The 46,092-nt window shown below is 69.2% G+C and carries 46 protein-coding genes and 1 pseudogene; 24 read left to right on the forward strand and 23 right to left on the reverse strand.

Features of this window, described 5'->3' with window-relative positions; translation table 11 throughout:
- Positions 1–291: 291 nt before the first annotated feature.
- On the reverse strand, positions 292–2,532 hold the full coding sequence (locus D0D37_RS27505; protein WP_116203499.1) for a helicase-associated domain-containing protein: 2,241 nt from the start codon (positions 2,530–2,532) through the stop codon (positions 292–294).
- A 92-nt stretch (positions 2,533–2,624) separates the two neighbouring features.
- Here D0D37_RS27505 and D0D37_RS27510 point away from each other — a divergent pair, with 92 nt between their 5' ends.
- From D0D37_RS27510 to D0D37_RS27525, 4 genes are all read left to right on the forward strand, one after another.
- A complete protein-coding gene (locus D0D37_RS27510; protein ID WP_116203500.1) occupies positions 2,625–2,804 on the forward strand; it encodes a hypothetical protein in 180 nt (59 codons plus the stop codon).
- 159 nt (positions 2,805–2,963) lie between these two features.
- A complete protein-coding gene (locus tag D0D37_RS27515) occupies positions 2,964–4,358 on the forward strand; it encodes an NAD-dependent malic enzyme (protein WP_116203501.1) in 1,395 nt (464 codons plus the stop codon).
- 101 nt (positions 4,359–4,459) lie between these two features.
- Positions 4,460–4,930 (forward strand): cyclic pyranopterin monophosphate synthase MoaC, encoded by a 471-nt coding sequence (gene moaC, locus D0D37_RS27520; RefSeq protein ID WP_116203502.1) that lies wholly within the window; start codon positions 4,460–4,462, stop codon positions 4,928–4,930.
- Positions 4,927–5,847 (forward strand): molybdenum cofactor biosynthesis protein MoaE, encoded by a 921-nt coding sequence (locus D0D37_RS27525; RefSeq protein WP_116203503.1) that lies wholly within the window; start codon positions 4,927–4,929, stop codon positions 5,845–5,847. Before moaC ends, D0D37_RS27525 begins: the two co-directional genes overlap by 4 nt.
- Positions 5,848–6,009: 162 nt before the next feature.
- On the opposite strand, the gene D0D37_RS27530 is transcribed toward D0D37_RS27525, so the two are convergent.
- The 3 genes from D0D37_RS27530 to moaA all read right to left on the reverse strand — a co-directional run bounded on the left by D0D37_RS27530 (position 6,010) and on the right by moaA (position 8,669).
- A complete protein-coding gene (locus D0D37_RS27530) occupies positions 6,010–6,642 on the reverse strand; it encodes a LysM peptidoglycan-binding domain-containing protein (protein WP_116203504.1) in 633 nt (210 codons plus the stop codon).
- Between the two features lie 662 nt (positions 6,643–7,304).
- The gene (locus D0D37_RS27535) at positions 7,305–7,601 is read right to left on the reverse strand and encodes a MoaD/ThiS family protein (RefSeq protein ID WP_116203505.1); all 297 of its coding nucleotides are present in this window, start codon (positions 7,599–7,601) and stop codon (positions 7,305–7,307) included.
- Between the two features lie 3 nt (positions 7,602–7,604).
- Complete coding sequence (moaA, locus tag D0D37_RS27540; RefSeq protein ID WP_116203506.1) at positions 7,605–8,669, reverse strand: GTP 3',8-cyclase MoaA; 1,065 nt, start codon at positions 8,667–8,669, stop codon at positions 7,605–7,607.
- A gap of 86 nt (positions 8,670–8,755) precedes the next feature.
- On the opposite strand from moaA, the gene D0D37_RS27545 reads away from it, so the two are divergent.
- The 6 genes and pseudogenes from D0D37_RS27545 to D0D37_RS27570 form a co-directional block, all read left to right on the forward strand.
- On the forward strand, positions 8,756–9,214 hold the full coding sequence (locus tag D0D37_RS27545; RefSeq protein WP_244223689.1) for a MarR family transcriptional regulator: 459 nt from the start codon (positions 8,756–8,758) through the stop codon (positions 9,212–9,214).
- 33 nt (positions 9,215–9,247) lie between these two features.
- Positions 9,248–9,652 (forward strand): TOBE domain-containing protein, encoded by a 405-nt coding sequence (locus D0D37_RS27550; protein ID WP_009083933.1) that lies wholly within the window; start codon positions 9,248–9,250, stop codon positions 9,650–9,652.
- Complete coding sequence (modA, locus tag D0D37_RS27555) at positions 9,649–10,461, forward strand: molybdate ABC transporter substrate-binding protein (protein WP_116203508.1); 813 nt, start codon at positions 9,649–9,651, stop codon at positions 10,459–10,461. The genes D0D37_RS27550 and modA overlap by 4 nt, the downstream gene beginning before the upstream one ends.
- Before the next feature lie 55 nt (positions 10,462–10,516).
- Positions 10,517–11,284 (forward strand): ABC transporter permease, encoded by a 768-nt coding sequence (locus D0D37_RS27560; RefSeq protein WP_116203534.1) that lies wholly within the window; start codon positions 10,517–10,519, stop codon positions 11,282–11,284.
- Positions 11,281–12,360 (forward strand): sulfate/molybdate ABC transporter ATP-binding protein, encoded by a 1,080-nt coding sequence (locus D0D37_RS27565; protein ID WP_116203509.1) that lies wholly within the window; start codon positions 11,281–11,283, stop codon positions 12,358–12,360. The genes D0D37_RS27560 and D0D37_RS27565 overlap by 4 nt, the downstream gene beginning before the upstream one ends.
- 331 nt (positions 12,361–12,691) lie before the next feature.
- A pseudogene (locus D0D37_RS27570) lies at positions 12,692–12,826 on the forward strand (molybdenum ABC transporter ATP-binding protein); the annotation flags it as partial.
- Between the two features lie 36 nt (positions 12,827–12,862).
- Here D0D37_RS27570 and D0D37_RS27575 read toward each other — a convergent pair.
- Positions 12,863–14,635 (reverse strand): multicopper oxidase domain-containing protein, encoded by a 1,773-nt coding sequence (locus tag D0D37_RS27575; RefSeq protein WP_116203510.1) that lies wholly within the window; start codon positions 14,633–14,635, stop codon positions 12,863–12,865.
- A gap of 194 nt (positions 14,636–14,829) precedes the next feature.
- Between D0D37_RS27575 and D0D37_RS27580 the strand changes: the two genes are divergently transcribed.
- Together D0D37_RS27580 and D0D37_RS27585 are read left to right on the forward strand one after the other, a co-directional pair.
- Positions 14,830–15,624, forward strand: a complete 795-nt coding sequence (locus tag D0D37_RS27580) for an HAD-IIA family hydrolase (RefSeq protein ID WP_116203511.1) — start codon at positions 14,830–14,832, stop codon at positions 15,622–15,624.
- A gap of 37 nt (positions 15,625–15,661) precedes the next feature.
- Entirely contained in the window at positions 15,662–16,456 is a 795-nt protein-coding gene (locus D0D37_RS27585) for a metallophosphoesterase (RefSeq protein ID WP_116203512.1), read from the forward strand.
- Positions 16,457–16,853: 397 nt separating this feature from the next.
- On the opposite strand, the gene D0D37_RS27595 is transcribed toward D0D37_RS27585, so the two are convergent.
- The 3 genes from D0D37_RS27595 to D0D37_RS27605 are packed head-to-tail and all read right to left on the reverse strand — an operon-like array spanning position 16,854 to position 18,804.
- On the reverse strand, positions 16,854–17,225 hold the full coding sequence (locus D0D37_RS27595; protein ID WP_116203513.1) for a YccF domain-containing protein: 372 nt from the start codon (positions 17,223–17,225) through the stop codon (positions 16,854–16,856).
- Positions 17,225–17,989, reverse strand: a complete 765-nt coding sequence (locus tag D0D37_RS27600; protein WP_116203514.1) for a PhzF family phenazine biosynthesis protein — start codon at positions 17,987–17,989, stop codon at positions 17,225–17,227. The genes D0D37_RS27595 and D0D37_RS27600 overlap by 1 nt, the downstream gene beginning before the upstream one ends.
- A 56-nt stretch (positions 17,990–18,045) precedes the next feature.
- A complete protein-coding gene (locus D0D37_RS27605; RefSeq protein ID WP_116203515.1) occupies positions 18,046–18,804 on the reverse strand; it encodes an ESX secretion-associated protein EspG in 759 nt (252 codons plus the stop codon).
- 143 nt (positions 18,805–18,947) lie between these two features.
- On the opposite strand from D0D37_RS27605, the gene D0D37_RS27610 reads away from it, so the two are divergent.
- Positions 18,948–20,606 (forward strand): AMP-binding protein, encoded by a 1,659-nt coding sequence (locus D0D37_RS27610; protein ID WP_116203516.1) that lies wholly within the window; start codon positions 18,948–18,950, stop codon positions 20,604–20,606.
- 229 nt (positions 20,607–20,835) lie between these two features.
- Here D0D37_RS27610 and D0D37_RS27615 read toward each other — a convergent pair whose 3' ends face one another.
- Together D0D37_RS27615 and D0D37_RS27620 are read right to left on the reverse strand one after the other, a co-directional pair.
- On the reverse strand, positions 20,836–21,807 hold the full coding sequence (locus D0D37_RS27615) for a R2-like ligand-binding oxidase (protein WP_116203517.1): 972 nt from the start codon (positions 21,805–21,807) through the stop codon (positions 20,836–20,838).
- Entirely contained in the window at positions 21,804–22,415 is a 612-nt protein-coding gene (locus D0D37_RS27620; RefSeq protein WP_116203518.1) for a TetR/AcrR family transcriptional regulator, read from the reverse strand. Before D0D37_RS27620 ends, D0D37_RS27615 begins: the two co-directional genes overlap by 4 nt.
- 108 nt (positions 22,416–22,523) lie before the next feature.
- On the opposite strand from D0D37_RS27620, the gene D0D37_RS27625 reads away from it, so the two are divergent.
- On the forward strand, positions 22,524–23,144 hold the full coding sequence (locus D0D37_RS27625; protein ID WP_116203535.1) for an HAD family hydrolase: 621 nt from the start codon (positions 22,524–22,526) through the stop codon (positions 23,142–23,144).
- 18 nt (positions 23,145–23,162) lie between these two features.
- On the opposite strand, the gene D0D37_RS27630 is transcribed toward D0D37_RS27625, so the two are convergent.
- On the reverse strand, positions 23,163–23,390 hold the full coding sequence (locus D0D37_RS27630) for a hypothetical protein (protein ID WP_037807785.1): 228 nt from the start codon (positions 23,388–23,390) through the stop codon (positions 23,163–23,165).
- Between the two features lie 130 nt (positions 23,391–23,520).
- Here D0D37_RS27630 and D0D37_RS27635 point away from each other — a divergent pair, with 130 nt between their 5' ends.
- Positions 23,521–23,907, forward strand: coding sequence for a cold-shock protein (locus D0D37_RS27635; protein WP_016337551.1), 387 nt, complete (start codon positions 23,521–23,523; stop codon positions 23,905–23,907).
- A 221-nt stretch (positions 23,908–24,128) separates the two neighbouring features.
- On the opposite strand, the gene D0D37_RS27640 is transcribed toward D0D37_RS27635, so the two are convergent.
- Genes D0D37_RS27640 through D0D37_RS27650 form a run of 3 tightly spaced genes read right to left on the reverse strand, consistent with a single transcriptional unit; the run spans position 24,129 to position 27,436 of the window.
- Positions 24,129–24,605 carry a DUF2771 family protein gene (locus tag D0D37_RS27640; RefSeq protein WP_244223690.1) on the reverse strand — a complete coding sequence of 159 codons (477 nt, stop codon included), beginning with the start codon at positions 24,603–24,605 and terminating at the stop codon, positions 24,129–24,131.
- Between the two features lie 9 nt (positions 24,606–24,614).
- Entirely contained in the window at positions 24,615–26,624 is a 2,010-nt protein-coding gene (locus D0D37_RS27645; protein ID WP_116203520.1) for an MFS transporter, read from the reverse strand.
- 38 nt (positions 26,625–26,662) lie between these two features.
- Positions 26,663–27,436 carry a glutaminyl-peptide cyclotransferase gene (locus D0D37_RS27650; RefSeq protein WP_116203521.1) on the reverse strand — a complete coding sequence of 258 codons (774 nt, stop codon included), beginning with the start codon at positions 27,434–27,436 and terminating at the stop codon, positions 26,663–26,665.
- Between the two features lie 51 nt (positions 27,437–27,487).
- On the opposite strand from D0D37_RS27650, the gene D0D37_RS48895 reads away from it, so the two are divergent.
- Positions 27,488–29,197 carry a DUF3027 domain-containing protein gene (locus D0D37_RS48895; RefSeq protein ID WP_425266973.1) on the forward strand — a complete coding sequence of 570 codons (1,710 nt, stop codon included), beginning with the start codon at positions 27,488–27,490 and terminating at the stop codon, positions 29,195–29,197.
- Positions 29,194–31,986 carry a sacsin N-terminal ATP-binding-like domain-containing protein gene (locus D0D37_RS27660; protein WP_116203522.1) on the forward strand — a complete coding sequence of 931 codons (2,793 nt, stop codon included), beginning with the start codon at positions 29,194–29,196 and terminating at the stop codon, positions 31,984–31,986. Before D0D37_RS48895 ends, D0D37_RS27660 begins: the two co-directional genes overlap by 4 nt.
- A 49-nt stretch (positions 31,987–32,035) precedes the next feature.
- On the opposite strand, the gene D0D37_RS27665 is transcribed toward D0D37_RS27660, so the two are convergent.
- Positions 32,036–32,263: a DUF2530 domain-containing protein gene (locus D0D37_RS27665; RefSeq protein WP_116203536.1), complete on the reverse strand. Its 228-nt coding sequence runs from the start codon at positions 32,261–32,263 to the stop codon at positions 32,036–32,038.
- Positions 32,264–32,346: 83 nt separating this feature from the next.
- Between D0D37_RS27665 and D0D37_RS27670 the strand changes: the two genes are divergently transcribed.
- From D0D37_RS27670 to D0D37_RS27680, 3 genes are all read left to right on the forward strand, one after another.
- Positions 32,347–33,810 carry an NCS2 family permease gene (locus tag D0D37_RS27670; RefSeq protein WP_116203523.1) on the forward strand — a complete coding sequence of 488 codons (1,464 nt, stop codon included), beginning with the start codon at positions 32,347–32,349 and terminating at the stop codon, positions 33,808–33,810.
- 33 nt (positions 33,811–33,843) lie between these two features.
- Positions 33,844–34,275, forward strand: a complete 432-nt coding sequence (locus D0D37_RS27675) for a MarR family winged helix-turn-helix transcriptional regulator (protein ID WP_009083883.1) — start codon at positions 33,844–33,846, stop codon at positions 34,273–34,275.
- Between the two features lie 179 nt (positions 34,276–34,454).
- Positions 34,455–35,711, forward strand: coding sequence for an MFS transporter (locus D0D37_RS27680; protein ID WP_116203524.1), 1,257 nt, complete (start codon positions 34,455–34,457; stop codon positions 35,709–35,711).
- 249 nt (positions 35,712–35,960) lie between these two features.
- Here D0D37_RS27680 and D0D37_RS27685 read toward each other — a convergent pair whose 3' ends face one another.
- The 5 genes from D0D37_RS27685 to D0D37_RS27705 form a co-directional block, all read right to left on the reverse strand.
- A complete protein-coding gene (locus D0D37_RS27685) occupies positions 35,961–36,767 on the reverse strand; it encodes an arylamine N-acetyltransferase family protein (RefSeq protein WP_116203525.1) in 807 nt (268 codons plus the stop codon).
- A 95-nt stretch (positions 36,768–36,862) separates the two neighbouring features.
- On the reverse strand, positions 36,863–37,486 hold the full coding sequence (locus D0D37_RS27690; RefSeq protein ID WP_116203526.1) for a superoxide dismutase: 624 nt from the start codon (positions 37,484–37,486) through the stop codon (positions 36,863–36,865).
- Between the two features lie 113 nt (positions 37,487–37,599).
- A complete protein-coding gene (locus D0D37_RS27695) occupies positions 37,600–38,274 on the reverse strand; it encodes a biliverdin-producing heme oxygenase (protein ID WP_116203527.1) in 675 nt (224 codons plus the stop codon).
- Between the two features lie 78 nt (positions 38,275–38,352).
- Positions 38,353–38,955, reverse strand: a complete 603-nt coding sequence (locus D0D37_RS27700; RefSeq protein WP_116203537.1) for a TetR/AcrR family transcriptional regulator — start codon at positions 38,953–38,955, stop codon at positions 38,353–38,355.
- A gap of 51 nt (positions 38,956–39,006) precedes the next feature.
- Positions 39,007–40,503: a glutamate-cysteine ligase family protein gene (locus tag D0D37_RS27705; protein ID WP_116203528.1), complete on the reverse strand. Its 1,497-nt coding sequence runs from the start codon at positions 40,501–40,503 to the stop codon at positions 39,007–39,009.
- Positions 40,504–40,720: 217 nt separating this feature from the next.
- Between D0D37_RS27705 and D0D37_RS27710 the strand changes: the two genes are divergently transcribed.
- The 3 genes from D0D37_RS27710 to D0D37_RS27720 are packed head-to-tail and all read left to right on the forward strand — an operon-like array spanning position 40,721 to position 42,591.
- Positions 40,721–41,542 (forward strand): TrmH family RNA methyltransferase, encoded by an 822-nt coding sequence (locus D0D37_RS27710; protein ID WP_116203529.1) that lies wholly within the window; start codon positions 40,721–40,723, stop codon positions 41,540–41,542.
- A gap of 32 nt (positions 41,543–41,574) precedes the next feature.
- Positions 41,575–42,165, forward strand: coding sequence for a DUF2537 domain-containing protein (locus tag D0D37_RS27715; RefSeq protein WP_116203530.1), 591 nt, complete (start codon positions 41,575–41,577; stop codon positions 42,163–42,165).
- Positions 42,166–42,183: 18 nt separating this feature from the next.
- On the forward strand, positions 42,184–42,591 hold the full coding sequence (locus D0D37_RS27720; protein WP_244223691.1) for an MmcQ/YjbR family DNA-binding protein: 408 nt from the start codon (positions 42,184–42,186) through the stop codon (positions 42,589–42,591).
- A gap of 126 nt (positions 42,592–42,717) precedes the next feature.
- Here the strand turns inward: D0D37_RS27720 and sepH are convergent, their stop codons facing one another.
- Together sepH and serC are read right to left on the reverse strand one after the other, a co-directional pair.
- Positions 42,718–43,554 (reverse strand): septation protein SepH, encoded by an 837-nt coding sequence (gene sepH, locus D0D37_RS27725; protein ID WP_116203531.1) that lies wholly within the window; start codon positions 43,552–43,554, stop codon positions 42,718–42,720.
- 249 nt (positions 43,555–43,803) lie between these two features.
- Positions 43,804–44,928 (reverse strand): phosphoserine transaminase, encoded by a 1,125-nt coding sequence (serC, locus tag D0D37_RS27730; protein ID WP_116203532.1) that lies wholly within the window; start codon positions 44,926–44,928, stop codon positions 43,804–43,806.
- A 560-nt stretch (positions 44,929–45,488) separates the two neighbouring features.
- On the opposite strand from serC, the gene D0D37_RS27735 reads away from it, so the two are divergent.
- On the forward strand, positions 45,489–45,845 hold the full coding sequence (locus D0D37_RS27735) for a hypothetical protein (protein WP_162834501.1): 357 nt from the start codon (positions 45,489–45,491) through the stop codon (positions 45,843–45,845).
- Here D0D37_RS27735 and D0D37_RS27740 read toward each other — a convergent pair.
- Positions 45,778–46,092, reverse strand: a 315-nt coding sequence (locus tag D0D37_RS27740; protein ID WP_425266974.1) for a DUF7586 domain-containing protein, incomplete at its 5' end; no start/stop codon positions are given. The genes D0D37_RS27735 and D0D37_RS27740 overlap by 68 nt on opposite strands.

Here is a 46,092-nt window from a genome sequence, read left to right on the forward strand (position 1 = left end):
CCGCCCCGCCCGTGCAATCCCGGACTCCCACCGAAAGCACCCCAAAGTGGTTTTCTCAGTAGCGCGCCGGGGTTCTCGCCCCGTTGACGGGCCTGGTTTGCGGTGCCGAGGTCCGTGAGGGGAACCCTGAGGGAATCTGATTCCCTCAGGGTTCCCCTCACGGACCTTCGCCGGAACCGAGCCACGCAGCCCGTCCCACCAGGCGATGCTCCGCATCCCCCTGGCCAGCACCGCTACAACGAACGCCACATTGGGTGCGTCAGATGCACCCAATGCCACAGTGGTGCGGCGTCAGTCCTCGACCAGAGCCGCGGAAGTGATGCGGTGCAACGGATACCGCTCGTGGTTCGCGCCCTCCAGCACCCCGCCGCCGACCCGCAGCGGGCGGACCACTCGCTGGCTCGCCGTCCCACGTGAATCGACGAAACCGATCCACACCTCGCGCTGCTCAAGCGTCGCACGGGACAGCAGATCCAACGTCGCCGTCGTGTCCGCACCTCCGCCGCCGGGCGCGCGCACCGTGGAACCCCGGCGGCGGGCCGAAGCCTGGTCTCCCGCGCGGAGGTTCGAGACGATCCGCGTCGCCTGTTCGTCGGTCAGCACCGCCTGCTCGCCCGGACGGGCCCGAGCCGCGCGGGCGCGGGCGGGCAGTCGGCGTCCGGTGGGGCGCAGGTCGACCACCCGGCCGTCCGGGCCTTCCGCCGCGGGGGCGAAACCCGCGCCGCGCAAGGCTTCCAGTACTTCGGCCAGCGGCGCGGAGCTGATCAGCACCGTCGGCGCGATCAGCCGCAGGTCGTATTCCGTCGCCACTGGATGAGCGAGCACCTCGGCTAGCAGCGCCTCGTCGTCGCAGCGCAGGAACGATCCCGCGGTGCCGCCGCGCAATCGGCCGTGGCGGCGGGCGACGTCGTCGATCAGGTACGTGAGGCCCTGCGGTACCGGAGTCGCGGACTTGTTGCGGAACATCGCGTGCAACTCGTCCGCGGTCCGTCCGGTGTCGAGCGCGCGCCGCACCGACGGCTCGGTGACGCGGTAAACCGTTGCGTGCCCAGCGGATTCAACGTCCGCGACCGCGGCCATGTCCGCCGCCAGTTCCGGCTCCAACGGGCCCGGCGCGACCACGGTCAGGTCAGCCTGCACCAGCACGTGGTCGATCGGCGCGGGCAGCGCGTCGTGCATCGCTTCGACGGCGCTGGAGCGGTCGTCTTCCAGCAAAAGCCGCGTGGCGGTGGTGAGGGCACCGAGGCCGACGAGGCCCAGCGCGGTCGCCTCGCCCATCGTCCAGCGCACGGTTTCGTCGCGCAGTCGACCACCTCGTCGAGGCGCGCGCCAGGCCAGAACGGCCACCAGTTCGTCGACGCTTTTCACGCCTGCGCCTGGATTCAGCTCCGCCAACGCAGTGAGCACGCGGTGCCGCGAAACAGGCGCGAGCGGCCGTCGCAGCTCCTCGGACAACGGCGCGATCGGCTTGTCCTTCGGGTCCCGGCCACCGGCCAGACCCGGCAGTCGCGGCAGTTCCAGCCACGCCTGCGCGAGCGTCATCCACCGCTGCACCGACGGCGACGCGAGCCAGCTGTCGGTGAGCATGGTGGGCACATATTCGGGGGCGGTGTTTTCGCTGTCCGCAACGAGTCCCGCGCCGACGACCAGCTCCGCGAGCAGCGTCGCGCGAGTCTCGTCGACTTCGAGATCCTTGGCGACCTTCTTCAGCTCGCGCACTCCGAGCCCGCCCGCCTTGAGTACGGGCGGCGGCGAATCCGACCACATCCGCAGCAGGGACTCCGTCTGCCGCAACAACTCCATCGCTTCGCCGGCGGCCGTTTCGTCCACTGTGTTCGTCCGATGTGGATGGACGGGCAGCTCTGGTTCGACGAGCGTGTCCGGTTCGAACGCGCGACCGCCGCGCAGCAGCAGGCCGAGTTCGCAGGGAAGTTCGACGGTCTGGTCATCGCGGCGCAGCAGCAGGCCGCGCGCGAGGAGCTTCTGCACCGGCGTGGCCGCGTCGGACAGCCCGACGTCGAAGCTCGCGTCGCGCGTGCGGCCGATCGGCGGCCCGGCGGCGAGCGCGGTGAGTACGGCCCGCTCGTCGTTGCCGACCTCCGCGAGTCGCGCGTCGAGGTCGGTGGCGGCCAGCGCGGGCGCCGGCGCGCCGAGCCCAGCCGGGAACGGACCGAGGGCGTCGCGGGCCGCGGGCGGTACCCGCAGCTCGTCGTCGGCACCCCAGACGAGCGCCCGAGCGCGCAGCCGGGCGAGCGGTTCGCTGACGTCGCGGCCGACCAGCGCCGTCACCGCGGACACCGGCGCCGGCTCGACGTCAGCACCGGAGACCAGCAGCGCGTCGATCACCGCGAGGGTGAACGTGTCGAGGTCTTCGCAGGCGCGAGCCACCGACCCCGGCGTGCCCGCGCGCGTGGCGAGCACAGTGGTGTCGGACGGAGGAGGGGTGGACAAATCGCGACGCGTGCGCAGCAGTTCGGCGAGTGCGTCGTCGGACTCCGCACGCAGCCAGTCCGCCAGAGAGGTCGCGGGCATAGACACCCAGGATACCGGGCGGGTGCGCGCGCACGAGACGTGTTCGGGCAGACTGTGGTCGAGTTAGCCGGACGAGGGCCTCGGAGGAAGCAGTGGCGAAGGGCGACAAGCAGAACAAGGGCATCGACCCGACGTGGCCGGGCGAGCCGGGCGAGCACCCGGTCACCGAGCTGTCCTCGGACCGGCAGGGAGCGCTTTCGCCGTTCGGCGACCTGGCCTTCCCGCTCGAGCAGGTGCCCTACGTGCACCCGGAGACCGAGATCAACCGCTGACCTGCGGACCCCTCGTGAGTGGCGATGCCGGTTCTCACCGGCGTAAACACTCACGAGGCTGAAGTTACTGGTCAGTCACCCGGTTGGGGTGTGGTGGCGCGGGTCACCGGACTAGATTCGAGCCGTCCGAACCCACTCCACCAGCGGGGAGTACGTGTCATGCCGGTTCCCGGTCCCGGGTATTCGATCACCGTCCGGGTCGAGGCCCCGGCCTCGTCCACGGCCGCGGGCGATCTCACCACCGCGGTCGGCCGCGTCGGCGGCGTGCTGACGGCGTTCGACGTCGTCGAGTCGCACGCGGACACCATCGTCATCGACATCAGCGCCAACGCGCTGTCGGAAAACCACGCGCAGGACATCACCGCGGCGCTCGACTCGCTGCCGGGCGTGCGCGTGCGCAAGGTCTCGGACCGGACGTTCCTGATCCACCTCGGCGGCAAGATCGAGGTCAGCCCCAAGGTCGCGCTCCGCAACCGTGACGACCTCTCCCGCGCGTACACGCCGGGCGTCGCCCGCGTCTGCCAGGCGATCGCCGCGAACCCCGAGGACGCGCGCCGGCTGACCATCAAGCGCAACACCGTCGCGGTGCTCACCGACGGCTCCGCCGTGCTCGGCCTCGGCAACATCGGCCCGGCCGCCGCGCTGCCGGTGATGGAGGGCAAGGCGGCGCTGTTCAAGAAGTTCGCCGACGTCGACGCGTGGCCGGTCTGCCTGGACACCCAGGACACCGAAGAGATCATCATGATCGCGAAGGCGCTCGCGCCGGTGTACGCGGGCATCAACCTCGAGGACATCGCCGCGCCGCGCTGCTTCGAGATCGAGAAGCGGCTGCGCGAGCAGCTGGACATCCCGGTCTTCCACGACGACCAGCACGGCACCGCGATCGTCGTGGTCGCCGCGCTGCGCAACGCGCTGCGCGTGGTCGGGAAGAACATCGAGGACTGCAAGATCGTGGTCAGCGGTGTCGGCGCGGCCGGTTCGGCGATCATCCGCCTGCTGCTGCGCAAGAACCCGGGCGACATCGTGGCCGCCGACATCGACGGCATCGTCTACCCCGACCGCGGCAACCTCGACGACAACCTGACCTGGATCGCCGAGCACACCAACAAGGACGGCAAGTCCGGCACCCTGCACGACGCGCTGGTCGGCGCGGACGTCTTCGTCGGCGTCTCGGCCCCGAACCTCTTCGGCGCGGAGCAGGTCGCCACGATGAACGACGACGCGGTCGTCTTCGCGCTGGCGAACCCGGACCCGGAGATCGATCCGCTGGAGGCGCAGAAGCACGCCGCGGTCGTCGCCACCGGCCGCAGCGACTTCCCGAACCAGATCAACAACGTCCTGGCGTTCCCGGGCGTCTTCCGCGGCCTGCTCGACGCCGCCGCGCACAACATCGACGACAACATGCTGCTGGCCGCCTCCGACGCGATCGCCGACGTGGTGGACAACGGCAAGCTCAACGCGTCGTTCATCGTGCCGAGCGTGTTCGACAGCGCGGTGGCCCCGGCGGTCGCCGAAGCGGTGCGCAACGCCGTCCGCGCCGAACGCGCTGGCTGACCCCGCCTCGTTCCGTCCGTGAAGGGCTCCTTGCGGGAATCTGATTCCCGCAAGGAGCCCTTCACGGACTTTGGGCGAAGTTGCGCAGTAGCCTCGCGGGCGTGAGTGAACTCAGCCATGTCGACGAGTCCGGCGCTGCCCGGATGGTCGACGTTTCCGGCAAGACGGCGTCCGCGCGCACCGCGCTCGCCGGCGGGACCGTCCACACCACGGCGGAGGTCGTCGGCCTGCTTTCGGCCAACGGCCTTCCCAAGGGCGACGCGCTGGCGACCGCGCGGATCGCCGGGATCATGGGCGCCAAACGCGTGCCCGAGCTGATCCCGTTGTGCCACCAGATCGCGCTTTCCGGGGTCAAGGTGGAGTTCGAATTGGACGGTGCCGCTGTCCACATCAGCGCGACGGCCAAGACCAAGGACGTCACCGGGGTCGAGATGGAGGCGCTCACCGCCGTCGCGGTCGCCGGGCTGACGCTGCACGACATGATCAAGGCCGTCGACCCGGCCGCGACGCTCGACAACGTGCGGCTGCTGCGCAAGGACGGCGGCAAGACCGGAACCTGGGAGCGGCCATGAGCACCGCACGTGTCATCGTCGCGTCCAATCGCGCCGCGCGAGGCGTCTACGAGGACAAGACCGGCCCGGTGCTCGTCGCCTGGCTGGCCGACCGGGGCTACGACGTGCCGCCGCCGGTCGTCGTCGAGGACGGCGATCCGGTGGGCGTCGCGCTGCGCGCGGCGGTGGCCGACGGCGTGCAGGTGATCCTCACGACCGGCGGCACCGGCATCTCGCCGACCGACCGGACCCCGGACGTCACCCGCGCGGTGCTGGATTACGAGCTGCCCGGCGTCGCGGACGCGATCCGCGCGGCCGGACTGCCGAAGGTGCCCACAGCCGTGCTGTCGCGCGGCGTGGCCGGAGTGGCGGGCCGGACCCTCGTCGTGAACCTTCCGGGGTCGAGCGGCGGCGTGAAGGACGGTCTGCGGGTCCTGTCGGACATCCTCGAGCACGCGGTGGACCAGCTCGCCGGTGGAGACCACCCGCGCGAGCCCGCGCAGGCCGGTCCGGCGGTCCGGATCCTGCGGGCTGACGTGAGCGACCAGCCGCTGTCGGTCGAGGAGCACGCGCAGCTGGTGGAGGACGACGCGGCGGGTGCCGTGGTGACGTTCTCCGGCGTGGTCCGCGACCACGACGGCGGCAAGGGCGTGCGCGACCTGACCTACGAGGGCCACCCGACGGCCCGTGACGTGCTCGCCGAGGTCGTCAACGACCTGGCGGCGCGCTGGAAGGGCGTGCGGGCGGTAGCGGTGAGCCATCGCGTCGGCGCGCTGGCGATCGGCGACGTCGCGCTCGCCTGCGCGGTCGCCGCCGAGCACCGCGGACAGGCGTTCACCGCGTGCGCGGAGCTGGTGGACGAGGTGAAGGCGCGGCTTCCGGTGTGGAAGCACCAGCACTTCACCGACGGCACCGACGAATGGGTCAACTCGCCCTGACCCCCTCGTGAGTGGCTACGCCGGTTCTAACCGGCACGAACACTCACGAGCCCGGACACGACGAAGGGCCCCACCGCCAGGGGATTTGACGCGGTGGGGCCCTTCGGACGTTCTGTCACAGCAGCTGCTGCGCCGGAACCCGCCTCACGAGGAGGCTCGGATTCACTTGGTGGCGAGCTTCTGGCCGACCACGATGAAGTTCGCGTTCGACACGTACTGCTTGTTCAGGTCCTGCAGCTTCTGGAAGCCGCCCTGGACGTTGTGCGCCTTGGCGATCTTGGAGAGCGTGTCGCCCGCCACGACGGTGTAGTCACCGTTCGGGTTCGAGTTCGCCACCGCGGCCGCGACAGGCTGGGTGACCTGCTGCTTCTTCGGGGCAATGCTCTTCGGGGTCGCCTTCTTGGTGGCGGTGCTCTTCTTCGGGGTCGCCTTGTGCGAGGAGGCCGAGCTGCCGGCCTTCTTGCTGCACACCGGCCACGCGCCGGGGCCCTGGCCCTGCATCACGCGCTCGGCGACAGCGATCTGCTGGTCACGCGACGCGCCCTGCGGGCTGCCGGTGCCGCCGTAGGCCTTCCAGGTGCTCTGGGTGAACTGGAGACCACCGTAGTAGCCGTTTCCGGTGTTGGTGTTCCAGTTGCCGCCGCTCTCGCACTGCGCGATGGCGTCCCAGTTGGTCGCCGACGCGGGGGTCGCGGCGATCGCGAGGGGGGCGCCGACCGCGATACCCGCGACTGCGACACGGGCGATGGTGCGGGTGGCAGCGGACATCTTGCGGTGCTTGCCTCGGTACGACATTTGAAACTTCTCGCTTCCTGCGCCTACGAGCTTGCTGCTGCGGGTCGGGTTGGGAGCCCGTCCGCCCGTTGCCGGGCGGCTGACGCGGACGTCGCACGACGCGCCGTCTTCGTCCCCTCGTCTCTGTCCGGAAATGCTTTCGCTCGGGGTATGGGTCCGGGGATCCGTTGGACAGAGCTGGGCGCTACGGATTCCCGGTGTTGCTTGGTCGGTCGGGGCCAACCGAAAAGCGACGGTACGTAATTCCGAGCGTGATCGGAAATCATTCGAGGTGTGACCTACGTCACAGTAACGGCACGCAACCTCGCTCGATCCGCCTGTTTGCGCTGGTCAGAGCGTCGTTATCTGGCCGTTTTCTAGCCGAGATATTTCACGGATCGTGAGTCTTGGGTCACGTCGATAACGCGTCAAGGGGCCATTCGCGGCAGATAAGGGCGGGCACTTTAACCCACTCGTCAACCAGCGGCCACTGCCCGCCGAGTGGTTCTTTGAGTTGCCCGAATACGCCGTGAGCGAAACACTTCGGAGCGTAGGGATAAAGAGGAATGACCGCTCAGCGCGCCAGTGCCGCCATTCGCCGTGGTCCGGACCAATCGACTGGGAACGGCCGGTCCGCCGGTCAGTGCGGCGCTCAGCCGGGTGCACGGGGCTTTCTCGGCGGCTCACCCGCCGGCGAACGGCGGAAGGACGTCCAGGTGGGAGCCGTCACCGAGCGCGCGGCCGCGATCGCGGACCGCCACCTCGTTGACCAGGAAACTCGCCGCGTCGAGAACCCGGGAAAGTTGCCCGGGGTGCAGCTCGCGCAGCGCCTGGACGGCGTCGGCCACGGTCGCGCCCGCCGTCAGCTCCACCTTCTCCTCCTCGGTGCCCGCCGCGGCCCGCGCCGAGGCGAAGTACCGGACGACGACTGTCACCGGAGAAGAAGACGTCTCGGAAGAGGACGCGGAAGGAGAGGTCATGGCTCAACCGCCGATCGCGCTCATCGGCCGGATCGGCTGCGCGAAGCCGGCCTCGTTGATCTCGTGGCCCGCGAGCTTGCGCCACATCGTGTCCCGCCACGCGTCCGCCACCTCTTCATCGCGCGCGCCCGCGCGCACGAGGGAACGCAGGTCCGTCTCGTCGTTCGAGAACAGGCAGGAGCGGACAGCTCCGTCGGCGGTCAGCCGGGTGCGCTCGCAGGCGGAGCAGAACGGCCTGGTCACCGACGCGATCACGCCCACGTCGCCCGGGCCGCCGTCAACCAGCCAGCGCTCAGCGGGCGCACCGCCGCGCGGAGCGGGGAACGGGCTGAGGGTGAACGCCTCGCCGAGCATCGCGAGGATCTCCTCGGCGGTGACCATGTCGCGGCGGTTCCAGCCGTGCTGCGCGTCCAGCGGCATCTGCTCGATGAACCGCAGGTGGTAACCCTCTTCGAGGCAGAACCGCAGCAGCGGGACAGCCTCGTGCTCGTTGTATCCGCGCATCAGCACGGAGTTGATCTTCACCGGCGACAGTCCGGCGTCGCGGGCCGCGGCGAGGCCGGCCAGCACGTGCGGCAGCCGGTCGCGGCGGGTCAGCTCGGCGAAGCGCTCGCGGTCGATGGTGTCCAGCGACACGTTGATCCGGTCGAGCCCGGCCGAGACGAGGCCGGGCGCGCGCTTGGCCAGCCCGATCCCGTTGGTGGTCATGGACACCCGGGGGCGCGGGTCGAGCGCGGTGATCCGCTCGACGATCTGCTCCAGGCCCGGGCGCAGCAGCGGTTCGCCGCCGGTGAGCCGGATGTCGGTGACGCCGAGCATCTCCACCGCGATCCGCATGAGCCGGACCAGCTCGTCGTCGGAGAGCACCTGGTCGCTCGGCATCCAGTCGAGACCCTCGGCCGGCATGCAGTACGTGCAGCGGAGATTGCACCGGTCGGTGAGGGAGACCCGCAGGTCCGTCGCGACGCGGCCGAAGGAATCGACGAGACCGGGGTGCTCGGGCCGGGGCGTGCCGGACGGACCTCGGTTGCCGGGGACGCGAGGAAACCCGAGATCTACTGCTGTCATTACGCTCAGGATAGCTGGCACGGCCGGAAAAGGCAGTCTTGCGAAAATCCTGGAAACCACCCTCGGTTCCGATGTGGAGGCACTCGGTGAGCACCGCTGAGACGAATAGTGAGCTGACTCACTTCGCGGCGCTGGCGGCTCAACTGCACACGCACACCGTCCTCCAGCACGCGCGCGACGCGGCCCGCGAAGGGCTCTCGGCGACCGAACTGCAAGCGCTCGAACTCGCCGGGCAAACCGCGGATTCCCTTACTCCAGGCCGAATCGGGCAGCTCACCGGCTTGTCGACGGGTGCGGTGACCGGCGTGCTGGACCGGCTCGAGAAGGCCGGTCTGGTGCTCCGCGAGCGCGACCGGACCGATCGCCGGAAGGTGCTCGTGACGATCACCGAGGCCGGCCGGGAACGGCTTGCCGCGATCTCCGGACGGGTGCGCGAGCGCCTTGCCGAGGTGCTCGCGGAGTTCACTTCCGCAGAACGGAAAGTCCTCGGCCGTTATCAGTTCGCAATGCTCGAAGCGTTACGCGAAAACGCGCATCCCGCATAGCTTTTCCGCATCTGCGGGGATAATGTTCCGGCCATGCCGCAATTTCGGTTGTCCGAGGCCGCTCGGCTGCTCGGCGTAAGCGACGACACCGTCCGCCGGTGGGTCCGTGCGGGTCAGTTGACCGCGACGGACGACGCCGCCGGCCGCAAGGTCGTCGACGGCGCCCAGCTCGCCGGGTTCGCCCGGGCACAAGCGTCCGAGCCGGACGACCCGTCGGCGGTCGGCCGCTCCGCCCGCAACCGCTTCGTCGGGCTCGTCACCGAGGTCGTCGCCGACAAGGTGATGGCGCAGGTCGAACTGCAGTGCGGGGCGCACCGAGTGGTGTCACTGATGAGCACCGAGGCGGTCCGCGAACTCGGGCTGCGCCCGGGCGTGCTCGCGGTCGCCGTGGTCAAGGCGACCACCGTCGTGGTGGAAACCCCGGAAGGATCCAGATGAAGAAGCTCGCCCTCGCCGTAGCCGGAACCGCGGCGATCGCGTTGTTCGCCGGCGCCTGCAGCTCCGGCGACCAGCCCAGCTCCAACCCGGGTGCGGGCTCCGCGTCCGCGCCCGCCCCCGGCGGCGCCGCGAGCGGCACGCTGACCGTGTTCGCCGCGGCCTCGCTCACCGAATCCTTCAACGTGCTGGGCAAGCAGTTCGAGGCCGCGCACCCGGGCGTCAAGGTCACCTTCGACTACGAGGGTTCCTCCTCGCTCGTGCAGAAGCTGGACAACGGGGCCAAGGCCGACGTGTTCGCCTCGGCGGACCAGAAGAACATGGACAAGGCCGTGCAGGACGGCGTGATCGACGGCCAGCCGAGCGTGTTCGCGACCAACAAGCTCGCGATCGCCGTGGCCAAGGGGAATCCGAAGGGCATCAAGACCTTCGCCGACCTGACCAAGCCCGGCCTGAACGTGGTCGTGTGCGCGCAGCAGGTGCCGTGCGGTTCGGCCACGCAGAAGGTCGAGCAGAGCACCGGCAAGGCGCTCAAGCCGGTGAGCGAGGAGACGAACGTCAAGCAGGTGCTGGCCAAGGTCCAGTCGGGCGACGCCGACGCCGGGCTGGTGTACGTCACCGACGCGACGTCGGCCGCGGGCAAGGTGGACAAGGTCGACTTCCCGGAGTCCTCGGGCGCGGTGAACCAGTACCCGATCGCGGTGGTGAAGAACGCCCCGCAGGCGGCGCTGGCGAAGCAGTTCACCGACTTCATCCTCGGTGCGCAGGGCAAGGCCGAACTGGCCAAGATCGGGTTTGGCCCTGGCAAGTAAGGCGCGCTCGGGTGCGGCGGCCGAGACCCGGCCGCCGCACGCCCGGGTGCCCTTGATCCTTTGGTTCCCCGCCGCCGCCGCGCTGGCGCTCGTGGTGCTGCCGGTCGTCGGCCTCCTGGTGCGCTCCGACCTCACCCGGCTGCCGTCGCTGCTGGTCACGTCCTCGTCGCTGAACGCGCTCCGGCTGTCGCTGGTGACCGCCGCACTGTCCACAGTGGCCTGTGTGGTGCTCGGCGTTCCGCTGGCGATCGTGCTGGCCCGCTCCCGGGTGCCGGGCGTGCGGATGCTGCGGTCGATCGTGCTGCTGCCGCTCGTGCTGCCGCCGGTGGTCGGCGGCCTGGCCCTGCTGTACCTGCTGGGCCGCAAGGGTTTCCTCGGCATCTTGATCAACTGGCTGACCGGCGAGCAGGTGCCGTTCACGACGGCCGCGGTGGTGATCGCGCAGACGTTCGTCGCGATGCCGTTCCTCGTGGTCAGCCTGGAAGGCGCGCTGCGCGGCTCCGGCGACCGCTACGAGCAGGTCGCTTCGACGCTCGGCGCGCGCCCGTGGACGGTGTTCCGCCGGGTGACGCTGCCGCTGCTGCTCCCGGCGCTGGGCTCCGGCGTGGTGCTGAGCTTCGCCCGCGCGCTGGGGGAGTTCGGCGCGACCATCACGTTCGCGGGCAGTCTGGAAGGAGTGACCCGCACGCTGCCGCTCGAGGTCTACACCCAGGCCGAAGTGGACATCGACAGCGCGGTCGCGCTCGCGTTGCTGCTCATCGTGGTCGCGGTGCTGGTCATCGCGGTCGCGCGGCCGCGGTCGTGGGAAGGCGGGCTGCGGTGACGCTCTCCGCGAAGCTGGCGCTGACCCGCGGCGAGTTCTCGCTCGACGTCGAACTCACCGTGCCCGGCGGCACCGTGCTCGCGCTGCTCGGCCCCAACGGCTCCGGGAAGTCGACGGTGCTCGGTGGCCTCGCCGGTCTGCTGTCGGTGACCTCGGCCGACGTCACGCTCGCCGACCGGCGGCTGTGCGGGAACGACGTCGATTTGCCGCCGCACGAACGGCGGATCGGCCTGCTGTCCCAGGACGCATTGCTTTTCCCGCATCTGTCCGCATTGGACAACGTCGCGTTCTCGCCGCGCTCGACCGGCACCAGCCGCGCGGAGGCGCGGGAGGTCGCTTCGCTGTGGCTGGCCGAAGTGGACGCGGCGGAGTTCGCCAACCGGCGGCCGAGCCAGCTGTCCGGCGGGCAGCAGCAGCGGGTGGCTATCGCACGGGCGCTGGCGTCCGCACCGGATCTGTTGTTGCTGGACGAGCCGTTCGCCGCGCTCGACGTGGACTCGGCACCGGCGATCCGCGGCCTGCTGCGCCGAGTGCTGCGCGACGGCCCGACCACCGTGCTGGTCACGCACGATCCGCTGGACGCGTTGGCCTTGGCCGACCACGTGGCGGTGATGAACGGCGGCCGGATCGTCGAACGCGGGCCGACCCGTGAGGTGCTCGCGGCGCCGCGGACTGCTTTCACCGCGCGGATCGCCGGGCTGAACCTTGTCGCGGGCACGGCGGTCGAAGACGGCCTGCGGACCACTTCCGGCGAGGTGGTGACAGGTTTGCTGACGCCGGACACCGTGGTCGGCGAGGAGGCGGTCGCGGTGTTCGCGCCGAACGCCGTCGCCGTTTATCCGCACGACGGCGAGCACCACGGCAGTCCGCGCAACACGACCGACGCCGTCGTCGCGGCGCTGGAACCGCACGGCCCGGTGATTCGCGTCCGGGCCGAGGGCGACGGCTGGGCCCGCGGCTTGACCGCCGACCTCACCCCGGCCGCGGTCGCCGAACTCGCGCTGGAGCCGGGCTCGGCGGTGACGTTGTCGGTGAAGGCCGCGACCGTGGCGGTGCACCCGGCTGCGGCCTCCTGACCTGTGCCATCCCAACGAGGCTTTCTCAGCAGCCGTTGTGCGCGGCGCTGCGTGCGCGGAGATCCAATGCCAGGGACTTAGGCCGTGCGACCTTCGGCATTGCCCACCGTCCACAAGGACGCCAACCTCGCCGAAACGCCCGCCCTCTGCCCTTGCGGCCGCTTGCTCGTGTCCGTGAGGGGAACCCTGAGGGACTCAGAGTCCCTCAGGGTTCCCCTCACGGACAGCCGCACCCCGCACCGGGGAGCACGCCGCGTTCCGTCGGCACTGTGGCCCGCGGAGAAACGCCAAGGTGGCGTTGAACAGGCCAGCGGCGCGCGGCACTTCCGTCGAGGGCGGCGGCTGGGCACGCGGCTTGACCGCCGACCTCACCCCGGCCGCGGTCGCCGAACTCGCGCTGGAGCCGGTAGTGACGTTGTCGGTGAAGGCCGCGACCGTGGCAGTGCACCCGGCCGCGGCCTCCTGAGCCGAGCGTCCCCCCACGCGGCGCTCGGCAGCCCGGTCAGCCGCCGTGGTGGTGGCCGCCGCCCGGGTGGACGTGGAACTTCGCCACCTCGGGCGGGTGCACGACGAACGGCCGCATCATTCCCTCGTCCTCGTGGTCGAGGATGTGGCAGTGGTACATGAACTCGCCGGTGCCGCCGCCGAACTGGCCGGCGACGCTCACCCACTGGCCGGGGTCCACGATGATCGTGTCCTTCCAGCCCTCCTCGTACTTCTCCAGCGGGACGTCGGCGAACCCGTCGATCGGCTTGGCGGTGCGCTCGGCGGCCGGGTCGAACGTCGTGGTGAAGCTGCGGCGGAAGAGCGCCTGGAATTCGGTCAGGTGGATGTGGAACGGATGAGCGGGCCCGCCGCTGGCGACGTGCACGATGTTCCACACCGCCCACTTGTCGTGGTCGATGAAGATGCCGGTGGTGTCGTCGAAGAGCCGCCCGATCATCCGGAACGTCTTCAGCCCGCCCGCCGGGTCGTTGATCTGGATGATGCCCTTGCCGCCCGGATCGGCGTCGACCTGTTCGAGGTCCCACATCTCCGGGTGACCGCTGGCGTTGAGCAGCAGCGCGACCCAGACGTGGTCGTGGTCCTCGGGCTGCGTCGAACCGTGCTTGATCCGAATGTAGGACGTCGAGAGCTTTTCGGGCAGTTCGAACGAATCGTGCCTGGCGTGGCTGTCCACCCGGAATTCCATGACGTCCGGCTCGACCCCGCCCGGTTTGGCGTTGCGCAGCTTGACGTTCTGCCCCTTGAACCGGCTGAAGTCGATCAGCACGTCGAACCGTTCGGCGGGCGCGACGGTCAGCCCGCCGGCCGGCAGCGGCGCGGGCGCGGGCAGCAACCCGCCGTCGGTGCCGATCAGCCGGACGGCGTCGTTCTGCGGCACGTTGTTCTCGTCGACGAGGTCGAGCGTGAAGAACCGCGAGTTGGCCGAGTTGAGCAGCCGGAAGCGGTACCACCGCGCGCTGACGTCGAGGTGCGGCCAGATCACGCCGTTGACCAGGGTGAACGGACCGGAGAACGGGATCATCGGCCCGTTCGGCACGTACGGGAACTTGTACAGCAGCTGCCCGGTGAGCTGGCCGGTCGCCGGGTCGACGTCGAGGTTGCGGTCGGTCAGGATCAGCGGCAGCTCGCGATCGCCGCTGGGCAGGTCGAGTTCGTCCTCCTCGTCGTCGCGGATCAGGTACATGCCGGCCAGGCCCGTGTGGACGTTGAAGCGCGTGATCGCCATGGCGTGGTCGTGGTACCAGAGCGGCATCGCCTGCTGCCGGTTCTGGTACTCGGCGAGCTGCGAAGTGCCCTGGAGCCCGGCGTTGTGCGCCCATCCGTCGTTGCTCGCGTTGGTGCGGGCTCCGTGCAGGTGGACGACGGTCCAGGAGGGCAGGTCCGCGACGCCGTCGACGATCGAGTAGCCGGGCCGGTCGAGTTCGCGGCCGGGACGGCTGGTCGGCCCGTCGGCCACCGGGCCCTGAACGGCGACCAGCGGGAACTTGCCCGTTATTTCGTTCGACCACGAAATCCGCAGTTGTTTGCCGCTGCGCACTTCGATTGTCGGACCCGGGAAATGTCCCGCATAGGTCCATAACGTGGTCGGCGGCAATTGCGAGTGCAGCTGCTGCTGTTTCGCCACCATCGGAATGGTGATCATGTCCTGGCCCCACCACGGCGGCCGCAGCACCGGCGGAACTGGAAGCGGGTCGAGGAACTTGGTCAATCCCCAGGTCGGACCGGTGATCGGGCCGACGGCTGCCGGACGTTCGGCAATTTCGGTCATGTGCTTTCTCCCCTTCAAGGCAAGGGGCAGGAAGAATTGCGCAACGGCGATTACGCCGGCGCTTGCGGAAAAGATTCCCCCGAACCCCCTCGGTGACCGGGAGCGCGACTCCCCTCGCGATACCCGGCAATTTCCACTGTAGCCGTTTTCCTCGTATGCCGCAGGCGTCTCGCGCGCGTGATAGATTTTCGCGCATGAGCGAAGGCCGGTGGACGTATCTCTCCGACATGGACGGTGTGCTGGTCAGGGAGGAACACCTCGTCCCGGGGGCGGACGAGTTCCTCGCCGAACTGCGGAACAACGATATCGACTTTTTAGTGCTCACCAATAACTCGATCTACACCCCGCGCGACTTGCGCGCGCGGTTGTTGCGCACCGGATTGGACATTCCGGAGGAGTCCATCTGGACCTCGGCGCTCGCCACCTCGAAGTTCCTCGCGTCGCAGCGGCCGAACGGCTCGGCGTTCGTGATCGGCGAGGCCGGGCTCACCACGGCGCTGCACGAGGTCGGCTACGTGCTGACCGAACGCGACCCGGACTACGTCGTGCTCGGCGAGACCCGCACGTACAGCTTCAGCGCGATCACCCGCGCGATCCGGCTGATCGAGGGCGGCGCGAAGTTCATCGCGACCAATCCGGACGCGACCGGCCCGAGCGTCGAGGGCTCGATGCCGGCCACCGGGTCCGTCGCGGCGCTGATCGAGAGGGCCACCGGCCGCTCGCCGTATTACGTCGGCAAGCCGAACCCGCTGATGATGCGCTCGGCGCTGCGCCGGCTGGGCGCGCATTCGGAGTCGACGCTGATGATCGGCGACCGGATGGACACCGACGTGCACTCCGGGATCGAGGCCGGGCTGCAGACCATCCTGGTGCTCACCGGCATCTCGAACGAGGAATCGGTGGAGAATTACCCGTACCGGCCGACGAAGGTGATCGGCTCGGTCGCCGACCTGATCGGGCGAACGCTCGACCCGTTCGGCGAAGGCTGACCGCCCACCGGCCGGGATCAGGGCATATCGTCGAGCGATGAGCGTCTATGTGGTGGGCGACGTCCACGGGCACCGGGACGCCCTGGTTGACGCGCTGCGCGCCGAGGGCCTGGTCGACAGCGACGGCACATGGGCCGGCGTCGACGACCGGTTGTGGTTTCTCGGCGACTTCACCGACCGCGGCCCGGACGGCGTCGGGGTGATCGATTTCGTGCGCGAACTGCGGGAGCAGGCGGCCGAGTCGGGCGGCTCGGTGCAGATGCTGCTCGGCAACCACGAGATCCTGCTGCTGGGGATGTACCACTTCGGCGACCGTCCGGTGCCGTCCGAGTTCGGGCCGCGCAGTTTCGCGCGCAGCTGGGAGATCAACGGCGGCCTGCTGTCGGACCAGGACCGGCTCACCCCCGAGCACATCGAATGGCTCAGCGAACGCCCGCTCGTCGCGGTCGACGAGGACCACCTGCTGCTGCACTCGGACACCCTCGAGTACCTCGACTGGGGCGAGGACCTCGACACGATCAACGCCACCGCGCGCGACATTCTCTCCGGCAGCAACATCGAGGCCTGGTGGGACGTGTGGCGCCGGATGACCACCCGGTACGCCTTCCGCGGCCCGGACGGCGAGGAGAACGCGGACCGGCTCCTCGGCGCACTGGGCGGTTCGCGGATCGTCCACGGGCACAGCGTGATCGCCGACCAGCTGGGCATCCACCCGACGCAGATCGAGGGCCCGTACCTCTACGCCGGCGGCAAAGCGCTGGGCATCGACGGCGGCCTGTTCGTCGGCGGGCCGTGCCTCGTGGTGAAGCTGCCGTTCGAGCCGGAGGACTAGCACCGCAGTTCGAGAATCCCGGACGGGAAGGCCGTGCTCTTCACCAGGCATGCAGGAATTCGGTGCCGCCCGCAGCGACGAGATCCTTGCCGGCTCGGCCTTGAGCTTGGCGATCTCCTCCGCGAGGTCGCCGCTGGCCATCCGGGTCTCGGGCCAGTCCGCGGTGGTCAGGGTTCTGGAGAACACGACCTTGGGGATCGTGTTCACGGCCTTGGCGACGGGTGGTCGGAGGTGGGCCAGAAGCGCTCATCGGCGACGATCACCTCGTGCGTGCCGCCGCGCGGATAGACGAGAAGTTCTTCCTGGCGCGCCACGCCATCAGAAAAGGCGAAATCACTGATCTCGCCTCGTGGCCGCTGGCCAGGGACGCCATGGAGTCCGCCCGGCTAGCTGGGCCTCAGGAGTCCACGATCTCCTTGCCCAGCGGCATCAGCGAGATCGGGATCATCTTGAAGTTCGCCAGTCCCAGCGGAATGCCGATGATCGTGATGCACTGCAGCACCCCGGTGATCAGGTGGCCGATGCTGAGCCACAGCCCGGCGACCAGGAACCAGACCACGTTGCCGACGAACGAACCGACTCCGGCCTCTCGGCGGTCGACGACGGTGCGGCCGAACGGCCACAGCGCGTAGTTCGCGATCCGGAACGACGCGATGCCGAACGGGATCGTGACGATCAGGACGCAGCAGATGACTCCGGCCAGCAGATAGCCCAGCGCCATCCAGAAACCGGCGAGGACGAGCCAGATCACGTTGAGGATCAGTCGCATCAGACGTACAACTCCCCGCTCACTACGGTGACGGCCTGGCCGCGCAGCAGCACGCGGTCCTCGCGGACTTCGGTGCGCACAGTTCCGCCCCGGGCGGAGATCTGCTGTCCGACCAGAGCGGTTTTGCCCAGCTGCCGCGCCCAATACGGGGCCAGCGAGCAGTGTGCGGAACCGGTGACGGGATCCTCGTCGACGCCTACGCCGGGGCCGAAGAACCGGCTGACAAAGTCGTCTCCCTGCGCGGTGATGATGAGCCGTCCGGTCCAGGTCTCGCGGAGGGCGTCGAGGTCCGGCTCGGCGTCTCGGACCGCTTCGACGCTGTCGAGCACCAGGAACAGGTTCTCGCGAGCCCGTCCGGTGAACTTCGCGGGCGTCTTGAGGATGTGGGAGAGGTCTTCGCCGGTCTCGACGGGCGGGTCGGCGGGGAAGTCCATCTCGATCCAACCATCGGCCTTGGTGCAGGTCAGCTGGCCGCTGAGAGTGTCGTAAACCTGGTGTCCGCCAAGGACATGCGTGACGGCGATGGTGGCGTGCCCGCAGAGCGAGACCTCGTCGGTGGGCGTGAACCAGCGGAGCGATTTGGCTCCTTCGCCGGTATTGACGACGAACGCGGTCTCGGAGTGCTTCATCTCCGCCGCGACCTGCTGCATCCACCCTGCGTCCGCGGGCTGCTTGAGCACGACAACGCCTGCTGGGTTGCCGGCGAAGGCTTGGTCGGTGAAGGCGTCGACGAGGTGGAATTCGTTCTGGGCACTCGGGTCCATGAAACCGATCCTGCCCCGCCGAGCGGGTGAAGGCATCGGGGATTAGCCCTGAATTCTCAGCGCACGCCCTCTTCGATCGTCTCCAGCAGCCACTTCCGCAGGTGCGTGCCGGTCGAAGGCGTGAAGTGCAGTCGGAATCCGCCGTCGGACAACGGTTCCGAGAACGTCAGGTACCGCCCGCCATCCGTGTCGACGAACGTCGCGGTCGAGATCGGGCGCAGCGTGCCTTGCCCTGGACGCAGCGAAAGTTCCACGGTTCCGTGCCGGTGCAGCGGCCACTGCGAGTACCCCGCCAGCGCGTCGCGATCCTGGCGCGAGGGGGCCGGAGCCGGGGCGTTGCGCTTCGGCGGCGGGGCTTGGGTGATCGCCACCGGGGAAACGGGCAGCGCCGGATAGGGCGGGAACATGCTCAGCACCAGATCCACCAGTCGCTCCGGCCGGACCTGCTGGAAGCGGAGCCCGTCGGCTACCTCTTCCGAGAACACGCCGAGGCCCTCGCCGATGCACGCGCGATACAACACCGTCCCGGACGGCAGTTCGGCCGCGCGCACGATGATCAGCACGTCGGGCTTCGTCCAGGCGCGCAGGGTCGCTTCGACGTCCCGGTCGAGTTTCTCCGCGTCGGCGAGGCCCCTGCCGCGCAGCGCGTTCCATGCCTCTTCGGCCAGCCGGTTGTGCTCGGTCATCGTCGCGCCCGCGCTGCGGATCTCGAACGGATGCCACGACGCTGGCAGCCCGGAGCGCCGCACCGCCACGTCGGTCTCGGTCCAGCCCAGGGAAAATTCCTCTGGCAACGTCCCAGTCCCCTCGTGCACGAAACAACCCGCACCGAGGGTAGCGGAACGCGCACGACGATCAGCCGCTCGTGCGCGCGCACCCCATAACGAGGGTGGCGGAAAGGTCCGAAATCAAGCTTAGACTCTGCTTCGTCGACGAAGACCGCCATCGGGAGGCACCCATGCCTGACGCGCCTGCACTGCCGAGTTACGCCTCCGGGACTTCCAGCGTCCCTCTGCTCGGCGACACGATCGGGGACAATTTCGACCGCACCGTGGCCGCGTTCGGAGACCGGGACGCGCTCGTCGACCGCGAGGCAGGCGCCCGCTGGACCTACCGCGAACTCGCCGCCGAGGTCGACACCCTCGCGCACGGGCTGCTGGCGTCCGGCGTCGGCAAGGGCGACCGCGTCGGCATCTGGTCGCCGAACCGGGCGGAATGGACGTTCCTCCAATACGCGACGGCGAAAATCGGCGCGATCCTCGTCAACATCAACCCGGCCTACCGCTCGCACGAACTGAAGTACGTGCTCAACCAGGCGGGCATCCGGATGCTCGTGGCCGCGGACAAGTTCAAGACGTCCGACTACGCCGCGATGATCGAGGAGGTCCGGCCGGACTGCGCGGGCGTCGAAGCGGTCGTGCTGCTCGGCACTTCCTCGTGGACGGAGCTGATGGAATCCGGCCGCGGCGGCGATCCGGCGCGGCTCGCGCAGCTGCAGGCCGGGCTGTCCGCCGACGACCCGATCAACATCCAGTACACCTCGGGCACCACCGGCTTCCCCAAGGGCGCGACGCTCAGCCACCACAACATCCTCAACAACGGCTATTTCGTCGGCGAGCTGTGCAATTACACCGAGGAGGACCGGGTCTGCATCCCGGTGCCCTTCTACCACTGCTTCGGCATGGTGATGGGCAATCTCGCGTGCACCAGCCACGGTTCGTGCATGGTCATCCCGGCCCCGGCGTTCGACCCGAAGGCGACGCTCGCCGCGGTCGCCGCCGAACGCTGCACGTCGCTGTACGGCGTGCCCACGATGTTCATCGCCGAGCTGAACCATCCGGAGTTCGAGACGTTCGACCTCGGCTCGCTGCGCACCGGCATCATGGCCGGATCGCCTTGTCCGGTCGAGGTGATGAAGCAGGTCATCGACCGGATGGGGATGACCGAGGTGTCCATTTGCTACGGCATGACCGAGACGTCGCCGGTGTCCACGCAGACCCGCGCCGACGATTCGGTGGAGCGCCGGGTGTCCACGGTGGGCCGCGTCGGCCCGCACCTGGAGTCCAAAGTGGTCGATCCGGAAACCGGGCTGACCGTGCCGCGCGGCACTCCGGGCGAACTGTGCACCCGCGGCTATTCGGTGATGCTCGGCTATTGGGAGGAACCGGAAAAGACCGCCGAGGCGATCGACGCCGCGCGCTGGATGCACACCGGCGACCTCGCGATCATGGACGACGAGGGCTACCTCAACATCACCGGCCGGATCAAGGACATGGTGATCCGTGGCGGCGAGAACATCTACCCGCGCGAGATCGAGGAATTCCTCTACACCCACCCGGACGTGCTGGACGCGCAGGTGATCGGCGTGCCGGACGTCAAGTACGGCGAGGAATTGATGGCCTGGATCCGGATGCGCGAGGGCGCGCAGCCGCTGACCATCGAAGCGGTTCGCGAATTCTGCCAGGGCAAACTGGCGCACTACAAGATCCCGCGCTATATCCACGTGGTCGAGGAATTCCCGATGACGGTCACCGGAAAGGTGCGCAAGGTCGAAATGCGCCAGCAGTCGGTGACCCTGCTGGGACTGGAGCAGGCGGCGTCGCAGAAGCACGCGTGACCCTCGTGAGTGTTTATGCCGGTTAGAACCCAATGCCACGTAGCTTATGTTGACAACGAAAACCGGTCTCATTTAGTAAGGCTCGTGACCAGCGACGATGGACTCACCGGTCGCCGCCGGAGATTCGCCACGATAGTCGCTAACCGCGAAGAAGCCGCAGGTCAGAGGCCATGATCAAATTAAGCTACGCGGCATTGGGTTAGAACCGGCATAAACACTCACGAGGAGGTCAGGCAGAGGCTGCTGCGGCGGCTTCGGCGAGGGCCTTTTCGTCTTCCTCGCCGAAGGTCTCCTCGAGTTGCTCGGGCGAGTAGTCGAGGTCGATCTGCTCGACCGGCGTGCCCCGCGCGGATTCGATCGCCCCGAGGCGGCGCTGGGCGCGGTCGGCGGCGTACTGGATCAACTCTTCGGGATCGTTGTCGAACGGAACTTCCTCGAATTGGTCCTGTACCCACTGGATCATGCCGAGCGCGTGCGGCAGCAGCTCGCCCATGCGCTCCTGCACCGCGTCCCACATCGCGTCGTCGGCAGCGACATGACGGCGGCAGGTGAACGTGCCCCACGCCATGTGCCGGCGTTCGTCGTCGCCGATGCGGCGCACCAATTCCTGCATTCCCGGCAGGATCTGGTTCTGCGTGCAGATCAGCTGCCACGAGTAATACCCGGTGAGCGCGAGGCTGCCTTCGATCACGTGGTTGTACGTCACGCTCGCACGGATCTGGTTGAGCGGACTGGGATCGGCCTCCAGCGCGCGCAGCGACTGCGGCAGCTCCTCGTAGAAAAGCTTGCGGTAGTGCGGGTTTTCCGCGACGTAGGAGTGCAGGTCGTCGTCCAGCCCGACAGCGTCCATCCAGCGCCGGAAGACCTCGACGTGCTTGGCCTCCTCGAAACAGAACTGCGTCAGGTACATCTCGTCGCCGAACCGGCCGGTGGACGACATCGCGCGCAGGAACGGCTGGATGTCCTCGGTCACCGCCTCCTCGCCCGCGATGAACTGCGCCACGAGGTAGGTGGTGGAGCGCTGCTGTTCGGGCGTCAGGCTTTCCCAGCCCGCGCGTTCCTGGCTGAAATCGAGGTCCGCCGGGTTCCAGAACTTCTTGTTGCCCTTGACGAACAGCCGCAACGGGAACGAGTCCCAGTTCAGCCCGCCCTTGCGCAGGGACGAGAATCCGCTGCGCAGTTCCGGAAGCGTCTCGGTCATGACTGGCCCTCTCGTTTCACTCCATTGTGGACGAATTGGTCGATGGCGGGGGCAAGCACCGCGAGGACCGACTCCGCGGCCTCGGACGCGGAATGCGTCGGCAGCACCAGGTGGCTCAGCGACAGCCGGACCACGGTTTCGGCGAGCAGCGCGGCGGCTTCCGGCGTGAGCCGGGGTTCGAGCGCGAGGTACTGCTGCGCCGCGAGATCGGCTGCCGCGGTGAGGATCGGCTCGCCGCGCGAGGTCAGCAGCGGAAGCAGATCCTCGCCGGCCTCGGTGCCGAGCGCCGCCGCGATCAGCCGGTTCTCCCTGGCGTGTTCGATCGTGTAGACGACCGCGCCGCGGATGCCCGTGAGCAAACTCTCCGCGTCCTCGAACCGGCAGCGGATCCCGTCGAGGAACTCCGCCGCGACGCGCAGCGCGACGGCCTGGGTGAGCGCCGCCTTGCTGCCGAACTCGTTGTAGACCGTCTGCCTGCTGACCCCGGCTTTCGCCGCGACGTCGGCCATCCGGAGACCCTGGTGGCCGCGGTCGGGGAGCAGGTCCGCGGCCGCGTCCAGCAGCGTCTCGCGAAGCGTCGCCTTGGTTCGCTCGGTGAAGCTGGTCACACCGCCAGCTTGACACAGACAGAATCTGTGTCAAGAAGGTTTACCTGGATGGTGCACGTGTACAGCGGCTCGCCGGAACTGTCGGTGCGGACGGCTACCGTGTGGGACGTGGGCATCACGGTGGGGTTCGACCTCGACATGACATTGATCGACCCGCGGCCGGGCATGGTCGCGGCGATGAACGCGCTGGGCAAGAAGTCCGGGCTGCCGTTCGACGGAGAGGCGTTCGCCGCGAACCTCGGGCCGCCGCTCGACCAGGCGCTGCGCGATTTCGGCGCGCCGGCGGACCGGATTCCCGAGCTGATCTGGCAGTTCCGCGAGCTGTACCCGGAGACGGTCGTGCCGAGCACGGTCGCGCTGCCCGGCGCGGCCGAGGCGCTGGAGGCGGTCCGGGCGGCGGGCGGGCGCACGGTCGTGGTCACCGGCAAGTACGGGCCCAACGCGCAGCTGCACCTCGACGCGCTGGGGATGAAGGTCGACGACCTGGTGGGCGAGCTGTGGTCCACGCAGAAGGCGGCGGCCCTGCTGGAACACGGGGCGCGGGCGTACGTCGGCGACCACCTCGGCGACGTGCGGGGCGCGCGAGCGGCCAACGCGGTGTCCGTCGGCGTGGCGACCGGTCCGTGCACCCGGGAGGAACTGACCGTCGAAGGCGCGGACGTGGTGTTCGACTCGCTGGTCGAATTTCCGGAGTGGTTCGTCCGGACCTTCGTGGGGACGGTGGTCTGATCCGGCGGTAAGCCCAGGTCAGCCGTGCTTTCCGGCGCGGGCTTCCTGGATCAGGGCGATGAGCCCGAGCAGCAGGCCGAGCGGGGTGATCACCCCGGCGGCCGCGCTGAGCCACACCGGCAGGTTTTCGAGTCCGGCGGCGAACAGCACGAACACCGTCGCCACCGCGAGCATGCCGATGGCGAACAGGCCGATGCCGAGCCGCATGAGGATCGGTTTGCCGGTCTGCTTGGCTGCGTTCTCCATGGGGTGAGAGTAACGGGACTATCCGCTTCTCCCCAGCGCCTGTGGCGAGATACGCTTGTCGGACGCGCGCCTCGAGATCGCTCGGGGCGCGTTCGTCGTGACCTGCACAGCAGAAGGACTGGTGAGGGAAGTGCCGACCGGCAAGGTCAAGTGGTACGACGCGGAGAAGGGGTTCGGCTTCGTCACGCAAGACGGCGGCGCCGACGTCTACATCCGCAAGGCCGCGCTGCCGCAGGGCGTAGAAGGCCTGAAAGCCGGGCAGCGGCTCGAGTTCGGCGTGGCCGACGGCAGGCGCGGGCCGCAGGCGCTCTCCGTCCGGCTGCTGGACCCGCCGCCCTCGGTCGCCGAAGCGCGCCGCCGTCCCGCGGAGGAACTGCACGGCCTCATTGAGGACATGATCAAGCTGCTGGAACTCAAGGTCCAGCCGGATCTGCGGCGCAACCGGTACCCGGATCGCAAGAACACCAAGCAGATCGCGGAGATCATGCGCGCGGTCGCGCGCGACCTCGACCCGTGATCGGCAGCTGGCGGAAGGACCGCAGAAGTCCGTGAGGGCCACCTTGAGGGACTCAGAGTCCGTGAAGGTGGCCCTCACGGACGACGATCCCGCCGCCCGCGAAGAGCGGTGCCGACCCCGTCGACCTGGGTAGACGCGCCTCGGAACTGCACCCGTGGCGCCGCTTTAAGTCCTGGAATTGGCGCTGGCGGCCCGCACGGATATTTCGATGCGGTCCGCGGTCAGGCGGGCTGGACCTGCAGAGACCACAGCGCCGTCGTGACCGCCTCCGCGTCGTTCGGGTCGCCGGTGCGGCTGATCACCGACGCCTGCGCGATCTCGACCACCACGATCTGGTCGTCCTTCGCGGGCGGGGTCGCGGTGTAGGCGTAGCGGTCGCGGGAGGTGATGATGTCCTCCTTGAGCGGCTGCGGCTCGCCCTTGCTGTTCACGTACTGCACGGTGACTTTCCAGGGCGTCTCGGCGATTTCCTTCGGCACCGAGATCTGCACCGAACGGCCCGGCCGCAGCTTGAGCTTGCCGGTCGCGCCGGGGTTGGCCGCGCAGACGCCGGATTTGATGTCGCAGTTGCCGATCGGGGCGACGTTGATCGTGTGCCCGTCGCCGTAGAAAGTCACCTCGGCCGGGCCCGGCGCGGAACAGCCGGCCACCGCGAAACCACCGGCCGCGAGCACGGCCATCACCCGGGAACGTCGCATGGCCCGAGATTACCGGCGGCCTCGCGCGGGCCCAGGAGCGGGGAAGCTGCCGGTCGGCTCTGGGCGCAATGGGCGATTGCCGCCGAGGCCCGGCAGGAGCGAACCGCCGCGCTGCACCAGGAAAGTCTGTGCCAGGCCGACTGCCAGCAAGAGCGTCACGGTAAGGAAGCCGATCCAGTACGTCGGCGGCAGCAGCAGCCCGACCGCGCCGCCGAAGCACCACGACAGCTGCAGCACCGTCTCCGAACGCCCGAACGCCGACGCGCGCGACTGTTCCGGCAGATCTTCCTGGATCACCGCGTCGAGACTGATCTTCGCCAGCGCACTGGCCGTCGCGCCGATCAGACCGACGATCGCCGCCGTGGCGAGGCCGGGCAGCAGCGTCGCGATCAACGTCGTCACGACACACGCCGCCACGCAGGCCACGATCACCTTGTCCGCCGAACCGAAGTGCAGCCGCGAACCCAGCGCGTTGCCGACGAACCCGCCGGTGCCCGCCGCCGCGCCGATGATGCCCAGCAACAGCAGCTGCACGAACGGACTGTGCCCCGCGCCTTCGGTCTGCGCCTTCACCGCGAAGGCCGCGAACATCATCAGGAACCCGGTCAGCACGCGGACGGAACCGTTGCCCCACAAGGCAACGACGATGTGCCGTCCCATCGGCTGGCGCTGCCGCTTCTGCTTCGGCTCCGGCCGCGCGGACAGCGACGTCGGGACCTCGCCCTCGGTCACCTCGACCCACGACGGGATCCGCATCGACTGCACGGCCGCGGCCACGCAGATCGCGGCGGTGAACCACAGCGCGCCCGAGGAGTTGCTCAGGCTGCTCACGCCGCTGGCCAGCGCACCGAACACGCCGCCCGCGATGAGGCCGAACACGGTGATCCGCGCGTTGGTCTTCGACAGCGTGATCTCCGGCGGCACGACGCGCGGCGTGATCGCCGCCTTCAGCACGGTGAACGACTTCGACAGCACCATCATCCCGAGCGCGGCCGGGTACAGCAGCCAGTCGTCGAAGTGCAGCGCCATCACCACGGCCATCAGGCCCTGCCCGACCGACGAGACGCACATCGCGAGCCGGCGGCCGCGCTGGATCCGGTCCAGCGCCGGGCCGATCACCGGCGCGACGAGCGCGAACGGCGCGATCGTGATCAGCAGGTACAGCGCGACCTTGCCCTTGCTCTCGCCGCTGGTCGCGGCGAAGAACAGCGTGTTGGCCAGCGCGATCGCCATCGCGGCGTCGCTGGCGTAGTTCAGCATCACCGCGTACATCAGCGAGGTGAGACCGGACTTGTCCGCGCCGTCTGCCTTGGTGGCGCGCTGGAACGCGCCGATCGCCTGCCCGCTCAGCTGACGGCTGCGCAGCGCGGCGACCCGGGTGACGGTGAGCTTCTTCGGCAGCTTCGGGACCGACCCCGCGCCGGGCACGGCAGTGGTGTGCAGCGCGTCGTCCTGGTCGTCCTCGACGCGGGGCTCGCCCGCGTAACCGCCGGTGTCGTAGTGCTCGTAACCGGCGCTGCCGGGACGGTCGTCGTACGGCTGCCGGTGGACGGGCTCGGTGCGGTGGTCGCGCGGCGGGTACGGCCGGGCGCCGCGCGGGGGCGGCGGTGGCGGACGGTGTCCCATCGGGACGGCGCCGGTGGGAGCTTCTTCCGCGTTCGGCTGGAACGGCGGCGCGTCGTCGTAGAACGCGCTGCGCGGCTCCGGCCGTCCGGGATAACCCCGGGGAGGACGCTGATCGACGTGCTCGGTCCGCGGTTCGGCTGGGCGACCGCGGGGCGGTTCGGGCGGAATGCGCTCCGGCCGGGCCCTCGGCGGTTCCGGCGCGTACTCCGGCGGAGCCTGGCGAACCCGCTGGTCAACGGCCTGATCGACCCGGGTCGGCGGGGTGTCGCGCCACGAACGGGCCTGCGCCGCGCCAGGCTCGGGAGTCCAGCGGCGCTTCTTCTTCCCACGGCCTTTGCCCGACTGCCCGCCGAGGGGGCTGTCGGAACCGGAGCGCGAGCTGAAGAGTGCCACGGTTCAATCCTGCCTCATCGAGGTCCCGCACCGCCCGCTCACGTGCCAGTTCGCTGATTTTCCGGGACGAACTTCACGCGGAACGACGACGGCCACAGCTTCCCGGTCAGCAGGAATTCGTCCGTGCCGGGAATCGCGGCGATGCCGTTGAGCACGTCCTCGCCGGGCCGGGCCGGCGTGCGGAGCCGGCTGGCGTCGATCTTCGCGGTGATCCGTCCGGTATTGGCGTCGATGCGCAGGATGGTTCCGGTCTGCCAGACGTTCGCGTAGACGGTGTCGCCGACGCACTCGAGTTCGTTCAGCTGATCCTGGCCGACCTCGACGGAACCAGTGACCGCAAACGTTTGCGGATCACGGAACGTGAGTTGCGATGACCCATTGCTCATCACCAGTCGGCCACTGGGCTGGTGACAGAGACCCCAGCCCTCGCCGTCGTAATGCACGCGCCGCAACTCGGCGAGCGTCTGGGAGTCGCGCTCGATGGCGATTCCGTCGCGCCAGGTCAGCTGCCACAGCTTCGGGCCGAGCACGGTGATGCCCTCGGCGAACAAGGGAGACGGCACTGTCACCTGTTTGGCTGGAGTTCCGCCGGCCGGGCCTGCGGTGAGCGAGGAGTGCCCTTCGAGGCCGCGACTCTCGTACAGCGTGCTGCCGGAGTACTCGAGCCCTTCGGTGAAGGCTGTCGAGTCGTGCGGCAGCGTCCCGAGCACCTGAACGGTGAGCCGTTCGGGCTGCGCGGGCGTCGCTTGAGTGCCCGCGCATCCGCCGAGCAGGGCAGCGGCCACCAGGGGCCAGACGATCCGGGTTCGCACGAGGAACAGCCTGGCACGGGCGGCGCGGATGCGTGCGGCACAATTGGGGGTATGACGCTGCTGTTGACCCTGGACGACGGCTCTCTCCACCGGAAGCTCGCGGACGCTGTCGAGGTCGCGCGGGAGGCCGTGCTGGCGGAAGCCCCCGCTGACCAGGTCGGCGAGCACGTCGGAGTGGAACGCGAGGACGCGGTCTCCGCGAGCCACCTCTTCGACGCCTCGGTGCCTGGCTACCGCGGCTGGCGCTGGTCGGTCACCGTAGCGGTGGCCGGACCGGACGAGCCGGTCACGGTGAGCGAGCTGGTGCTGCAGCCGGGCCCGCAGGCCTTGGTCGCGCCCGCTTGGGTGCCGTGGGAACAGCGGGTGCGCGCCGGCGACCTCGGCGTAGGCGACCTGTTCCCCGCGGACAAGGACGACCCGCGCCTCTCGCCCGCGTACCTCCAGTCGGACGACCCGGCGGTCGAGGAAGCGGCCCACGAGGTCGGCCTCGGCCGCGTGCAGGTCCTCTCGCGCTACGGCCGGTTGGACGCGGCCGCCCGCTGGCACGGCGGCGAGTTCGGCCCGCGCTCGGACATGGCCCGGAGCGCGCCCGCGACCTGCGGGACCTGTGGTTTCTTCGTGCCGCTGGCGGGTTCGCTGCGCGGCGCTTTCGGCGCGTGCACGAACGACATCGCGCCCGCCGACGGGCATGTCGTGGACGTGGCTTACGGGTGCGGGGCGCATTCGGAGGTGCGGGTCGAGGTGACCTCCTCGGTCCCGGTCGCGGAACTCGTTTACGACGACTCGCTGATCGACTTCACACCGGCCCCGGAGGCTGCTCCGGAGCCGAGTGCTGTCGCCGACCCGGTTGTCGTGGAGGAAGCGGCGGCTGCTGCGGCTGAGGAGACTGCGGCGGTCGCGGTGGTGGAACCGGAGGCGGCTGCGGAAGTGGCTGTTGAGGAGGCTGCTGCGGGAGCTTCGGACACTTCGGACGCAGTTGCGGCGGAGGTCGGGACTGCGACCGAGGAGCCGGTGGCGAACGCTGCGGCCGAGCCCGTTGCGGCTGAGGCGTCGGCTGCGGATACCGCCGAGCCGGTCGCGGTGGAGGCCGCGCCTGAGACTGCGGCCGGGAAGCCGGTGGAGAGCGCGGTTGCTGCCGAGGAGCCGGGGGCGGGTACTGCCGCCGAGCCAGTCGCGGCGGAGACCGCCTCTGGCGTGTCTGCCGAGCACGTTGCCGCTGAAACCGCGCCCGAGGCTGCGGCCGGGAAGCCGGTGGCGAACGCGGTTGCCGAGCCCGTTGCGGCTGAGGAGTCGACGGCAGGCACTGTCGCTGAGCCGGTCGCTGCGGAGACCGCGGCGTCGGCGGTTGAGTCCGGAGAGTCGGAGACTGGCGCGGTTGCCAAGCCCGTCGCTGCCGAAGAGTCGGCTGCGGCTGGGGAGCCGGTCGAGAGTGCGGTTACCGAACCGGCTGCGGCGGAGGGCGCTGCCGCCGAACCAGCTGCGGCCGAGACCGCGAATACGGCTGCGGCTGAGGAACCGGCGAGCGACGTAGCCGAAGGGGCCGCAGAGGCGTCCGGGGAACCGGCGAGCGCTGTTGGCGAGTCGGTCGAGGGCGCGGGCGTCGTCGAGGGTGCGGCGGCGGGTACTGCTGCTGACGTCATCGTCGAGTCGGTCGCTGCGGAGACGGCCGATGGTGTCGATCAGCCCGGGGTGGAAGAAGCCGCGTCGAACGGCGAGGAGCGGCAGCACGGCGGCTCCGACGGGAGCGATGTCGTCCGGTGAGCGAAGTCGCTGGGGGAGCGGCTGATCCTTTCGGGACAGTCCGGCTGCGGGAAGCGGTCCTGAGCGCCTGGCGCGACTCGCCTACCCGCTTCATCGAGGACACCAACTCCGAGCGCGACCTGCGCGTCGGCGCGTATCGCGATCGGTTGTTCGTCGAGCTGGCGCAGAACGCCGCCGACGCCGCGCAGATCGCGGGCGAGCCGGGGCGGATTCGGGTGTCCGTTGTGGACGGTGAGTTGCGGTTCGCGAATACCGGCGCGCCGTTGGACATTCGCGGGGTCGAATCGCTGGCTTCGTTGCGGGCATCGGCCAAGGAAGGGACTGTCGGGCGGTTCGGGGTCGGGTTCGCGGCCGTTCTCACCGTCACTGACGAGCCGCGGGTCGTTTCCACGTCGGGCGGTGTCGCGTTTTCCGCGCAGCGCACGCGGGAGGAATCCGGGCGGGGCGGCGACGTTCCGGTCTTGCGGCTGCCGTTTCCCATCACGGAGCAGCCGACCGACGGGTTCGCCACCGAAGTGCGGTTGCCGCTAAGGGAATCCGGAAAAGGGCTGCTCGACGGGCTGGCGAACGAGATCGAGGATCTCTTGCTGGCGCTGCCTTGGCTCGCTGAGGCCGAAGTGGACGGTCGCAAGTGGACTCGAACCGGGGAAGAGATCGTTGAGATAACTTCGCCGGGCGGGCACAAGCGTTGGCTGAAGCGCGGAGTCTGGGCGGTTCCGGTTGACGCCGAAGGGGTGCCGCAGCCGCTTGAGGACGATTTGCTGCACGCGCCGACGCCGACTGACGAAGGGCTTTCGCTTCCGGCTCGGTTGATCGCGGAAGTGCCGTTGGAGCCGTCTCGACGGCGGGTGCTTCCCGGGGCGGAGCTTACTCGTGCGTTGGAGAAAGCGGCGAGCGAATACGTCGGACTGGTCAGGGCCGTTAAGGCAGAGCATCGGCCATTGCTGGTGCCTGCGGCCGGGTTTCCGCAGTCCAATGTGGACGCAAAGCTGAAAGAGCTGGTGTACTCCGCGCTCGCGCATGAGCCCTGGCTGGCCACAGTGGACGGTCAGGAAGTCTCTGGACAGCAGGCCCGGGTACTCGACATCGACGGGCTGGCTCCGTTGTTGACGGACGTCATTCCCGGGCTGGTGCAAGCGAATCCGCGGCTGCTCAAGCCGGTGTCCGCGCACATCCTCGGCATTGGCGACGTCCTTGAAGTCTTGACTGGGATCGACCGCGAACCCGACTGGTGGCGGAAGCTGTACGCGGAGCTGGCGGTCGCGGTCGAGAGCCATGCGCTCAGCGCGAATCAGCTGGACGGGCTGCCGGTTCCGCTGTCGGACGGGCGGACGTTGCCGGGCGTCAAGGGCGCGTTGCTGGTCGACGGCAGCAGTGAACTCCGAGAGCTTCTGTCCGATGTGGACGTTCCGGGGCTCCGGCTGGTGCATCCGGGCGCGGCGCATCAGTTGCTGGAACTGTTGGGGGCCAAGCACGCTGACGCCCGCCAGCTGCTCGAAGCGGAACAGCTGCAGTATGCGGTCGAGCACAGCGTCGCGGACGTTCAGTCCGGTTTGGACGGAATGAACCTCGCCGGTGCGGTACTTCGGCTGGTCACGGATTGCGGCGATCAGGCACCGGCGTGGATCGGGGCGCTCGCGCTGCCCGCGGAGGACGGCTGGCGGCGCGCGGACGAACTGGTGCTGCCGACCTCGCCGTTGCTGGAAGTGATCGACGCTGAGGTTTTCGAGCCCGGTGGCGCGCTTTCCGTGCTGGACGAGGAATTCGCCGAAGACTGGCCGACCGAGACCCTTGTCGCGGCGAAGGTGCTCGACTCGTTCGCGGTCGTGCTGGACGAGGAGCCGCACGAACCCGATCACCATCTGCCGGACGAAGAGCAATGGTGGGATTCGTTCGAGCAACCGCCGACGACGGTGGTGTCCATTAGGGACCTTGATCTCGTCGCGGACGACGCTTGGCCCGAAGCGCTCCGACTGATCGCGGCGCGTCCGGAAACGTGGCAGGCGTTGCACAGTCCGGACGGGCACGCGGGCTGGTGGCTCGCGCGGTACGCCTTGCTGGCCGGGGAAGCGCCTGGCGCGTGGCGGCTCGCTTCGGCGACCGCGCTGGCGGGGCTTTACGACCCGGTGCCGGACCTTGAGCTGAGCGACGACCTGTTCCGAGCGGTCGGCGTCCGGACCGGGCTGGATCTGGAGACCGCGGAAGACGTCACCGATCTGCTCGAAAGGCTCGGTGATCCACAACGGACGCCGACCCCGGGGCTGGTGGCTCGTGCACACGCGGCGTTGGTGGCCGCGCCGATAGACATCTCCGACGTCGACGCGCCCGCCCGGGTCCGCGCGGCGGACGGGAGCGTCGTCGAGGACGCGGTGGTGCTGGACGTGCCGTGGGTCGCGGCGGCGCTCGATCCGGCGAAGATCATCGTCGCGCCCGCCGAACCGGAGCGGCTGGCGGAACTCCTCGACATCCCGGTCGCGAGCAGTCTCAAAGCCGAGGTCGACAGCACCGGCGAGTACGTCGCGTGGGCCGATTTGCCTGCCCTCGCGCTCGCGGTGGACCAGCTCGGCATCCCGCTGCCCGACGGCGGCGTCCTGCTGCACGACCCGCTCACTGTTACGGTCGACGGCGAAACGGCCGAGGTGCCGTGGTGGTCCGACGATCGGCTGCACGCGGCCGACACGTCCGAGGGGCTGGCGCGCGCCTTCGCCTGGGCGAGCGACCGCTGGGGCGAGCGCTACCGCCTCACCGCGCTGCTGGAAGACCCCGCGCCGCGCACCCTGCTGAACTGACGTCGTGAGTGCTGATCCCGGTTAGAACCGCGATCAGCACTCACGAGCCCTAAAGCCGCTGCGCCGACTTCGACCCGCGCCGAGCCGCCGCGCGCTGCCAAAAAATGATCCCGAACCCGATGCCCCCCAGCAGAATCCCCGCGACACAAGTCTGCACCCACACGCCCCCGCTGGTGAAGAAGAGCACCACGAGCGCGACAAGCCAGAGCGCAGTACCTACGATCACCACCGGCGTCAGGTCGGTGAGCCGCTTCGGCAGGTCCGGCGTGTGCCGCAAGGCAGCCGGAGCGTCCGGTGCACTGGTCGGTTCGTCCACGGTGCCGAGCTTACCCGGGACGAAACAGCGAGACAGGCGGGGAAATGGCGGAGCAGCGCGAACGGGCCGGGTCCACTCTGGACCGCTTCTTCCGGATCAGCGAACGCGGGTCGAGCACCGGGCGGGAGATCCGCGGCGGCGTGGTCACGTTCGTGACGATGGCCTACATCGTGGTCCTCAACCCGCTGATCATCGGCAGTTTCGCGGCGGACACCCCGTCCGCGCACAAGGACGTGCTCGGCCACATCCTCCCGGTGCCGCAGGTCGCGGCGGTGACCGCGCTGGTCGCCGGCGTGCTGACGATCCTGATGGGCCTCGTCGCGAACTATCCGTTCGGCATCGCCACCGGGCTCGGCATCAACAGCCTGCTCGCGGTCACCATCGCGCCGCAGATGAGCTGGCCGGAGGCGATGGGCCTGGTGGTCATCGAGGGCGTGATCATCGTCCTGCTCGTGCTCACCGGCTTCCGCACCGCGGTGTTCCGCGCCGTCCCGCCCGCGCTCAAATCGGCGATCGCGGTCGGCATCGGGCTGTTCATCTGCCTGATCGGCCTGGTCGACGCCGGGTTCGTGCGCCGGCTGCCGGACGCCGCGCACACCACGGTGCCGGTCGGGCTCGGCATCGGCGGTTCCATCGCCTCGTGGCCGACCGCGGTGTTCGTCGTCGGGCTGCTGCTCACCGCGGTTCTCGTCGCCAAGCGCGTCAAGGGCGCGATCCTGATCGGCGTGCTCGGTTCGACCGTGCTGGCGATCGTGGTCGAGGCGATCGTGAAGGCCGGGCCGTCGAACGGCACCGACCCGAAGGGCTGGAACCTCGGCTACCCGGCGCTGCCGAGCAAGGTCATCGGCCTCCCGGACCTGTCGCTGGTCGGCGACGTGTCGTTCGGCGCGTGGACCCGGCTGCCGATCATCACCGTGGTCCTGCTCGTCTTCACCCTCGTCCTCGCCGACTTCTTCGACGCCATGGGCACGATGACCGGCCTCGGCAAGGAAGCGGGACTGGTCGGCAAGGACGGCCAGCTGCCGAACGTCGGCAAGGCGCTGTTCGTCGAGGGTCTCGCGGGCGCGGCCGGCGGGTTCGGCTCGGCCAGCTCGAACACGGTCTTCGTGGAATCCGCGTCCGGCATCGCGGAGGGCGCGCGGACGGGTCTGGCGAACGTCGTGACCGGCCTGTTGTTCATCGCCGCGATGTTCCTGACCCCGCTGTATCAGGTGGTTCCGGTCGAGGCGGCCGCTCCGGCGCTGGTCGTGGTCGGCGCGCTGATGATGGCGCAGGTCCGCGACATCGACTTCACCGATTTCAAGATCGCGCTGCCCGCGTTCCTGACCATCGTCGTCATGCCGTTCACCTACTCGATCGCCAACGGCATCGGCGCCGGATTCGTCAGCTACGTCGTGATCCAGGCGGTCACCGGCAAGGCCCGGAAGATCCACCCGCTGATGTGGGTGATCGCGGTGGCGTTCGTCGCGTACTTCGCCGTCGGGCCGATCGAGGCCGCACTCAGCTGACCGGCGGCGCAAGTCGTGAGGTATGCTAACTATATGTCCGGCGACCCGCACGAGCGTTCCTTGGCGAGCCGCTTGCGTCTCGCGGTGGTGCGGCTCAACCGCAGGCTCCGGGCACAGCGGGTGGCTGACGACGTGTCGCTCACGCAGATCGCGGCGTTGTCCACCCTGCACAAGTGCGGCCCGCTGACCCCAGGTCAGCTCGCCGCGAAGGAAGGCGTCCAGCCGCCCTCGATGACGAGGGTCATCGCCGCGCTCGAGGAGATGGGATTCGTCGAGCGCAGGCCGCACCCGACCGACGGCCGCCAGGCCATCGTCGAGCTGTCCGACGACGGGCTCGCGTTCGTGCGCAAGGCCATCTCGGTGCGAGAGGCGTGGCTGGACCGGCAATTGGCCGAACTCGGCGAGGAAGAGCTGGAAGTGCTCTCCCGGGCCGCGGAGATCATCGACAGGATGGCGGGGAACTAGCACAGGTGACGACCACGGGTAGCGAAACAGGATGTCCGGCCCAATCCACTGCTACCCGGGACACGGCACCGCCGCCGTCCGGTTCCGCTCCGCCCGGCCCCCGTTCCGCCCCGGCCGGGAAATCGTCTTCCGCCGCTGAGACCACCGCGGAATCGCCAGAAACCAAGACCCGCCGCACGATGTTTTCGTCGCTGCGCGTGCGGAACTACCGGCTGTTCTTCAGCGGCCAGGTCATCTCGAACATCGGCACCTGGATGCAGCGCATCGCCCAGGACTGGCTGGTGTTCACGCTGTCCGGGAACAACCCGGTCGCGCTCGGCGTCGCGGTCGCGCTGCAGTTCATTCCGACGCTGCTGCTGTCGCTGTGGGCGGGCGTGCTCGCCGACCGCGTCGACAAGCGCAAGCTGCTGATGATCATCCAGTCGGTGAACTGCCTCCAGGCCGTGCTGCTCGGCGTGCTCGACCTGACCGGCGTCGCCCAGCTGTGGCACGTCTACCTGCTGTGCGTGATGCTCGGGACGACCTCGGCGATCGAGGTGCCGACCCGGCAGTCGTTCGTCGCCGAGATGGTCGGCCGCGACCAGGTGGCCAACGCGGTCGCGCTGAACTCGTCGATCTTCAACATGGCCCGCATCGTCGGACCGGCCATCGCCGGGTTCGCGATCACCTGGGTCGGCACCGGCTGGCTGTTCATCGCGAACGCGGCGAGCACGCTCGCGGTGATCACCGGGGTCGCGCTGATGAACCCGGCGAAACTGTTCCGCGGCCCGGCGATCCCGCGCGCCAAGGGCCAGCTGATGGAGGGCCTGCGCTACGTGCGCGGACGGCCGGACCTGGTGACCGTCATGGTGCTGATGTTCTTCGTCAGCACGTTCGGCATCACCTACTTCACGTCGCTGCCGATCGTCGCCGCGAACGTCTTCCACACCCAAGCCGACGGGTACGGCCTGCTGTCGACGCTCGTCGCGGTCGGCACCTTCACCGGCGCGCTGGCGTCCGCTCGGCGTGGAGTGAAGAGCCAGCCACGGGTGCGGTTGATGCTGGTGTCGGCGGCGCTGCTCGGGGCGTTCGAATTCCTCACCGCGTTCATGCCGACCTACCTGGCGTTCGGGATCGGGCTGATCCCGCTCGGCTTCGCCACGATCACCTTCCTGAACACGGCGAACGCGCTGGTGCAGACGTCGGTGTCGCCGGAGATGCGCGGCCGCGTGATGGGCATCTACGTGCTGGTGCTGATCGGCGGCAACCCGATCGGCGGGCCGATGACCGGCTGGATGGCCGACGCGTTCGGCGGCCGGTCGCCGTTCTACATCGGCGGCGCGATCTCGGTGGTCGCGGCGGTGGTGTGCGCGGTGGTGCTGATCCGGCGGGGCGGCGTCCGGATGCCTCGACGGCTGGGCAACGGCCTGCGGATCCTGTCCCGGGAACGGGTCTGACCTGCGGTAATGGCTGTCGGGCGCGGCGGAGACCGCCGAAAGTTGTCACTCTGGCGGGTGAGACTGAGGTCTCCGCCGGGACGACCTTGCTTCCGCTGATGAGGTTAGGCTAACCTCATGCATGTCCGCTTCGTGGTGGGAGCGGCAGTCAGTTCGGGAACGGACAGAGCCCCGCAACCTGGGAACCCCAGGAGGCGGGGCTCTGTTCATGGTGTGAGTGGCTAGACCGGTTCTAACCGGCTTGAACACTCACGACGTCGCCAACGCATCGCCGGAGGCCCCCAGCGGATGCTCACCCGGCCGCACTGGCAACCGGCGCAGCCGCAGGCCGAAGTACACGTGATACGCCAACCGCACGGCCTCGTCGTTCGGCAGCAGCACCTCGTGCCGCACGCCGTCCACCGTCTCGATCAGCCGGTCTCCGGACAGTGTCACCCGGCCTTGGGCGGTCGGGCGGGAGCAGGTCAGGGTCTGCGTGAAGTGCGATTGCGGGGACGTCGACTGCCACCACGCCATCGGCGCGAAGTCCGAGAGCTGCCGTGGGCGGCGCTCCAGGCGGTACTCGGGCTTGCCGTCGCGCAGGACGTCCACGTCGCCGTACGGAGCGTCCAGAAGGAGGTATTCGCCCTCCGGGTCGCTCTGCGGCTCGACTGCGGACAGCGCCAGCGGTTGCCTGCTGAACTTGCCGAAGCCGACGTCGACGAGGTACTGCTCGTCGTCGAGTTGGACGAGGATCGCGGCGTGGTCGAGCGGCGGGCCGGGCACTCCGGCGTCGTTGAAGACGCGAGCCGCGTGCAGCGTCGCGGCGAAGCCCAGCTCTCGCAGCAGGGCGACGAAAAGACCGTTCAGCTCGTAGCAGAATCCGCCTCGACGGCGGCGCACGAGCTTGTCGAAGAGTGCTTCTTCGGTGAGTTCGACGGGTTCCCCGAGGTGCACGCTCAGGTTCTCGAACGGGACGTGCATCAGGTGACGTTCCTGCAGTTGGCGCAGCGCGGCCAGGTCTGCCGCCGGAGGCACCGGCAGGTCCAGGCGAGCGAGGTAGGCGTCGACGTCCATGGGTTCCACTCTCACACCTCCAGTGCACTCCAGGTCAAGCGAAATAACCGGGGGCCCGGCCGTCTCCCGGCCGGGCCCCAGGGGCGCCGCGTGCCTCAGCTGAGCAGCAGGCCGTTGCCGCCGGCGACGGCGTTGTCGAAGCGCTTGGAGATCTCGGCCCAGTTGAAGATGTTCCACAGGGCGTTGACGTAGTCCGGCTTCACGTTCTTGTAGTCCAGGTAGAACGCGTGCTCCCACACGTCGACCAGCAGGATCGGCACGGTCGGCAGGATCAGGTTGTTGTGGTGATCGCGCAGCTGCTGGGTGATCAGCGTCTTGCCGATCGGGTCCCACGAGAGCGCGCCCCACCCGTTGCCCTGGATCGTCGTCGACACCGCGGTGAACTGCGCCTTGAACTTGTCGAAGGAGCCGAACGCCTCGTCGATCGCCGCGGCCAGCTCGCCGGTCGGCTTGTCCCCGCCTTCCGGCGAGAGGATCTTCCACCACACGACGTGGTTGGCGTGCCCGGCCAGGTTGAACGCCAGCGTCGTCTCCAAGCCCACGATCGACCCGAAGTCGTTCGCTTCGCGGGCGGCGGCGAGCTTGTCCAGCGTGTCGTTCGCGCCCTTGACGTAGGTCGCGTGGTGCTTGCTGTGGTGCAGCTCGTTGATCTCGCCCGAAATGTACGGAGCGAGGGCACCGTAGTCGTAATCGAGTTCGGGCAGCTCGTACCGGGCCATGGGCCCTCCTTTGATCGACGCGCGGTTTTTCTAGGCGGCTTCCCGTGCGGGAGCCTTCTGAAACCGAGCCTCGTACTTCAAGCTAGGTGGAGGTCAACTCGCTGTGACCCGGGTCATGCCGCCGGGTCGCGGTACCGCGCGAGGTCGCCGGCCAGTTCGTCGAACACCGCCACGTTGTGCTCGAACGCGACCACGGATTCGTCGATCACCCGGGCGCGGTCGTCCTCGCTCCACGGCGCCTCGTCGAGCTTCGCGCGGTAGCGGTCGCGGAACGCGGGGGCGCTGCCGATCTCGTCGAAGCGGTAGAAGAGGGTGCCCGCCTCGGCGAGGTCGAACTTCTTCTCCAGCAGCCGCCGGATGATCTGGCCGCCGGCGATGTCGCCGAGGTAGCGCGTGTAGTGGTGCGCCACGAATCCGCCGGACCAGCGCGACGCCTCGGCGATCCGCGCGGTGTAGGCCTCGGTGGCGGCGAGCGGCGCGATCTCGGTGCGCCAGCCGGGCCCGACCAGGCGGGCGAGGTCGCGTTCCAGCGCGGGCAGCCGGCGAAGCTCCTCGAACACGAACTGGCCGCCGACCGGATCGTCGGCCATCGCGTCGCCGGCGCGCTCGATCGCCTGGTAGATGAAGTAGTACTGGGTGGCCAGCGCGGCGTAGCCCGCCAGCGTCAGCTCGCCGCCGAGCAGCGCGTTCATGTACGTGGAGTGGTTGGCCTTGTCGTGGACTGTCCTCGTGGACGCGCGCAGCTGTCCGGAGAACGGGCTGGCTTCGAGGTCCGCGGTCACCGTCATCAAAGGCCTCCCGACGTCTTTCTGACAAGCTGTCAGAAAGAACTGTAGGGCACGACCACGACTTAGGCTACCCTAAAATCAGCCGTTTTCACTCGAACCGACCGCCCGCCGGACGAACCGCACGGCGGCTTCAATGGCGTCTTCCAGCTGGTCAGCGGGTACATCGATCACTTGCCGGCTGCCGAGCGCGGCGGTGATCATCGGGACCACCACTTCGAGGTCTTGCGCGGGCCAGCTGCCCGCGTCGACTCCGGCGAGCAGCACCGAGCGCAGCTGTTCGATGATCGGGTCGGCGTGCGCGCTGATCCGCTGATACGCCGCGGGCGCGAGCGCGGACTCCAGCGCGGTGCCCGGCGGAAGGTGGTGTTCGGCCAGCACGCGCAGCTGCAGCCGGACGAACGTGGCGAGCTGGGCGACCGGGTCCGGTTCGGCGTCCACCGCCGCGCGCAGCCGCTCGACGTACCGCGCGGCCTCGTCCTCCACGAACGCGACGAGCAGGCTTTCCTTGTCCGGGAAATGGTTGTACATCGCGGTGCGGCCGAGCCCGGCCTCCGCGGCGACGCCGGCGAGCGTGATCGCGTCGAATCCGCGCTCGTACAGCTGCGCACGGACGACGTCGAACACCCGTGACCGCACTTCGCGGCGGTGCGCTTCGAGCGAACCGCCCAGCACCTTCGGCACGCGCGCCACCCCTTCCCGTGCGAAACACTCTAGGGGACCGCGCGAAACGGCTCAGGCGTCGAGCGTCCAGGTGTGCACCGGCTCGCCGGCTGCGGAGAGTTCCAGGTATCGCCGCAGCATCCAGCTGAGCGCGGTTTCGCGGTCGGCTCCGCGTTCGTGCGCGCGCAGCACGTAGTCCCGCTGCCAGGTCGCGCCGCTGCGGCGGGCGAGGCATCGGCGTTCGATGATGCCGAGGTAGCGCACCCGGGCCTCGTCGGAGACATCCGAGCGGCGCAGGCCTTCGTGCGCCAGCGGCAGCAGTACGCGCAACGCCAATTCGTCCGGCGGGATCCAGCCGATGCCGGGCCAGTACAGCTGCGCGTCGAAGCCCTTGCGCGCGCCCTCGTACAGGTTTTCTTCCGCTGCCTGGAACGACATCTGCGACCAGACCGGCCGGTCTTGCTCGGGCAGCGCGCGTTGCGCGCCGTAGAAAAACGCCGCGTTGGCCACCATGTCGGCGACCGTCGGGCCGGCGGGCAGCACGCGGTTTTCGATGCGCAGGTGCGGCAGGCCGTCGACGACGTCGTACACCGGCCGGTTCCATCGCCAAATGGTTCCGTTGTGCAGCCGCAGTTCGGAAAGCTTTGGCGCCTGCCCGGATTCCAGCGCTTCGATCGGGTCCTCGAGATCAGTCTCCGGCAGTAGACCCGGGAAATAGCGGACGTTTTCCTCGAACAGGTCGAAGATCGACGTGATCCACCGTTCGCCGAACCACACGCGCGGCCGGACGCCCTGGTTTTTCAGCTCTTCCGGCCGCGTGTCGGTGGCCTGCTGGAACAACGGGATCCGGGTTTCGTGCCACAACGCCTTGCCCAGCAGGAAAGGCGAGTTCGCGGCGAGCGCGGTCTGCACGCCGGCCAGGCATTGCGCGGCGTTCCAGTGCGCCGCGAATTCCTCCGGGGCTACCTGCAGGTGCAATTGGACTGAAGTACAAGCAGCCTCTGGGAGAATGGACTCCGCGTAGTGGCGCAGTCGTTCCGGCTGCGTGCCGGGCAGTGCCGGTCCGTCCATCGCGAGCGCGATCCGTTCGCCCCGCGCGGCGAAGATCTCGTCGTTCAGCGACGAATAGCGCGTTTTGTGGGAAAGCCACTTTTGGTCGAAGTGCTCGGATCCCAGCGTCGGCAGAATGCCGATCATGGCCACCGTCGAGCCGGTGTGCGCCGCGCTTTCCCCGGCTTTCGCGAGGTAGGAGTGCAGGTCTTCTTCCAGCCGCAGCGCGGAATCCCCGGCGAGCGGGCGCGGCGGCACGTTGAGTTCCAGGTTGTGCTGGCCGAGTTCGGTGGTGAAAGCGGCGTTGTCGAGCGCCTCCAGCACGACCGAGTTCGTCATCGACGGACGCAGTTGTCCGTCCACCAGGTTCAGCTCGACTTCGAGGCCGATGTTCTTGCGGGGAAAGGAAAAACTGCCGTCGGTGAGCATCCTCGCCAGGGTGTCCAGACATCGCTGGACCTTCCGGCGGTACCGTCCGCGATCGAGCCGGCCGGGGTGTGCCGATAGATCCGTACCCATGGTTCGACGCGCTCCTTGGCTGCTGTCCGCAGTGGTCTGGGCGGCTAGTACGCCAGGCAGACCACCGTCGCACAGCGGATGGCGATGGGCTAGCGGCCAAACTGGTGCTCTCCGTCACCGGGAGTTGACCCTGCGCGAAAATAGGCCATTTGCAGTAAATGGCATCCAGCGTTCGGACCAATCGGCGCGGGTTCGGGCGGGTGCGAGACTGTCCGATGTGGCTCAACTGATCTTCACCGAGGACCGGGCACATCCGGGTCTCGACGACTTCCGCGACCTGTCCACAGCGGACCGTCGCCCGGACCGCCCCGGCGGGCGCGGGCTGGTGATCGCCGAGGGAACCGTCGTGGTCGGACGGCTGCTCGCTTCGCGCTATCCGGTGCGAGCGCTGCTCGGCGTGGAGAGACGGCTGCGGGAACTGGAAAACGAACTCGCAGGCGTCGACGTGCCCGCGTACGTGACGTCGGCGGAGACGATGGCCGACGTCGTCGGTTTCCATCTCAATCGCGGCGTGCTCGCGGTCGCGGACCGCCCGGAACCGCCTGCGGTTTCTCAAATCGTGGACAGCGCACAGGTTTTGGCGGTGCTCGAAGGCGTCGGCGATCACGAAAACCTCGGTGCGCTGTTCCGCAACGCGGCCGCGTTCGGCGTCGGCGGGATATTGCTCGGTCCAGGTTGTTCGGATCCGTTTTACCGGCGCAGTGTGCGCGTTTCGATGGGACACGTGCTGCGCGTCCCGTTCGCGACGTTCGACAGCTGGCCCGGCGGCCTGGATGTGCTGCGGGCACGGGGTTTCACGGTGGCCGCGCTCACGCCGCGCGCGGATTCCGTGCCGCTGCGCGGATTGCGCGAAAAGGTGCCGGGCCCGATCGCGCTGCTGCTCGGTGCGGAAGGCCCCGGGCTGACCGACGAGGCGATCGAGGCCGCGGACGTCGCGGTCCGCGTGGAGATGGTGTCCGGCGTCGACTCGCTGAATGTCGCCACGGCCGCGGCGATCGCGTTCCACGAGGTCTCGGCGGGGGTCGCCCCACTAGAGTGACCCCCGGCACGTTTCTTGCGGGGAGGGGCACCATGGAGCTGCGGATCCGCGGCGAGCAGGCGGTGCTGGCCGGGCCGGGCGGCGAGCACGCGCGCGAGGTCGACCCGCGCCGGCTCGCGATCGGCGCCGACCTGGCGCAGGACCTGCACGAGTGGGCGCGCGTCGCGTCGGCGGTGGCGCGTTCCGAGTCCGACGCCGACGTCGCCGGTTCCGTCGTGTCGCAGCGCGGACGGCAGCTCGCCGCGCGACTGGCCGCGGTGATGGGCACCGAGGTGCGCTTCGTCGATCCGGTGACTGGGACGGAGACGGTCGTCGAGCCGCCGCCGCGGCCGGATCAGCCCGCGCGACCCCGGACTCCGGACGAGCCGACGCCCTGGCTCACCGGGCTCACTGTCTCGGCTTTCGCCGCTGTCGTGGTGATCGTGGCGATGCTCGCACTGGCCGGAACGCTCGCCCGCGAGACGAGCACGTGGCTGGCGCTGATCGCGTCGCTGGTGGTCACCGGTGGCGTCGCGCCGTCGCTGTGGCTGGGCCGGAAGGTGCCGATCCTGCGCTGGGCGGTGTACGGCGCGGGCGGCGGCTTGGTGCTCGCCTGGATCGGCGTGCTGGCCACGGTGTTCTGACTCGCGGATACTGACCCGATGGCTCCGTCTGATGAATCGTACGGCTCCGCCGTTCCGTTGAGGGCGGTGGTGGGGCGGCAGCTTGGGGAATTGCGCGCCCTTTGTCTCGCCCTGCCCGAAGCCACCGAACGGCTCAGCCATGGCGAGCCGACGTGGTTCGTTCGCGGGCGCAAGACGTTCGTGATGTTCGCCGACCGGCATCACGACGACCGGCTCGCGTTCTGGTGCCCCGCGCCGCCCGGCGTGCAGGAGGAACTGGTGCGCACCGAGCCGGACCGGTTCTTCCGGCCGCCCTACGTCGGAGTACACGGATGGCTCGGCGTGCGGCTCGACGTGGACGTCGACTGGACCGAAGTGGACCAGATCGTGCGCGAGGCCTACCGGCACGTCGCCCCGAAGAAACTGGCCGCCCTGCTCGACGCCTAACGCCAGCCTGCACCTGCCCGACGCGGAGTCCGTGAGGGGAACCCTGAGGGAATCAGAATCCCTCAGGGTTCCCCTCACGGACTTCTGCGGGAGCGCAGCGTTGCGGCGCGCTTGAAGCGGGCGAGGTCAGCCGCGCTGGGTGCGGACTCCGAGGAGTACGTCCTCCCAGGACGGGACGATCGGATGGCTCTTCTTCGCCTTCGTGCGCGGCTGCTCGGCTTCATCACCGTCGGACTCGCCCGGGACGCGCGGGATCTCGCGGGTCTCGTCGTCGCCTTCGTCGGGACCCTCGATGGCGCGCGGCTCCTCGACGGCGTCGAGCGTCGGCTGCACTACCGAATCGCGAGCCGGGGCCAGTGCACGCACGGTGCGCGGGGCGACGTACGAGTTCGGGTTCAGCAGGACTTCGGCGTTTTCGTCGAGCGCGTGCACCGTTCCGCCGTGCGCGCCGGGCGAGAACGACCAGTGCGCGCGGTTGTCGGAGCGGCCGGCTTTCCAGCGCAGCACGACGACCCATTTGCCGTCGTCGCCGCGCCAGGCGTCCCAGGTTGCCTGGTTGTAGTCGTGGCCGCGGACGCCGAAGGCGTAGGCGATGACCTCGCCGAGCGTCTGGACGTCGGGCCCGTCCTCGCGGACCGGGTGCGCCGACTGCGCGAGTTCCGCCGTGCGGGACCGTTCGAGCAGCACCGGATAAGCGAATCGCTCCACCCGCTGCGTCGAGACGCCCGCGCTGCTCGCGACCTGCTCGACGGACTCGCCCGCGCGGATTCGCGCCTGGATCTCGCGTGGCCGCATCTGGCTCTCCAACTCGATCTCGATCTGGCCCAGCCGGGCTATGTCCCCCCTCGCCGCCGCACGCAGTCTCTCGTCGGCCGGGAGCAGGAAGCGGGTACGGCTCGCCGGGTCCTCCAGCACGAGGGACTTCCCGTCCTCGTGCAGCCCGACCACCCGCAACGCCCGCATTTCTCGCCTCCCCGGTGTTCACCTTTGTGGGTGCCCACGTTAGAACGGCGCGTCGGCTTGACGTGCGAGGCGCGCCGACGCCTCACCCATCCGAACTCAATCCGACGACACTTTCCCGGCCATTTTCGCGGCGGCGTTGACCCGTCGCCGCCGTGACACGCCGACCACGGTCTGTCACGAACGAGTGGTCGTCAACGCGAACCGCCCCGCGAGCCGGGCGGCAGGCGGGGCGGTTTGGGCGTTTTTCGTTCAGCCGAGCCGTTCCACGACGTATTCGATGCTCTGGGTGAGCTTCGTGACATCGTCCGGGTCGATCGCCGGGAACAGGCCGACGCGCAGCTGGTTGCGGCCCAGCTTCCGGTACGGCTCGGTGTCGACGATCCCGTTGGCGCGCAACACCTTCGCCACCGCGGCGGCGTCGACCTCGTCGGCGAAGTCGACCGTGCCGACGACCTGCGAGCGCAGGTCCGGGTTCGCCACGAACGGCGTGGTGTACGAGGTCTTCTCGGCCCAATCGTAGAGCCGGGTCGAGGATTCCTTGGTGCGCGAGGTGGTCCAGTCGAGGCCGCCCTGGCCGTTCATCCACTCGATCTGCTCGGCGAGCAGGAAAAGCGTGGAGACGGCGGGGGTGTTGTAGGTCTGGTCCTTGCGCGAGTTGTCGAGCGCCGTGGTGAGCGACAGGAACTCGGGGATCCAGCGGTCGCCGCCGCCGATCTCGCCGATCCGCTCGATCGCGGCGGGCGAGGCGAGCGCGATCCACAGCCCGCCGTCGGACGCGAACGACTTCTGCGGTGCGAAGTAGTAGACGTCGAAGTCCTCGGCCTTGACCGGAAGACCGCCGGCGCCGGACGTCGCGTCGATCGCGACCAGCGCGCCGTCACTGCCCGCCGGACGCTGCACCGGCACCGCGACGCCGGTGGAGGTTTCGTTGTGCGCCCAGCCGACGAGGTCCGCGCCCTGCTGGTAGGCGATTTCCGGCGCGCTGCCCGGGTCGGCCTTCACCACGATCGACTCGCCGAGGAACGGGGCCTTGTTCGTGACGGTCGCGAACTTCGAGGAGAACTCGCCGTAGGTGAAGTGCTGGGCGCGCTCGCGCACGAGGCCGAACGCGGCGGCGTCCCAGAACGCGGTCGTCCCGCCGTTGCCGAGGATGACCTCGTACCCGTCCGGGAGGGAGAACAGCTCGGACAGCCCGGCGCGCACCCGCCCGACGAGCGACTTGACCGGCTTCTGCCGGTGCGAGGTGCCGAGGTAGGTGGAACCGGACCGGGCGAGGGCGGCGAGCTGCTCTTCGCGGACCTTCGAGGGTCCGCAGCCGAAGCGGCCGTCGGCCGGCTTGAGGTCTGCTGGGATCGTCAACTCAGCGTCGGTCATGTGCTTAGTCTCTCAGGTCGGGACAACGCAGGTAACGGCGGTTGGCGGGTGTCCGACATGTGGAATCGTGACGGAATCGCACGGTTGCCGGCCGTGCTGGGGCTGGTTTGCGCTCTTCGCCTTGACGGCGTTGGTGCACCCGAGGGGCTCGACTGCGCTGATCGTCCTCCTGGTAGCGACTTAGCGGCTGGTTTTCGTGCCGAGATGGCGGGAACGGTTCGCCCGGTGGGTGGACGCTGCTGCGCTGTTCGCTCTTTCCGCCGGGTTCGTCGTAGCCGGGTTCTTCATCGAACCGCCGGACGCGAGCGAGGTCGGCTCAGCCATTTCGCGGTCGTGCTCGCCGCCGCGTTTCTCGCCGGGTCGCTGTGATGGTGGCCGCGGGGCAGGGCACGGCCGAAGGGACCAGCGCGCGAGGTCCGCGTCGTGCTCGACGGGATACCGCTCAGTGGGATTCCGGCTAGGAGCCGCCGAGCCTGTCCACACTCGTCCCCGGTTGTGGAGTAGTCGGCCTCTGCACGCTCTAAGTGCCGGTTTCGTCGGGTAGCGCCGGTAGAATGGGCATGGGCAGCCCCCCAGGGCAGGGCGGGGGTGGGCTCGGCCCGGTCCTCGGAAGCGCGAGCTGGCTCGTGCTCGAACCCGGCTGGCCCGGGCGGTTCGGGAGCGAGCACTGCCCGCCGGAACTCGCCGCCGAGCTGATCGAGCATCGGCGGCTCTGGGTGTTCGGCACTCCGGAGATGGGCGAGGGCCTGCCCGGCCAGGGCTTCTACGTGAAGGCGTGGCTGTCCCCGGCGGGGCGAGAGCCCGGCCTGAACGCCGAGGAGACCGACGTCCAGGCCGAAGCTGTCTGGCTCAGCACCACCCGGTCTCGTCCAGCCCGCCCGGAATCGGCGCGGCCGGGTCGTACGGCGTGCGGCTGAAGATGAACGTGGCGAGGTTCAGGTGGTTCGCCGTCCCGTCCGCGTCGCGGCCGACGGTGAGCGTTTCGCCCGCGTAGTAGCCGTCCAGGCCGATCCAGGTGTCCGGTCCCTCGGGACGGAACCGCGACGCCCGTCCGCCGCCGACGGCCGGGTTCAGCGAGATCAGGCCGTCGCCCTGCACGCGCAGGAAGTACGGCGACGGGCCCCAGTGCCACAGGCCGGTCAGCGCGAGCAGCTCCGGGTCCAC

It is taken from the genome of Amycolatopsis circi, from assembly GCF_003385235.1.
In the GTDB taxonomy this organism is placed as follows: domain Bacteria; phylum Actinomycetota; class Actinomycetes; order Mycobacteriales; family Pseudonocardiaceae; genus Amycolatopsis; species Amycolatopsis circi.

Bases quoted from the DNA above. Each gene is read 5' to 3' on its own strand.
- D0D37_RS27505 (WP_116203499.1), bottom strand. From the start codon at position 2,532: ATGCCCGCGACCTCTCTGGCGGACTGGCTGCGTGCGGAGTCCGACGAC.
- D0D37_RS27515 (WP_116203501.1), top strand. From the start codon at position 2,964: ATGCCGGTTCCCGGTCCCGGGTATTCGATCACCGTCCGGGTCGAGGCC.
- D0D37_RS27525 (WP_116203503.1), top strand. From the start codon at position 4,927: ATGAGCACCGCACGTGTCATCGTCGCGTCCAATCGCGCCGCGCGAGGC.
- D0D37_RS27530 (WP_116203504.1), bottom strand. From the start codon at position 6,642: ATGTCGTACCGAGGCAAGCACCGCAAGATGTCCGCTGCCACCCGCACC.
- D0D37_RS27535 (WP_116203505.1), bottom strand. From the start codon at position 7,601: ATGACCTCTCCTTCCGCGTCCTCTTCCGAGACGTCTTCTTCTCCGGTG.
- moaA (WP_116203506.1), bottom strand. From the start codon at position 8,669: ATGACAGCAGTAGATCTCGGGTTTCCTCGCGTCCCCGGCAACCGAGGT.
- D0D37_RS27550 (WP_009083933.1), top strand. From the start codon at position 9,248: ATGCCGCAATTTCGGTTGTCCGAGGCCGCTCGGCTGCTCGGCGTAAGC.
- modA (WP_116203508.1), top strand. From the start codon at position 9,649: ATGAAGAAGCTCGCCCTCGCCGTAGCCGGAACCGCGGCGATCGCGTTG.
- D0D37_RS27575 (WP_116203510.1), bottom strand. From the start codon at position 14,635: ATGACCGAAATTGCCGAACGTCCGGCAGCCGTCGGCCCGATCACCGGT.
- D0D37_RS27580 (WP_116203511.1), top strand. From the start codon at position 14,830: ATGAGCGAAGGCCGGTGGACGTATCTCTCCGACATGGACGGTGTGCTG.
- D0D37_RS27585 (WP_116203512.1), top strand. From the start codon at position 15,662: ATGAGCGTCTATGTGGTGGGCGACGTCCACGGGCACCGGGACGCCCTG.
- D0D37_RS27595 (WP_116203513.1), bottom strand. From the start codon at position 17,225: ATGCGACTGATCCTCAACGTGATCTGGCTCGTCCTCGCCGGTTTCTGG.
- D0D37_RS27600 (WP_116203514.1), bottom strand. From the start codon at position 17,989: ATGGACCCGAGTGCCCAGAACGAATTCCACCTCGTCGACGCCTTCACC.
- D0D37_RS27610 (WP_116203516.1), top strand. From the start codon at position 18,948: ATGCCTGACGCGCCTGCACTGCCGAGTTACGCCTCCGGGACTTCCAGC.
- D0D37_RS27615 (WP_116203517.1), bottom strand. From the start codon at position 21,807: ATGACCGAGACGCTTCCGGAACTGCGCAGCGGATTCTCGTCCCTGCGC.
- D0D37_RS27630 (WP_037807785.1), bottom strand. From the start codon at position 23,390: ATGGAGAACGCAGCCAAGCAGACCGGCAAACCGATCCTCATGCGGCTC.
- D0D37_RS27640 (WP_244223690.1), bottom strand. From the start codon at position 24,605: ATGCGACGTTCCCGGGTGATGGCCGTGCTCGCGGCCGGTGGTTTCGCG.
- D0D37_RS48895 (WP_425266973.1), top strand. From the start codon at position 27,488: ATGACGCTGCTGTTGACCCTGGACGACGGCTCTCTCCACCGGAAGCTC.
- D0D37_RS27670 (WP_116203523.1), top strand. From the start codon at position 32,347: ATGGCGGAGCAGCGCGAACGGGCCGGGTCCACTCTGGACCGCTTCTTC.
- D0D37_RS27675 (WP_009083883.1), top strand. From the start codon at position 33,844: ATGTCCGGCGACCCGCACGAGCGTTCCTTGGCGAGCCGCTTGCGTCTC.
- D0D37_RS27680 (WP_116203524.1), top strand. From the start codon at position 34,455: ATGTTTTCGTCGCTGCGCGTGCGGAACTACCGGCTGTTCTTCAGCGGC.
- D0D37_RS27685 (WP_116203525.1), bottom strand. From the start codon at position 36,767: ATGGACGTCGACGCCTACCTCGCTCGCCTGGACCTGCCGGTGCCTCCG.
- D0D37_RS27690 (WP_116203526.1), bottom strand. From the start codon at position 37,486: ATGGCCCGGTACGAGCTGCCCGAACTCGATTACGACTACGGTGCCCTC.
- D0D37_RS27695 (WP_116203527.1), bottom strand. From the start codon at position 38,274: ATGACGGTGACCGCGGACCTCGAAGCCAGCCCGTTCTCCGGACAGCTG.
- D0D37_RS27705 (WP_116203528.1), bottom strand. From the start codon at position 40,503: ATGGGTACGGATCTATCGGCACACCCCGGCCGGCTCGATCGCGGACGG.
- D0D37_RS27715 (WP_116203530.1), top strand. From the start codon at position 41,575: ATGGAGCTGCGGATCCGCGGCGAGCAGGCGGTGCTGGCCGGGCCGGGC.
- D0D37_RS27720 (WP_244223691.1), top strand. From the start codon at position 42,184: ATGGCTCCGTCTGATGAATCGTACGGCTCCGCCGTTCCGTTGAGGGCG.
- sepH (WP_116203531.1), bottom strand. From the start codon at position 43,554: ATGCGGGCGTTGCGGGTGGTCGGGCTGCACGAGGACGGGAAGTCCCTC.
- serC (WP_116203532.1), bottom strand. From the start codon at position 44,928: ATGACCGACGCTGAGTTGACGATCCCAGCAGACCTCAAGCCGGCCGAC.
- D0D37_RS27735 (WP_162834501.1), top strand. From the start codon at position 45,489: ATGGGCAGCCCCCCAGGGCAGGGCGGGGGTGGGCTCGGCCCGGTCCTC.